This window comes from Saccharothrix xinjiangensis (genome assembly GCF_039527585.1).
Classification (GTDB): domain Bacteria; phylum Actinomycetota; class Actinomycetes; order Mycobacteriales; family Pseudonocardiaceae; genus Actinosynnema; species Actinosynnema xinjiangensis.
In genome coordinates, this window is the sequence record NZ_BAAAKE010000022.1 from 55,490 (window position 1) to 113,160 (window position 57,671).

50 protein-coding genes (1 of these 50 cut by a window edge) are annotated in these 57,671 nt (G+C 74.9%); 34 read left to right on the forward strand and 16 right to left on the reverse strand.

The features are described 5' to 3' along the window. Positions 1–381: the start of an alpha/beta hydrolase gene (locus ABD223_RS31800; RefSeq protein WP_344040345.1), read on the reverse strand. It extends 411 nt beyond the left edge of the window; only the first 381 of its 792 coding nucleotides appear in the window; it begins with the start codon at positions 379–381; its stop codon lies off the left edge, out of view. A gap of 6 nt (positions 382–387) precedes the next feature. Here ABD223_RS31800 and ABD223_RS31805 point away from each other — a divergent pair, with 6 nt between their 5' ends. From ABD223_RS31805 to ABD223_RS31855, 11 genes are all read left to right on the forward strand, one after another. Next, entirely contained in the window at positions 388–1,389 is a 1,002-nt protein-coding gene (locus tag ABD223_RS31805; protein ID WP_344040436.1) for an aminoglycoside phosphotransferase family protein, read from the forward strand. A 9-nt stretch (positions 1,390–1,398) separates the two neighbouring features. Continuing rightward, entirely contained in the window at positions 1,399–2,733 is a 1,335-nt protein-coding gene (locus ABD223_RS31810) for a sensor histidine kinase (RefSeq protein ID WP_344040346.1), read from the forward strand. 2 nt (positions 2,734–2,735) lie between these two features. Beyond that, entirely contained in the window at positions 2,736–3,416 is a 681-nt protein-coding gene (locus ABD223_RS31815) for a response regulator (RefSeq protein WP_344040347.1), read from the forward strand. 74 nt (positions 3,417–3,490) lie between these two features. Beyond that, a complete protein-coding gene (locus ABD223_RS31820; RefSeq protein ID WP_344040348.1) occupies positions 3,491–4,372 on the forward strand; it encodes an ABC transporter ATP-binding protein in 882 nt (293 codons plus the stop codon). Further along, positions 4,369–5,454 carry an ABC transporter permease gene (locus tag ABD223_RS31825; RefSeq protein ID WP_344040349.1) on the forward strand — a complete coding sequence of 362 codons (1,086 nt, stop codon included), beginning with the start codon at positions 4,369–4,371 and terminating at the stop codon, positions 5,452–5,454. Before ABD223_RS31820 ends, ABD223_RS31825 begins: the two co-directional genes overlap by 4 nt. A gap of 84 nt (positions 5,455–5,538) precedes the next feature. Continuing rightward, the gene (locus ABD223_RS31830; protein WP_344040350.1) at positions 5,539–7,122 is read left to right on the forward strand and encodes an ABC transporter substrate-binding protein; all 1,584 of its coding nucleotides are present in this window, start codon (positions 5,539–5,541) and stop codon (positions 7,120–7,122) included. After that, complete coding sequence (locus ABD223_RS31835) at positions 7,116–8,114, forward strand: ABC transporter permease (protein ID WP_344040351.1); 999 nt, start codon at positions 7,116–7,118, stop codon at positions 8,112–8,114. Before ABD223_RS31830 ends, ABD223_RS31835 begins: the two co-directional genes overlap by 7 nt. Further along, positions 8,111–8,947 (forward strand): ABC transporter permease, encoded by an 837-nt coding sequence (locus ABD223_RS31840; protein WP_344040352.1) that lies wholly within the window; start codon positions 8,111–8,113, stop codon positions 8,945–8,947. The genes ABD223_RS31835 and ABD223_RS31840 overlap by 4 nt, the downstream gene beginning before the upstream one ends. Further along, entirely contained in the window at positions 8,944–9,744 is an 801-nt protein-coding gene (locus ABD223_RS31845; RefSeq protein ID WP_344040353.1) for an ATP-binding cassette domain-containing protein, read from the forward strand. Before ABD223_RS31840 ends, ABD223_RS31845 begins: the two co-directional genes overlap by 4 nt. Then, positions 9,741–10,385 (forward strand): ABC transporter ATP-binding protein, encoded by a 645-nt coding sequence (locus tag ABD223_RS31850; protein ID WP_344040354.1) that lies wholly within the window; start codon positions 9,741–9,743, stop codon positions 10,383–10,385. Before ABD223_RS31845 ends, ABD223_RS31850 begins: the two co-directional genes overlap by 4 nt. Positions 10,386–10,689: 304 nt before the next feature. After that, positions 10,690–11,874, forward strand: a complete 1,185-nt coding sequence (locus ABD223_RS31855; protein ID WP_344040355.1) for a sensor histidine kinase — start codon at positions 10,690–10,692, stop codon at positions 11,872–11,874. On the opposite strand, the gene ABD223_RS31860 is transcribed toward ABD223_RS31855, so the two are convergent. Both ABD223_RS31860 and ABD223_RS31865 read right to left on the reverse strand, forming a co-directional pair. Continuing rightward, complete coding sequence (locus ABD223_RS31860; RefSeq protein ID WP_344040356.1) at positions 11,865–13,022, reverse strand: glycosyltransferase; 1,158 nt, start codon at positions 13,020–13,022, stop codon at positions 11,865–11,867. The two genes, ABD223_RS31855 and ABD223_RS31860, sit on opposite strands and share 10 nt — an antisense overlap. Before the next feature lie 60 nt (positions 13,023–13,082). Next, a complete protein-coding gene (locus ABD223_RS31865) occupies positions 13,083–13,538 on the reverse strand; it encodes a MarR family winged helix-turn-helix transcriptional regulator (RefSeq protein ID WP_344040357.1) in 456 nt (151 codons plus the stop codon). A 74-nt stretch (positions 13,539–13,612) separates the two neighbouring features. On the opposite strand from ABD223_RS31865, the gene ABD223_RS31870 reads away from it, so the two are divergent. Beyond that, positions 13,613–15,631 (forward strand): MMPL family transporter, encoded by a 2,019-nt coding sequence (locus ABD223_RS31870; RefSeq protein WP_344040358.1) that lies wholly within the window; start codon positions 13,613–13,615, stop codon positions 15,629–15,631. Positions 15,632–15,710: 79 nt separating this feature from the next. Here ABD223_RS31870 and ABD223_RS31875 read toward each other — a convergent pair whose 3' ends face one another. After that, complete coding sequence (locus ABD223_RS31875; protein ID WP_344040359.1) at positions 15,711–17,636, reverse strand: glycoside hydrolase family 30 beta sandwich domain-containing protein; 1,926 nt, start codon at positions 17,634–17,636, stop codon at positions 15,711–15,713. Between the two features lie 113 nt (positions 17,637–17,749). Here ABD223_RS31875 and ABD223_RS31880 point away from each other — a divergent pair, with 113 nt between their 5' ends. From ABD223_RS31880 to ABD223_RS31890, 3 genes are all read left to right on the forward strand, one after another. Beyond that, positions 17,750–18,763 carry a LacI family DNA-binding transcriptional regulator gene (locus ABD223_RS31880; RefSeq protein ID WP_344040360.1) on the forward strand — a complete coding sequence of 338 codons (1,014 nt, stop codon included), beginning with the start codon at positions 17,750–17,752 and terminating at the stop codon, positions 18,761–18,763. Positions 18,764–19,846: 1,083 nt separating this feature from the next. Then, the gene (locus ABD223_RS31885) at positions 19,847–22,102 is read left to right on the forward strand and encodes an exo-beta-d-1,3/1,6-glucosidase (RefSeq protein ID WP_344040361.1); all 2,256 of its coding nucleotides are present in this window, start codon (positions 19,847–19,849) and stop codon (positions 22,100–22,102) included. Positions 22,103–22,222: 120 nt separating this feature from the next. Further along, the gene (locus ABD223_RS31890; protein ID WP_344040362.1) at positions 22,223–23,071 is read left to right on the forward strand and encodes a siderophore-interacting protein; all 849 of its coding nucleotides are present in this window, start codon (positions 22,223–22,225) and stop codon (positions 23,069–23,071) included. A 65-nt stretch (positions 23,072–23,136) separates the two neighbouring features. Here the strand turns inward: ABD223_RS31890 and ABD223_RS31895 are convergent, their stop codons facing one another. After that, on the reverse strand, positions 23,137–24,039 hold the full coding sequence (locus ABD223_RS31895; RefSeq protein ID WP_344040437.1) for a DMT family transporter: 903 nt from the start codon (positions 24,037–24,039) through the stop codon (positions 23,137–23,139). A gap of 73 nt (positions 24,040–24,112) precedes the next feature. Here ABD223_RS31895 and ABD223_RS31900 point away from each other — a divergent pair, with 73 nt between their 5' ends. Continuing rightward, the gene (locus tag ABD223_RS31900; protein ID WP_344040363.1) at positions 24,113–25,024 is read left to right on the forward strand and encodes a LysR family transcriptional regulator; all 912 of its coding nucleotides are present in this window, start codon (positions 24,113–24,115) and stop codon (positions 25,022–25,024) included. 85 nt (positions 25,025–25,109) lie between these two features. On the opposite strand, the gene ABD223_RS31905 is transcribed toward ABD223_RS31900, so the two are convergent. Continuing rightward, a complete protein-coding gene (locus tag ABD223_RS31905) occupies positions 25,110–25,337 on the reverse strand; it encodes a hypothetical protein (protein ID WP_344040364.1) in 228 nt (75 codons plus the stop codon). 194 nt (positions 25,338–25,531) lie between these two features. On the opposite strand from ABD223_RS31905, the gene ABD223_RS31910 reads away from it, so the two are divergent. Both ABD223_RS31910 and ABD223_RS31915 read left to right on the forward strand, forming a co-directional pair. Beyond that, positions 25,532–26,701 (forward strand): cytochrome P450, encoded by a 1,170-nt coding sequence (locus tag ABD223_RS31910; protein ID WP_344040365.1) that lies wholly within the window; start codon positions 25,532–25,534, stop codon positions 26,699–26,701. A gap of 105 nt (positions 26,702–26,806) precedes the next feature. After that, complete coding sequence (locus ABD223_RS31915) at positions 26,807–27,610, forward strand: Calx-beta domain-containing protein (RefSeq protein ID WP_344040366.1); 804 nt, start codon at positions 26,807–26,809, stop codon at positions 27,608–27,610. Here ABD223_RS31915 and ABD223_RS31920 read toward each other — a convergent pair. Next, entirely contained in the window at positions 27,600–30,608 is a 3,009-nt protein-coding gene (locus tag ABD223_RS31920; RefSeq protein ID WP_344040367.1) for an AfsR/SARP family transcriptional regulator, read from the reverse strand. The genes ABD223_RS31915 and ABD223_RS31920 overlap by 11 nt on opposite strands. 159 nt (positions 30,609–30,767) lie before the next feature. On the opposite strand from ABD223_RS31920, the gene ABD223_RS31925 reads away from it, so the two are divergent. Further along, entirely contained in the window at positions 30,768–31,730 is a 963-nt protein-coding gene (locus ABD223_RS31925; RefSeq protein WP_344040368.1) for a hypothetical protein, read from the forward strand. Positions 31,731–31,800: 70 nt separating this feature from the next. On the opposite strand, the gene ABD223_RS31930 is transcribed toward ABD223_RS31925, so the two are convergent. The 3 genes from ABD223_RS31930 to ABD223_RS31940 all read right to left on the reverse strand — a co-directional run bounded on the left by ABD223_RS31930 (position 31,801) and on the right by ABD223_RS31940 (position 33,505). Then, on the reverse strand, positions 31,801–32,586 hold the full coding sequence (locus ABD223_RS31930) for an HlyD family secretion protein (RefSeq protein WP_344040369.1): 786 nt from the start codon (positions 32,584–32,586) through the stop codon (positions 31,801–31,803). Positions 32,587–32,777: 191 nt separating this feature from the next. Then, entirely contained in the window at positions 32,778–32,942 is a 165-nt protein-coding gene (locus tag ABD223_RS31935; RefSeq protein WP_344040370.1) for a hypothetical protein, read from the reverse strand. A 182-nt stretch (positions 32,943–33,124) separates the two neighbouring features. Continuing rightward, on the reverse strand, positions 33,125–33,505 hold the full coding sequence (locus tag ABD223_RS31940; RefSeq protein ID WP_344040372.1) for a hypothetical protein: 381 nt from the start codon (positions 33,503–33,505) through the stop codon (positions 33,125–33,127). 251 nt (positions 33,506–33,756) lie between these two features. On the opposite strand from ABD223_RS31940, the gene ABD223_RS31945 reads away from it, so the two are divergent. The 4 genes from ABD223_RS31945 (at position 33,757) to ABD223_RS31960 (ending at position 38,914) form a co-directional block, all read left to right on the forward strand. Further along, positions 33,757–35,067 (forward strand): SGNH/GDSL hydrolase family protein, encoded by a 1,311-nt coding sequence (locus ABD223_RS31945; RefSeq protein WP_344040373.1) that lies wholly within the window; start codon positions 33,757–33,759, stop codon positions 35,065–35,067. A gap of 513 nt (positions 35,068–35,580) precedes the next feature. Next, on the forward strand, positions 35,581–37,062 hold the full coding sequence (locus ABD223_RS31950; protein WP_344040375.1) for an AMP-binding protein: 1,482 nt from the start codon (positions 35,581–35,583) through the stop codon (positions 37,060–37,062). Continuing rightward, positions 37,059–38,348, forward strand: a complete 1,290-nt coding sequence (locus ABD223_RS31955) for a type III PLP-dependent enzyme domain-containing protein (protein ID WP_344040376.1) — start codon at positions 37,059–37,061, stop codon at positions 38,346–38,348. The genes ABD223_RS31950 and ABD223_RS31955 overlap by 4 nt, the downstream gene beginning before the upstream one ends. A gap of 53 nt (positions 38,349–38,401) precedes the next feature. After that, positions 38,402–38,914: a hypothetical protein gene (locus tag ABD223_RS31960; protein WP_344040377.1), complete on the forward strand. Its 513-nt coding sequence runs from the start codon at positions 38,402–38,404 to the stop codon at positions 38,912–38,914. 10 nt (positions 38,915–38,924) lie between these two features. Here ABD223_RS31960 and ABD223_RS31965 read toward each other — a convergent pair whose 3' ends face one another. Further along, the gene (locus tag ABD223_RS31965; RefSeq protein WP_344040438.1) at positions 38,925–39,527 is read right to left on the reverse strand and encodes a TetR/AcrR family transcriptional regulator; all 603 of its coding nucleotides are present in this window, start codon (positions 39,525–39,527) and stop codon (positions 38,925–38,927) included. Between the two features lie 145 nt (positions 39,528–39,672). Between ABD223_RS31965 and ABD223_RS31970 the strand changes: the two genes are divergently transcribed. The 10 genes from ABD223_RS31970 to ABD223_RS32015 all read left to right on the forward strand — a co-directional run bounded on the left by ABD223_RS31970 (position 39,673) and on the right by ABD223_RS32015 (position 51,073). Continuing rightward, positions 39,673–40,692 carry an aldo/keto reductase gene (locus ABD223_RS31970; RefSeq protein ID WP_344040378.1) on the forward strand — a complete coding sequence of 340 codons (1,020 nt, stop codon included), beginning with the start codon at positions 39,673–39,675 and terminating at the stop codon, positions 40,690–40,692. 74 nt (positions 40,693–40,766) lie between these two features. Continuing rightward, entirely contained in the window at positions 40,767–41,660 is an 894-nt protein-coding gene (locus tag ABD223_RS31975) for a hypothetical protein (protein WP_344040379.1), read from the forward strand. Further along, entirely contained in the window at positions 41,545–42,762 is a 1,218-nt protein-coding gene (locus tag ABD223_RS31980) for an SGNH/GDSL hydrolase family protein (protein WP_344040381.1), read from the forward strand. The genes ABD223_RS31975 and ABD223_RS31980 overlap by 116 nt, the downstream gene beginning before the upstream one ends. 291 nt (positions 42,763–43,053) lie before the next feature. Next, positions 43,054–44,175, forward strand: a complete 1,122-nt coding sequence (locus tag ABD223_RS31985; RefSeq protein ID WP_344040382.1) for an inositol-3-phosphate synthase — start codon at positions 43,054–43,056, stop codon at positions 44,173–44,175. Continuing rightward, the gene (locus ABD223_RS31990) at positions 44,172–45,053 is read left to right on the forward strand and encodes an SCO3242 family prenyltransferase (protein ID WP_344040383.1); all 882 of its coding nucleotides are present in this window, start codon (positions 44,172–44,174) and stop codon (positions 45,051–45,053) included. Before ABD223_RS31985 ends, ABD223_RS31990 begins: the two co-directional genes overlap by 4 nt. A 37-nt stretch (positions 45,054–45,090) precedes the next feature. Continuing rightward, positions 45,091–46,473, forward strand: coding sequence for an EboA domain-containing protein (locus ABD223_RS31995; RefSeq protein ID WP_344040385.1), 1,383 nt, complete (start codon positions 45,091–45,093; stop codon positions 46,471–46,473). Further along, positions 46,470–47,318, forward strand: a complete 849-nt coding sequence (locus tag ABD223_RS32000) for a TatD family hydrolase (RefSeq protein ID WP_344040386.1) — start codon at positions 46,470–46,472, stop codon at positions 47,316–47,318. The genes ABD223_RS31995 and ABD223_RS32000 overlap by 4 nt, the downstream gene beginning before the upstream one ends. Further along, positions 47,315–48,403, forward strand: a complete 1,089-nt coding sequence (eboE, locus tag ABD223_RS32005; RefSeq protein ID WP_344040388.1) for a metabolite traffic protein EboE — start codon at positions 47,315–47,317, stop codon at positions 48,401–48,403. The genes ABD223_RS32000 and eboE overlap by 4 nt, the downstream gene beginning before the upstream one ends. Positions 48,404–48,405: 2 nt before the next feature. Next, the gene (locus tag ABD223_RS32010; RefSeq protein ID WP_344040439.1) at positions 48,406–49,785 is read left to right on the forward strand and encodes an alkaline phosphatase family protein; all 1,380 of its coding nucleotides are present in this window, start codon (positions 48,406–48,408) and stop codon (positions 49,783–49,785) included. A gap of 184 nt (positions 49,786–49,969) precedes the next feature. Beyond that, on the forward strand, positions 49,970–51,073 hold the full coding sequence (locus ABD223_RS32015) for a chymotrypsin family serine protease (protein WP_344040389.1): 1,104 nt from the start codon (positions 49,970–49,972) through the stop codon (positions 51,071–51,073). A gap of 46 nt (positions 51,074–51,119) precedes the next feature. Here ABD223_RS32015 and ABD223_RS32020 read toward each other — a convergent pair whose 3' ends face one another. Beyond that, positions 51,120–51,791: an AIM24 family protein gene (locus tag ABD223_RS32020; protein WP_344040390.1), complete on the reverse strand. Its 672-nt coding sequence runs from the start codon at positions 51,789–51,791 to the stop codon at positions 51,120–51,122. A 166-nt stretch (positions 51,792–51,957) separates the two neighbouring features. Here ABD223_RS32020 and ABD223_RS32025 point away from each other — a divergent pair, with 166 nt between their 5' ends. Further along, positions 51,958–52,905: an LLM class flavin-dependent oxidoreductase gene (locus ABD223_RS32025; protein ID WP_344040391.1), complete on the forward strand. Its 948-nt coding sequence runs from the start codon at positions 51,958–51,960 to the stop codon at positions 52,903–52,905. 32 nt (positions 52,906–52,937) lie between these two features. Here ABD223_RS32025 and ABD223_RS32030 read toward each other — a convergent pair whose 3' ends face one another. The 4 genes from ABD223_RS32030 to ABD223_RS32045 all read right to left on the reverse strand — a co-directional run bounded on the left by ABD223_RS32030 (position 52,938) and on the right by ABD223_RS32045 (position 57,587). Continuing rightward, on the reverse strand, positions 52,938–54,008 hold the full coding sequence (locus ABD223_RS32030; RefSeq protein WP_344040392.1) for a sigma-70 family RNA polymerase sigma factor: 1,071 nt from the start codon (positions 54,006–54,008) through the stop codon (positions 52,938–52,940). A 211-nt stretch (positions 54,009–54,219) separates the two neighbouring features. Continuing rightward, complete coding sequence (locus ABD223_RS32035) at positions 54,220–55,857, reverse strand: serine/threonine-protein kinase (protein ID WP_344040393.1); 1,638 nt, start codon at positions 55,855–55,857, stop codon at positions 54,220–54,222. Between the two features lie 88 nt (positions 55,858–55,945). Beyond that, positions 55,946–56,461, reverse strand: a complete 516-nt coding sequence (locus ABD223_RS32040; RefSeq protein WP_344040441.1) for a mycothiol transferase — start codon at positions 56,459–56,461, stop codon at positions 55,946–55,948. Positions 56,462–56,579: 118 nt separating this feature from the next. After that, positions 56,580–57,587 (reverse strand): LacI family DNA-binding transcriptional regulator, encoded by a 1,008-nt coding sequence (locus ABD223_RS32045; RefSeq protein ID WP_344040394.1) that lies wholly within the window; start codon positions 57,585–57,587, stop codon positions 56,580–56,582. Between the last annotated feature and the right edge of the window lie 84 nt (positions 57,588–57,671).

Here is a 57,671-nt window from a genome sequence, read left to right on the forward strand (position 1 = left end):
GACGTCGAGCGCCAGGCCCGCCTCGGTGGGCGAGCCGGGGTTGCCGCCGAAACCGCGGTAGTCCAGCAGCAGCACCGACAGGCCGCGGGCGGTGAGCGCGGCCGCGAGCGGCGCGCGCATCGACCGGTTGCCCGCGTTGCCCGGCGCGACCAGCACGGCGGCCCGCGCGCCGGGCGCGGGGAAGTACCAGGCGGACAGGCGCAGCCCGTCTGCGGTGCCCAGGGTGACGTCGCGACCGCCGGGCAGCACGTCGGCCGCCGCGGGCAGCGGACCACCCGAGGGCAGGAAGACGAGCTTGCGCTGGAGGGCGAACGCGCTGCCGAGCACCACGACCACGATGATGGCGACCGCGGCGGACCCGAGCAACACGCGCCTGCGCACGTGACCATGATGCGGGCGGGCGCAAACCGGTTGCGGTCGAAGATCGGCAGCGGCGAGGCTGCCCCGGTGGACATGCACGCCGACCAGTTGACGATCACCGCGGCGACGGTTCGCGCGCTGGTGGCCGACCAGTTCCCCGGGTGGCGGGACCTGCCCGTGCGGGCCGTCGCCGCGCACGGGACCGTCAACGCGATCTTCCGCCTCGGCGACGGCCTCGCCGCCCGCTTCCCGCTGCGGCCGGGCGACCCCGGTGAGGTCCGGCGGGAGCTGGCGTCCGAGGCCGACGCCGCCCGGGAGCTGCTGGGCCGCACGCCGTTCCGCACGCCCGAACCGGTCGCGCTGGGCGAACCCGGCGCGGGCTACCCCCTGCCCTGGTCGGTGCAGACCTGGCTGCCCGGCACGCCGGCCACCCCGGACTCGTGCGCCGGGTCGGCCCCGTTCGCGCGCGACCTGGCCGCGTTCGTGCTCGCCGTGCGCGCGATCGGCACCCGCGGCCGGGTGTTCCGCGGCGGGGGCAGGGGAGGGGAGCTGCGGACCCACGACGCGTGGCTGGAGACCTGCTTCGAGCGCGGCGAACACCTCCTGGACGTGCCCCGGCTGCGCCGGCTGTGGGCGGAGCTGCGGCTGCTGCCGCGCGGCGACGCCCCCGACGTGATGAGCCACACCGACCTGATCCCGGGCAACGTGCTCGTCGCCGGCGGGCGGCTGACCGGCGTGATCGACGTCGGCGGGTTCGGGCCGGCCGACCCCGCCCTGGACCTCGTCGGCGCCTGGCACCTGCTCGACGCGGGACCCCGCCGGGTGTTCCGCGACGCCCTCGGCTGCGCCGACGACGAGTGGGCGCGCGGTCGGGCGTGGGCCTTCCAGCAGGCCATGGGCCTCGTCTGGTACTACGCCGCGAGCAACCCGGCGATGAGCGGGCTGGGGCGCCGCACCCTGGCGCGCGTCACGGCCGACGAGCGGGAGCACGGAGCGCTGTCGCCCGGCCACGGTGAGCACATCGATTAGGTTGTCGCCATGGCGACCGCGGATCCCGCCGGCGCGGAACCCCGGTGGGCCGAGTGGCGCCGTCCGGGGCCCACACCGGCCCAGCAACGCCGGGACGTGCTGCTCGCGCTGGGCGTGATGGCCGGGGCGCTCGCGACGACCGTCCTGGTCAACAGCATGGGCGCGTGGGTGCACGGCAGGGCGCCCTCGCTGGGCGAGCAGCTGTTCTGGAGCATCGCGGTCACCGCGCCGCTGGCGGTGCGCCGCCGGTTCCCGCTCGCCGTGCTGCTCGTGGTGGGCGTGCTGTTCATCGCCGCCCAGGCCCGGCAGACCGGCGACAACTTCGTGCCCTCGGTGGCGCTGTTCGTCGCGATCTGCACCTCCGGCGCGTGGGAGCGGAACCGGGTGGTCGCCCGCTGGTCGCGGATCGGCGTCATCGCGGTCATGTTCGCCTGGCTCGGGTTCGGCCTGGTGCGGTTCCTCATCGGACCGCCGCAGGATTACGGCGACGTCGCCGGGCCCCTGGACCCGGTGCTGGCGTCCGTCCTCTACGGACTCGGCTTCAACGTGCTGTTCTTCCTGTCCGCCTACGTGGTCGGCGACACCGCCTGGGTGTCGGCCCGCCGGCAGGTCGAGCTGGAGCACCGCGCCGAGCAGCTGCGCCGCTCCCAGGAGCGGAACACCCGCGGCGCGATCGTCGCCGAGCGCATGCGCATCGCGCGCGACCTGCACGACGTGGTCGCCCACCACGTGTCGGTGATGGGCATCCAGGCGGGCGCCGCGCGGCGCGTGCTCGACACCGACCGGGAGCTGGCCCGCTCGGCGCTGCTGATGGTCGAGCGGACCGCCCGCGACTCGGTCGGCGAGCTGCGCGGGCTGCTGGGCGTGCTGCGGGCCGACCCGGTCGCGGAGGACGCGCCGGACGGCGAGCTGGCCGCCCTGGAGCGGCTGCCCGAGCTGGTGGCCACGGCGCGGTCGGCGGGCCTGGAGGTGGCGCACAGCACCCACGGCGAGCCCCGCCCCGTGCCGGACGGCGTCGCGCTGTCGGCCTACCGGGTCGTGCAGGAGGCGCTGACCAACGTGGTCAAGCACGCGGGCGCGCGGCAGGTCGACGTCCGCGTCCGCTACCTCGACCGCGCGCTGGAGGTCGAGATCGCCGACGACGGGCGCGGACCCGTGCCCGCGTCCGTGCCGGCGCCCGGCGAGGAGGGCGGCGAGGAGCACGGCAGGACCGGCGGCTTCGGCCTGCTGGGCATGGGAGAGCGCGTCGCGGTCCACGGCGGGCGGCTCGAAGCCGGTCCCCGCAAGGGCAAGGGCTACCTGGTGCGCGCGACCCTGCCGACCACCACCACCGAGGAGGGGTAACAGTGACCGACCTGCCGCTGCGCGTCGTGCTCGCCGACGACCAGGACCTGGTCCGCGCCGGGTTCCGGGTCATCCTCGGGACGGAGGACGGCATCGAGGTCGTCGGCGAGGCGGGCGACGGCGCGCGGGCCGTCGAGCTGGTGGAGCTGCTGCGGCCCGACGTGGTGCTCATGGACGTCCAGATGCCGCGCGTGGACGGGCTGGAGGCCACCCGGCGCGTCCTGGGCGCGCCCGGCAACACGACCAAGGTCGTCATCCTGACCACGTTCGACCGCGAGGACTACCTGTTCGAGGCGCTGCGGGCGGGCGCGAGCGGGTTCCTGCTCAAGAACGCCTCGCCGGAGGACCTGGTGGAGTCCGTCCGGATCGTGGCCCGCGGCGACGCGCTGCTCTCGCCCGAGGTGACCCGCCGCGTCATCGCGGAGTTCCACGGTCGGGACAGGCCGGGCCCCGTGGCGGCGCACCGGCCGCCCGCGCTGACCGACCGCGAGTACGAGGTGCTGGTCGAGCTGGCGCGCGGCGCCAGCAACGCCGAGATCGCCCGCACCCTGCACCTGGGCGAGACCACGGTCAAGACCCACGTGTCCCGCGTGCTCGGCAAGCTCGACCTGCGCGACCGCACGCACGCCGTGGTGTTCGCCTACGAGCACGGCATCGTCCAGCCCGGCGACGGCCGCGGGTAGGCCGCGAGGAGGACCCCGGGGGTGGGTCCGGCGGAGGACGCCGGGCGGGTGCGGCGCGGCATAGCCTCGTCGTCGTGTTGACTCTGACGGCGATCAGCCGGAGCTTCGGCGACCACCGGGTGCTCCACGACGTGACGTTCGACGTCCGCCCCGGGCGGATGACCGGCTTCCTCGGCGCGAACGGCTCGGGCAAGACCACGACCATGCGGATCGTGCTGGGCGTGCTGGCGCCGCACGGCGGCGAGGTGGCCTGGAACGGGCGACCGCTCACCGCCGGGACGCGGCCCTCGTTCGGCTACATGCCCGAGGAGCGCGGCCTGTACCCGAAGATGGCGGTGGCCGACCAGCTCTCGTGGCTCGGCAGGCTGCACGGCCTGGACCGGCCCACCGCCCGCGCCAACACCGAGCGCCTGCTCGACCGGCTCGACCTCGCCGAGCGCGCGGGCGACCAGCTGGAGGCGCTGTCGCTGGGCAACCAGCAGCGCGTGCAGATCGCCGCCGCGCTGGTGCACGACCCCGAGGTGCTGGTGCTGGACGAGCCGTTCTCCGGCCTGGACCCGATCGCGGTGGAGGTGGTGCTCGGCGTGCTGCGCGAGCGGGCCGCCGCGGGCGTGCCGGTGCTGTTCTCCAGCCACCAGCTCGCGCTGGTCGAGCAGCTGTGCGACGACGTGGTCATCATCTCCGGCGGCCGGGTGACCGCGAGCGGCACGCGCGAGGAGCTGCGCGAGCGGTACGGGGCGAAGCGCCACGAGCTGGTCGTGTCGTCCGACGCGGGCTGGGTGCGCGACCTGCCGGGCGTCCGCGTGGTCGAGCTGGACGGTCCGCGGGCGGTGTTCGAGCTGGACGCCGGCGGCGACGACCAGGCCGTGCTGCGCGCGGCCCTGGAGCGCGGCGCGGTCCGCGCCTTCAGCCCGGTGGTCCCGACGCTCGACGAGATCTTCAAGGAGGCGATGTGAGCGTGTCGTTCACCGCGGCGGCCCGGTTGGTCGCCGAGCGCGAGGTCAAGGTCCTCGTGCGCACCAAGGGTTTCTGGATCGGCTTCGCCGTGGTGGTGGTCGGGCTGTTCGCGTTCACCGTGCTGCCGAACGCGTTCGGCGGCGGCGCCACGCCGGTGGCCGTGGTCGGGTCGCAGGCGGCCGACGCCTTCGGCAGCAGCGAGGACTTCGACGTCCGCCAGGTCGACGACGTCGCCGCGGCGGAGGAGCTGGTGCGCACCGAGGAGGTGGAGGCCGCGATCGTGCCGGACACCACCGGCGAGTCGGCCACCGGCGTGCGCGTGGTCGCCCTGGTCGAACCGCCGGGCGAGGTGGTGTCCGCGCTGGCCACCGCGCCGCCGGTGGACCTGCTGGAGCCCGCCGAGGTGCACCCGCAGGAGCGGTTCGCCGTCATCCTGGTGTTCGCCCTGGTGTTCATGATGTTCGGGATGGGCGGCGCGGCCATCGCGCAGAGCACCGTCACCGAGAAGCAGACCCGGATCGTGGAGATCCTGGTGTCCGCCGTCCCGGTGCGGGCCATGCTGGCGGGCAAGATCGCCGGGCACACCCTGCTGACCATCGCGCAGGTGGTGGTGCTCGCCCTGGTCACGCCCATCGCCCTGCGCCTGGGCGGTGAGTCCGAGCTGCTGGCGGTCGTCGCGCCGGCCCTGGGCTGGTTCGTGCCGTTCCTGGTGCTGGGGTTCGTGCTGCTGGCCTCGATGTGGGCGGTGGCGGGCTCGATGGTCAGCCGCCAGGAGGACCTGGGTTCCAGCATGGGCCTGGTGATGATGCTGGTGATGGGCCCCTACTTCGCGGTGATGTTCTTCTCCGACAACGCGGCGGTGATGGGCGTGCTGTCCTACGTCCCGTTCTCCGCGCCCGTCGCCATGCCGGTGCGGCTGTTCGCCGGTCAGGCGCAGGCGTGGGAGGCGCTGCTCTCGCTGGGCGTGCTGGCCTGCTCGGTGGCGGTGATCCTGCTGCTGGCCGCCCGGCTCTACGAGGGGTCGCTGATGCGCACGGGCGGCAAGGTCGCGCTGTCCAAGGCGTGGGCCCGCCAGGACTGATCCTGTGATGTGACTCTCAGGTGGCTCAGTTGCCCCTCTCTGCTTGTTACGAATACCTCGCAACAGCATGAGAGGGGCAAGTGGGTGCGTGGGATCACCAGGCGGCTGACCGCCGTCGTGCTCGTCGCGGCGACTGCGGCGACGGCCTGTTCGAGCGGCGCCGAGACCGGCGGCCCGGCGCCGACCGAGCTGCGGCTGGCCATCGGCGGCGAGTCCGAGGACGGCTACGACCCGACGCTGGGCTGGGGCCGCTACGGCAACCCGCTGTTCCAGTCCACCCTGCTCACCCGCGACGCCGACCTCGGCATCGCCAACGACCTGGCCACCGGCCACTCGGTGAGCCTCGACGGTCTGGTGTGGACGGTGGACGTCCGCGCCGACGCCAGGTTCACCGACGGGCGGCCGGTCACCGCGCGCGACGTCGCCTACACCTTCACCACGGCCGCCAAGAGCGGCGGCCTCACCGACGTCACCGTCCTCAAGGAGGCCGTGGCCGTCGACGACGACACCGTGGAGCTGCGCCTGAGCCGGCCGCAGAGCACCTTCGTCAACCGCCTGGTGTCGTTGGGCATCGTGCCCGAGCACGCCCACGGGCCCGACTACGCGCGCGAACCCGTCGGCTCCGGCCCGTTCGTGCTGGAGCAGTGGGACGAGGGGCAGCAGCTCATCGTCCGGCGCAACGACGACTACTACGGCGCGAAGCCCGCCTTCGAGCGCGTCGTGTTCGTCTTCACCGGCGAGGACGCCTCCCTGGCCGCGGCCCGCTCCGGCCAGGTCGACGTGGCCGCGCTGCCCTCCTCGCTGGCCTCCACCCAGATGCCCGGCATGGAGCTGCACCGGGTCGAGTCCGTCGACAACCGCGGCATCATGTTCCCCTACCAGCCCGCCGACGGCCGCACCGACGAGGACGGCAACCCCATCGGCAACGACGTCACCTCCGACCTGGCGGTGCGGCGCGCGGTCAACACCGCCCTGGACCGCGAGGCCCTGGTCGACGGCGTGCTCAACGGGTACGGCCGCCCCGCCACCGGCCCGGTCGACGGCCTGCCCTGGTACGAGCCCGCCACCGCGGTCACCGACAACGACCCCGAGGCCGCGCGCCGCCTGCTCGACGAGGCCGGGTGGCGCGACGCCGACGGCGACGGCACCCGCGAGCGCGACGGCGTGGAGGCCGGGTTCACCCTCCTCTACCCGGCGACCGACTCCCTGCGGCAGGGCCTCGCGCTCGCCGCGGCCGACATGCTCAAGGCCGTCGGCATCGCCGTGACCCCCGAGGGCGAGAGCTGGGAGGTCATCTACACCCGGATGCACGCCGACGCGGTGCTGTTCGGCTGGGGCAGCCACGACCCCACCGAGATGCACAACCTGTACTCGTCGGAGCAGGCGGGCGTGGAGAGCTGGAACCCCGGCTTCTACGCCAACGCCGAGGTCGACGCCGCCCTGGGCGCGGCGATGGCCGCCACCGGCGCCGACGAGGCCATCCCGCACTGGAAGGCCGCCCAGCGCGGGTTCGGCCCGGCGGCCGACGCGGCGTGGGCCTGGCTGGTCAACCTCGACCACACCTACTTCGTCGACTCCTGCCTGGACGTCGGTCCCGCGCAGGTCGAACCGCACGGCCACGGCTGGCCGATCACCTGGGGCATCACCGGCTGGCGCTGGACGTGCTGACCGGCCTGCTGCGCGGCGCCGCCGGGCGGCTGACGCGGTTGGCGCTGCTGCTCGCCGCGGTGGCCGTGGCGTCCTTCGCGCTGATGGTCAACTCGCCGGTCGACCCGGTCGCCGCCTACGTCGGCGCGGACGTGGCGGCGATCGGCCCGGAGCAGCGGGCGCTGATCGCGGAGCGCTGGGGGCTGGACGACCCGGCCCCCGAGCGGTTCCTGTCCTGGTTCGGCAACCTCGTGCGCGGCGACTTCGGCTTCTCGGCCACGTTCAACCAGCCGGTGCTGGACGTCATCGGCGACAAGTTCCTCGCGAGCCTGGCGCTCATGGCGCTGGCCTGGCTGCTGTCCGGCCTGCTGGGCTTCGCGCTCGGCCTGGTCGCGGGCGTGCGCCAGGGCCGCTGGGCCGACCGCGTGATCACCTGGTGGTCCTACGCGCTGGCCTCCGCGCCGACGTTCTGGGTCGGCCTGCTCCTGCTGTACGCCTTCGCGGTGTCGCTGAACTGGGCGCCGGTGTGCTGCGCGGTGCCGATCGGCGTGCCCGCCGCCGAGGTCTCGCTGCTCGACCGGCTGCACCACCTGGCGCTGCCCGCGATCACGCTCAGCGTGGTGGGCGTCGCCCCGGTCGTGCTGCACACGCGGCAGGCCGTGATCGAGGCGATGGGCAGCGACCACGTGGCGTTCGCCAGGGCGCAGGGCGAGCGGGGCCTCGGCCTGGTGCTGCACCGGGTGGTGCGCAACGCCGCCGCACCGGCGCTGCTGCTCCAGTTCGGCTCCCTCGGCGAGCTGTTCGGCGGTTCGGTGCTGGCCGAGCAGGTGTTCTCCTACCCCGGCCTCGGCGCGGCCACCACGACCGCCGCTCTGGGCCAGGACGTGCCCCTGCTGCTGGGCATCGCCCTGTTCACCACGGTCCTCGTGTTCGCGGGCAACGCCATCGGCGACCGCGCGCACGCCGCCGTCGACCCGCGGGCCGCGCTCGCCGACGCCAGGAGTCGCACGTGACCGCCGTCCTGCCGCACCTGGACCGCCGCGGCCGCACCCTCGCCTACCTGGGCGCGTCGGCGCTGCTCGTGCTGGCCGTGGTGGTCGCGGGCACGCTCGCGGAGGACGCCGCGCAGACCACCGGCCTGTCCGCGCGCAACCGGCCGCCGTCGGTCGAGCACTGGTTCGGCACCGACTGGCTGGGCCGGGACGTGCTGGCCCGCGTGCTCGCCGGGCTGCGGCTGAGCCTGGTGGTCGGCACCTCGGCGGCGGCGCTGTCGGCGTTGATCGCGCTCGTGCTGGCCTGCGCGGCGACGGTCGGCGGGCCGAAGGTGGACGCGGTCGTCGGTTGGCTGGTCGACCTGTTCCTGGCGCTGCCGCACCTGGTGCTGCTGATCCTGCTGGCGTTCGCCCTGGGCGGCGGCACGGAGGCGGTGGTCATCGCGGTCGCGGTCACCCACTGGCCGACGCTGACCCGCGTGCTGCGCGGCCAGGCCCGGCAGGTCGTCGGCTCGGACTTCATCACGGTGTCCGCGCAGCTGGGCCGGAGCCCGTGGTGGATCGCGCGGCGGCACGTGGCCGGGCACCTGGTCGGGCAGTTCCTGGTCGGCCTGGTGCTGCTGTTCCCGCACGCGATCCTGCACGAGGCGGCGCTGTCCTTCCTGGGCCTCGGCGTCGACCCGGCCGAGCCGTCGATCGGCGTGCTGCTGGCCGAGTCGATGCGCTTCCTGTCCGCCGGCGCGTGGTGGCTGGCCGTGCTGCCCGGCCTGTGCCTGCTGCTGGTGGTCAAGGCGGTCGACGGGATCGGCGAGAACCTGCGCGCGCTGCTGAACCCGAGGAGCCACCACCTGTGAGCCCGCTGCTGGAAGTCTCCTCGCTGGCCGTGTCGTTCCACCAGTACGAGCGGGGCCTGCGCCGCCGCACGGTGGTCGCGCTGTCCGGGATGGACCTGACCGCCGACCGCGGTGAGCTGGTCGCCCTGGTCGGCGCGAGCGGCGCGGGCAAGAGCCTGCTCGCGCACGCCGTGCTCGGCATGTTGCCGCCCAACGCCGAGGAGAGCGGCGTGGTCCGCCTCGACGGCGTCGAGCTGGACCCGGCGGCCCGCCGCGCGCGGGCCGGGCACGGCGTCGCGCTGCTGCCGCAGGCGGTGACGTTCCTGGACCCGGTGACGCCGGTCGGGCGGCAGGTGCGGCGCTCGGCGGCGCTGGCCCGCAGGCCCGACCCCCGGGTGGCCGCGGCGGTGGCGCTCGCGGACCGGGGGCTGGGGCCCGAGGTGGCGCGCCGGCACCCGCACGAGCTGTCCGGCGGCATGGTCCGGCGCGTGCTGACCGCCATGGCGATGCTGGGCAGCCCCGCGCTGGTGCTCGCGGACGAGCCGACGCCCGGCCTGCCGCCCGAGGCGGTGCGGGCGGTGCTGGCCGAGCTGCGCCGCATCGCCGACGAGGACCGGGCCGTCGTGCTGATCACCCACGACCTGACCGCCGCCCTGGAGGTCGCCGACCGGGTGGTGATCTGCCGGGACGGCCGCACCGTGGACGAGGCGAGCCCGGCGGACTTCCGCGACGACGGCGCGGCGCTGTCCCACCCGTACACCCGCGCGCTGTGGCGGGCCCTGCCCGCCAACGGCTTCCACCTGCCGGAGGACCCGTGACCCTGCTCGCCGAAGACGTCTGGTTCCGCTACGGCAGGCGGGGCCCGTGGGTGGTGCGCGGCGCGTCGCTGACCGTCGCGCCGGGCGAGGTCGTCGGGTTGCACGGGCCCAGCGGCGCGGGCAAGAGCACCCTGGGCAGGGTGCTCGCGGGGCTCGTCCGGCCGCAGCGGGGCCGGGTCGAGGTCGACGGCGCGCCGCCGCGGCCCGACCGCCGCGCCGGGCGGCCGAACCCGGTGCAGGTGGTGCACCAGCACGCCCACCTGGCCATGGACCCGCTGTGGAAGGTGGGCGCGGTGCTCGCCGAGGCGGGCGCGGGGGCGGGGGCGGTCGACCCGGCCCTCGTGCCGCCCGAGCTGCTGGACCGGTTCCCGCACGAGATCAGCGGCGGTGAGGCGCAGCGGGTCAACCTGGCGCGGGCGCTGCTGGCCGGACCGCGGTTCGTGGTCGCCGACGAGATCAGCGCCAGCCTGGACGCCATCACCCAGGCCGGGGTGTGGCGCCTGCTGCTGGCGGAGGTCCGCGCCCGGGGCATCGGCGTGCTGGCCATCTCCCACGACGGGCCGCTGCTGGAGGCCGTGGCCGACCGGGTGCTCGACTTCGCCGACCTCGCCGCCTCACCCGACCGGGTTGTCACTGGATAGTGGTAATCCTGGGCGGGGACCCCCAAAGGTCCACCCGAGGTTGGACGATTGGTCCGTCGCGGGCTGCTTTCCTCGGTGTCGGCCCGAACGGACCAATCGAGGGGGTAATGATGTCGGAAGCACGTTCTGCCGCCGCGGACCGGAGTTCGAGCGGGGCCCCGTCCCCGGAGGAGGACCGCCGTCCCGGCCGGTCGGTGGACCAGGACCCGGAGACGCCCGACCGGCCGCCGGCGCGGCCTCCCCACCTCCCGGGCCCGGGCGTCTGCGCCGAGCACGGCGTGCCGGGGTGCCTGCGCTGCAGGGGATGACGCTCGGTCGTGCCCGATCCGTCCTCGTGGACGCCGTGCTCGCCGCGGTCGCCTGCGCGATGGACCTCACGCTGTACTCCTCCGTGCCGTTGCGGGCGGACGACCCGAGGTTCTGGACCGCGGTGGGGTACCTGGGGCTGGTCTTCGGGGCCCTGCTGGTGCGGCGGCGGCACCCCGCGGCGGCGTTCGCCGTCGTGCTGGTGCTGGCCGTGCTGGTGGAACCGCTGACCGGCCTCCACTTCCGGCCCGCGCTCGTGGTGTACCTCGCGCTGTTCTCCGTCGCGGTGAGCTGCCGGAAGGAGGTCGCGGTCGCCGCGCTGGCGGGCGGGTTGGCGTGCGCCGTCCGGATCGTGTCCAGGACCATCCAGGTCGAGAGCGTCGAAGAACTCGTCGTGGAGGCGTTCGCGGCGGTGTACCTGATGGCCCTGCCCCTGGCCACGTGGGTGGCCGGCCGGTGGGTGCGGACCAGCCGGGAGCACGCGAAGGACCTGGAGGCGCGCCGGGAGCTGGAGGCGCGGCAGGCGGTGGCCGGGGAGCGGGCCCGCATCGCCCGGGAGCTGCACGACGTCGTCTCGCACGCGGTGACCGTGATGGTGCTCCAGGCGGCGGGCGGTCGGCGCGCGCTGCACCGCGATCCGGCGCGGGCCGAGCGGGTGTTCGACACCATCGGGCAGGTGGGTGAGCAGGCGATGGAGGAGCTGCGCCGGATGCTGGCCGTGCTGCGCACCGACGGGCCGGAGGAGCCCCGGTCCGGGGTGGCCGACCTGCCCCGGCTGCTCGACCCGGTCCGCGCGGTCGGCGTCGACGTGGCGCTGCGGGTGGTGGGCGAGCCGAGGGCCGTCGAGCCGGGCGTGGACCTCGCGGTGTACCGGGTGGTGCAGGAGGGGTTGACCAACGTCACCAAGCACGCCGGCGCGGGCGCCCGCGCCGAGGTCCGGCTCACCTGGTCGGGTGACCGGGTGGAGGTCGAGGTGGTCGACGACGGGGGCGAGGGGGAGCCCCGGCGCGACCTGTCCACCGGGCACGGGCTGGCCGGGCTGCGGCAGCGGCTGGCGGTGCTCGGCGGCGACCTCACCGCGGGGGAGTCGCACGGCGGCGGGTTCCGGCTCGCCGCCGTGCTACCGGTCGGGGGCCGGCTCGTGCCGGCGGATCGACCCCCCTCGCGCGTCGTTCAGGCGTAGCGGGGCAGCGTGGCCGCCACCTCGTGCGGCGACGGCATGGCGGCCACCTCGGCGGCGATCGCCCTCGCGGCGTCGCGCACGGCCTCGTCGGCCAGCAGGCGCCGCGCGCCCTCGGCCACCGCCTCGGCGGTGACCTGCTCGCCCAGCAGCTGGTCGCCCAGACCCGCCGCGGTCACCGCGGCGGCGTTGCTGAACTGGTCGGCGCCCTGCGGCAGGACCAGCTGCGGCACGCCCGCGCCGAAGGAGCCCATGGTGGTGCCGCTGCCGCCGTGGTGCACCACGAGGTCCACGTGCGGCAGCAGGTCGGCCTGCGGCACCCAGGGCAGCACGACGACGTTGTCGGGCACCTCGCCGAGCGCGTCGGTCGACACGGTCGGGCCGGCGGCGACCAGCACCCGCGCGCCCAGCGCGGCCAGGCCCGCGATCGCGGCGCGCAGCACCCCGGCGTCGCCGAACGCGGTGCCCAGCGTCAGGTAGACCAGCGGTTCGCGGTGCCCGGTCACCCACGCGGGCAGCTCACCGGGCTCGGCGAAGGGCACCGGCCGCAGCTCGACCCGGTTCGCGGTGGCCAGGAACCCCGGCTCCTGCACCGACGGCGGGCAGACGTCGAGGTACGGGTTGCCCAGCAGCATGGGGTGCTCGTCGGGCACCCGCCCGCCCACCTCCTCGGCCACCTGGCGCATCAGGGCGACGGCGTCGTCGGTCAGGACCTCCTCGCCCACCCACATGCGGCCGAAGCCGTGGCACAGCGCGGGCACGCCGGCCACCTGCGCGGCCAGGCCCGCGCCGATGTTGGCCACCTCGTGCACCACGAGGTCCGGCCGCCGGTCGGCGATGACCGGTGCGAGGTCGGTCGCGAAGGCGCGCGGCATGACGTAGCCGAACATCCTGGCGATCTGCTTCGGGTCGACGTCGTGGGGCCGCGCGTCGCCGAGGGCGGCGGTGGGGGAGGTGGTGGCGGCGGCGAACGCCGCGCCGATGTCCAGGCCGCCGGTGACGTGCTCGACGTCATGCGGCTTTAAGACGTTCGCGAACGTCTCCGAGGTGACGTAGACGACCTCGTGGCCCTGTTCGCGGGCGGCGATCGCCAGGGGGATCAGCGGGTAGGTGTGCCCGTGCGAGCCGAGGCTCGAAAAGAGGATCTTCACTGGTTCGAGCGTACCCAGATTTTTCCACAGCGGGTGAATTGCTGGCGGGTGAGAGCCGGATCACTCGACCAGGCCGGCCCGCACGGACGCGGTCGCCTCGATGCTGGCCGCGAGGAAGCGCGCGACGACCTCCTTCTCGGCGTCGTCGAACCCCTCCCAGGCCTGGGTCAGCGCCTCGTTGAGCGGGGTGAAGAAGGCGCGCCCCAGGTCCAGCGCCTTGTCGTACACACGCAATTCGACCTTACGCCGGTCGTGCGTGCTGCGGGTGCGCTCGACGTGCCCGGACGCCTCCAGCCGGTCCAGCACGGAGGTGGTGGCGGACGCGCTCAGGTGCATCGCCTCGGCCAGCCTGCTCGGCGACATCGGCTCGCCGGTCCACCGCGCGTCCATGATCAACGCCAGCGCGTTGAGGTCGGTGCGGTGCATGCGCTGCCGCTCGCCGAACAGCTCCGCGAACCGGTCGCTCTCGACCGTGAGCTGCCGCAGCAACCTGACCAAGATCGAGTTGTCGACCATGCGCCCTCTCCTTAACATTTCGACGATCGAACCATCCGATCGTCGAACTAAGTTGGTCCGGAGGACATTCTCCCGTGCACGCCACCCGTTCCCGCACCCGCTGGCTGCTCCCCGCCCTCGTCGCGGTCGCCTGGCTCGCCCTCGGTGGCTTCTCCGGCCCCTTCGCGGGCAAGCTCGGCGAGGTCTCGGTCAACGACAACACCGCGTTCCTGCCCGCCTCGGCCGAGGCCACCGAGGTGGCCGAGCGGGTGCGGGCCTTCGACGACGGCCAGGGCCTGCCCGCGGTCGTGGTCGCCGAGCGCGCCTCCGGCCTCACCCAGGCCGACCGCGACTGGCTCGGCGGCCGGGACTGGCCGGGCCGGGCGTCCCCGGTCATCCCGTCCGAGCGGGACGACCAGGCGGCCCAGGTGGTCGTCGCGGTCGACCCGGAGGACCCGGCCGCCGCGGTCGACGAGCTCCGGTCGCTGCTCACCGCGCCGCCCGACGGGCTGACCGTGCTGGTCGCCGGGCCCGCCGCGCAGGTCGCGGACCTGAAGGAGGCGTTCGGCGGCATCGACGGCCTGCTGCTGCTCGTCGCGGGCGCGGTCGTCGCGGTGATCCTGGTGCTGGTCTACCGCAGCCCGCTGCTGCCCTTCGTGGTGCTGCTGTCCGGCGTGTTCGCGCTGGGGCTGGCGAGCCTGGCGGTGTACCTGCTGGCCGACGGCGGCGTGATCGACCTCAACGGCCAGAGCCAGGGCATCCTGTTCATCCTCGTCTTCGGCGCGGCCACCGACTACGCCCTGCTGCTGGTCTCCCGGTTCCGCGAGGAGCTGCGCGACACCGAGGACCGGTACCGGGCCGTCCGGGTCGCCTGGCGCGCCACCATCGAGCCCATCGCCGCGTCCGCGGGCACGGTCGTGCTCGGCGTGCTGTGCCTGCTGTTCAGCGACCTCAACTCCAACAAGGGCCTCGGCCCGGTGGCCGCCATCGGCATCGGCGCGGCGTTCCTGGCGTCGGTGACCTTCCTGCCCGCCGCGCTGGCGCTGCTCGGCCGCACCGCGTTCTGGCCGCTGCGCCCGAAGCTCGGCTCGCCGCACCCCGAGGCGAGCGGCCTGTGGGCGCGGGTGGCCGGCCTCGTCTCCGCCCGGCCGCGCGCCACGTGGGTGGTCACCACCCTGGTGCTGCTGGTCGGCGTGGCCTTCCTGCCGCAGCTCAAGGCGTCCGGCACGGCCCAGTCCGACGTCTTCCTCACCGACGTCGACTCCGTGGCCGGGCAGGAGGTCCTGTCGCGGCACTTCCCCGGCGGCAGCGGCGCGCCCGCGATCGTGCTGGCGAACGCGGACCGGGCGGCGGCCGTCACCGAGGTCGCCGGTGGCGTCGAGGGCGTGTCGGCCGTGCGGCCCGCCGGGGAGGCGCAAGGCCTGGTCCGGATCGACGCCGTGCTGACCGACCCGGCCGACTCCGAGGCGGCGCTGGCCACCGTCGAGCGGCTGCGCGACGCCGTGCGGGCGGTGCCGGGCGCCGACGCGAAGGTCGGCGGGCCCACCGCCACCCAGCTCGACACGCGCGACACCTCCGAGCGCGACCGGCTGGTGATCATCCCGATCGTGCTCCTGGTGATCTTCCTGGTGCTGGCGCTGCTGCTGCGGTCCCTGCTGGCGCCGTTGCTGCTGATCGCCACGGTGGTGCTGTCGTTCGCGGCCACCATGGGCGTGTCCGCGCTGGTGTTCAACGGCCTGTTCGACTTCCCCGGCGCGGACCCCGTCGTGCCGCTGTTCGGGTTCGTGTTCCTGGTCGCGCTGGGCATCGACTACAACATCTTCCTCATGACGCGCGTGCGCGAGGAGGCGGCGGAGCTGGGCACGCGCGAGGGCGTGCTGCGCGGCCTGACCGTGACCGGCGGCGTGATCACCTCGGCGGGGGTGGTGCTCGCGGCGACGTTCTCGGCGCTGGCGGTGCTGCCGATCCTGTTCCTGGCGCAGCTCGCGTTCATCGTCGCCTTCGGCGTGCTGCTGGACACCTTCGTGGTGAGGTCGCTGCTGGTGCCCGCCCTGGTGGTGGACGTGGGGCGGCGCACCTGGTGGCCGTCGGAGCCGGCGAGGGGGAAGGACTAGCCGACGAGCGGGACGCCCCTTCCGCGGGAGAGGCGGAACGGGGCGTCCCGCTCGTCGGGTGACGTGGCCTCCCGACCGGTCAGCGGTAGAGCCGGACGTCGGCCAGGCTCCACCAGTTCGGCGCGGCCGTGGTCGCGGTGATCCGGAGGTGCCGCGCCCTGGTGAGCGGCACGTCCACGGTGGTCAGCTGACCGTTCGCGGTCCCCGTGGCCAGGGTGCGCCACGTGCGCCCGTCGTCGCTCGCGGACAGCTCGTAGCCGCGCGCGAAGTCGCCCAGGGCGCCGCCGCTGTCCAGGGCGACCCGGCGGAACACCTCGCGCCCGCCCAGGTCGATCCGGAGGTGCTGGCCCGCCGCCTGCGCGGCGCCGGTGCTCCAGCGCGTGGAGGCGTCGTCGTCCACGGCCAGGCCCGGGTCCTCGCCGAGCGGGGACGTGGCCGTCGCGCCCTCCAGCGGCACCCGGTCCAGTGTGGTGCGCAGCGCCGCGCTGCGCGGCCAGGTGAACGTGGCCAGCGCGCCGCCGGGGAGGGTGTACTCGAAGGTGCGGCTGCCGACGTTGACCGCGAACGTGCGCGGGTCGTCGTTCTGGTTGTGCACGACCAGGGCGGTCGAGCCGTCGGGGTTGCGGAACGCGACGTCCATGACCTGGCCGTTCCAGCCGGTGGTGCCGAACGACGTGCTGGCGATCCGCTTCGCGCCCGGCTTCACGAACTTCGCCAGGTGGCCGATCGTGTAGTACTCGGCGTCCGCGGTGACCGAGCCGTCGGGCTGGACGGTGACCAGGCCGGTGCACGTGCCGCAGCCGCCGTTGTGCGGGCCGCCGGTGCTGTCCAGGGCGATGTTCCAGTTCACCGCCGAGCGCGCCCAGTTGCGGGTGGCGCCGATGACGACGTTGCGGGCGTGCCAGGTGAGGGTGTCGCGGAAGACCTTGGCCGGCGGGTCGGTGACGCCCTTCGAGCCGGAGCACTCGGTGAACCAGATCCCCTTGTCCGGGAACGCCTCGTGCAGCGCGGTCTGGGCGCTCGGGTCGCCGTAGTAGCAGTGGAACGCGGTGCCGGCGACCCAGCGGGACGCCCTGCCGCGCAGCACCTCGTACGGGTAGTCGGTCTCCGGGTCGGAGCCGGGCGGGGTGGCGGCGACGTCGTTGGGGTGGGTGGCCCAGTTGTGGTCGTAGGCGAGGATCTTGGTGCGCGGGCCGGCGAGCTTGAGCTTCGGGCCCAGCGCCTCGATCACCTTCACCTGCTGGGCGACCGGCATGTCGGTGCCGGGGTAGGCGTCGGGCGTGCGGTTCTGCGGCTCGTTCTGCACCGACAGGAAGTCGATCGGCACGCCCGCCGCCGCGTAGGCCTGGACGAACTTCACCAGGTACCGGGCGTAGGCGTCGTAGATCCCCGGTTCGTCCTTGAGCCGGCCGCCGACGAGCGAGCCGGTGGTCTTCATCCACGCGGGCGGGCTCCACGGCGTGCCCATGACCTTCAGCGCCGGGTTGAGCCGCTTGGCCTCGCGCAGCAGCGGCAGCACCCGCGCGCGGTCGCGGTCGATGCTGAAGTGCCGCAGGGCGAAGTCGGTCCGCCCGGCCGGGACGTCGTCGTAGGTGTAGTGCTCGGCCTCGGCGGTGAAGTCCGAGGAGCCGATCGGCTGGCGCAGGAAGCTGACGCCGATGCCGCGCACCGGGTCGAACAGCCGGCGCATGGTCTCCGCGCGCACGGCGGGCGGCAGGTCGGCGAGCAGGGCCGCCGACGAATCGGTGATCGAGGCGCCGAAGCCGTCGACCGCCTGGTAGGCGCGGTCGGGGTCGACCACGATCGTCGGGTGCGTCGACGGCTCGGCGCCGAACGCGACGCGCGGGCGCTCGGCCAGCAGTTCGGACCGGTCGGCCGCGGTGACCCACACGCGGGCCTCCACGGCGGCCCGGTCGGGGCCCTTCGCCTGCGCGGCGACCACGCCACCGCAGGTCAAGGCCACCGCGGTCATGACCGCCGCCACGCCGCGCACGGTTCTCCTCATCAGCCACCCACTTCGTGAAACAGAAGAGCAATCATGTTGGAACAACTTGTTCCGGAATGGAACACGCCACCACTGCCGCACGTCAAGGCCCTGGTCAGGAGTATGGTGATCACGTGGAGACCGATCGGCGACGGGCCAGGGTCCGCGATATCGCGGCGGAGACCGGCGTGTCCATCGCCACGGTGTCGCGCGTGCTCAACGACCACGTCAACGTCTCCCCGCGCACCCGCGAGCTGGTGCTCCGGGCCGTCGAGCGGCGGCGGGCCGAGGACGGCGGGCCGCGCACCGTCCACGTGCGGTGCCCGTACGTGCTCACCGACTACTTCGGCCTGATCGTCTCCTCGATCGCCGAGGCGCTGCGCCTGCACGGCGCGCGCGTGGTGCTGGACGCGGGCGAGTCGTCGCAGCACGCCGACACCCTCGCCGGGCTGCCCGACGAGCCGGGGGTGGCCGGGGCGGTCCTCGTCCTGCCACCCGAGGACGGTGACCGGCTCGTGGCCCTGGCCCGGCGCGGTTTCCCGTTCGTCGTGGTCGACCCCCGCACGCCACCGCCGCCGGACGTGGCCGCGGTGTCCGCCGCGCACTTCTCCGGCGCGCGCGCACTGACCGCGCACCTGGTCGAGCTGGGGCACCGGGACATCGGCGTGATCGCGGGCCCGGAGGAGTGGCTCGCGGGCGACGCGCGCACGGCGGGCCACCACGCCGCGCTGGCCAGGGTCGGCGTGCTGCCCGCCGCCGACCGGGTCCACCACGTCGAGCCCACCGCGGCCGAGGGGCTGCGGGCCGCGGGCGAGCTGCTGGACCTGCCCGACCGGCCGACCGCGATCGCCTGCTTCAACGACAAGCTCGCCGTGGGCGCGCTGCACGCCGCGTTCGACCGGGGGCTGCGCGTGCCGGAGGACCTGTCCGTGGCGGGGTTCGACGACATCGACCTGAGCCGCGCCACGCGGCCCGCGCTGACCACGGTCCGCCAGCCGCTGCGGGAGATGGGCCGCCTCGCGGTCACCCAGCTGATGCGCGTCCTGGACGGCCACCGGCCCGAGGCGCTGCACCTGGAGCTGTCCACCACGCTGGTCGTGCGCGGCTCGACGGGGCCGGCCCCGGCCCGCCGGGACCGGCCCCGCTGAGCCGGGTCGGGACCAGGTCACCGGCGGGGAGTGCACGCCGTCGACGCCGAGCAGTTCGCAGATGACCGGCGACCGGAGGGTCGGCGCGTACGCGGTCGCGAGGTCGGCCGCGGTCCCGTCGGCCTTCACGGCCTCGACGTGCTCCACCGCGATGCCGCGCCGCCAACCCGGGTGCGGGGTCGAACGGCCGCTCCCCGGCGCGCTCCAGCGGTTCCCGGGGCATCAACTGCAACATCGGGACATTGCCGATAAAGATCGCGGTGCGCGGCCAAGCGTCCTGCGCACCGCGAGTGGTGGGCCCGCGCGGGCCGGGATTCCCGGTAGGAGCGGCGAGTACCGGATCCCGGCAGACCTGCGCACGTCGTGTGTACGGGGGTGTGCGCGAAGCGGTACGCTCGTGTGCGCGACGTCCGTGGGGGAATGGCGGGCCGCGAACACCCGAAAACTCGACACGAGGTCGTCCACGTGGGGCGGGAGAGCGCTCTCCCGGGTCATGGGAGCGCTCCCATGCGCCTGGCGGAACGGCCTGTGGAGCCCCGGTCACCCCGGCGCCCCGACCAGTGACTGGAGTCCAGTGGAGAGCACCACCGAGAGACGCCGGCCGGAGCGGACCCCGCGTGCGGTGGTCGAGCGCGGTCGCGGTCTCACCGGGGTGCGCCGCCGGATCGCCGAGGCGATGGCGCCGTCCGGCCGACATGCCCGCTGAGCCGGGCCGCGTGGGGCACCCCGTGGTGGAACGGGACGTGTCGGGGCTGCTTGAGCCAGGGCCGGCTGCGCCGGGACCGGCTGCGCAACGGCTGGTCCTGCCGGCGCCGGGCGCACGGGGGCTGGTTGCGCCGGGGCGGAGCCTCTCCGGGCAGCACGCCGCCGCGCTCGGTCTTCGCCTGGCCGGCCCCCATCCGGGCGGCCCTCGCCCGCCGGTCCCCGTGCCGTGACCCGCCGCTCGCGCCCCCACCGCTCCGGCCCCTTGCGCCGGTACCGGGTCCCGCACCTGCCCTCCTCGACCACATCCGCGCGCACGCGCAGCCGCCGCACGTGCCGTGGCGATACATTCGCCGTGGCCTGGACACACCGGAGAACCACATGGATCATGACGCGCCCTTCCTCGACGCCGGCCGGTCGGTCGCGGAGCGAGTGGCCGACCTGCTGGAACGCATGACCCTGCCCGAGAAGGTGGGGCAGATGATGCAGCTGGACTCGCGGGAGGACCTGGACGACCACGTGCTGCACAAGCACGTCGGCTCGATCCTGCACACCTCGCCGGAGCGGGTCGTGCGCGCCCACGAGCTGACCGCCCGCACGCGCCTGCGCATCCCGCTGCTGGTCGCCGAGGACTGCATCCACGGTCACTCCTTCCACGAGGGCGCGACGATCTTCCCCACCCAGCTCGGCATGGCCGCGACGTGGAACCCCGACCTGGTCGGGCGCGTGGCGCGGGCCACCGCCGTCGAGGTGGCCGCCACCGGTGTGCACTGGACCTTCTCGCCCGTGCTGTGCATCGCGCGCGACCTGCGGTGGGGCCGGGTGGACGAGACCTTCGGCGAGGACCCGGTGCTCATCGGCGAGCTGGCCTCGGCGATGGTGCGGGGCTACCAGGGCGACGGGCTCGGCGACCCCACCGCCATCCTGGCCACCGCCAAGCACTTCGCGGGCTACTCCGAGACGCAGGGCGGCCGGGACGCCAGCGAGGCCGACCTGTCGCGGCGCAAGCTGCGGTCCTGGTTCCTGCCCCCGTTCGAGCGGGTCGCCCGCGAGGGCTGCCGCACCTTCATGCTCGGCTACCAGACCACCGACGGCGTGCCGATCACGGTCAACTCCTGGCTGCTCGACGAGGTGCTGCGCGGCGAGTGGGGCTACACCGGCACGCTGGTCACCGACTGGGACAACGTCGGCCGCATGGTGTGGGAGCAGCGGGTGCAGCCCGACTACGCCCACGCCGCCGCTGCGGCGGTCACCGCCGGCAACGACATGATCATGACCACGCCGGGTTTCTTCGAGGGCGCGCTGCAAGCGGTCGAGCTGGGCCTGCTCGCCGAGTCCGACCTGGACCGGGCCGTGGCCCGCATCCTGACCCTGAAGTTCGAGCTGGGCCTGTTCGAGGACCCCCGCCACCCCGACGCCGAGCGGCAGCGGACCGTGATCGACCACCCCGACCACGCCGCGCTCAACCTGGAGGTGGCCCGGCGCTCGCTGGTGCTGCTGCGCAACGACGGCGCCCTGCCGCTGGCGGGTGGGGACCGGCCCCGCCGGGTCGCGGTCGTCGGGCCGCTGGCCGACGACGCCCAGACCCAGCTCGGGGACTGGGCCGGCTCGTCGGGGCAGGCCGACTGGCTGCCGGACGGCCAGCCGCGCGAGATGATCACCACGGTGCTCGACGGCCTGCGCGACCTCGTGCCCGACGGGTGGGAGGTGGTCCACGCCAGGGGCGCGGACATCCTCTCCCTGGCCCCGGACCCGGAGGGCGACACGTTCCCCGACGGCCAGCCCCGGCCGCAGGTGGTCGTGCCCTGCCCGCCGGACGAGGCCCTGATCGCCGAGGCCGTCGCCGCCGCGCGCGACGCCGACTGCGTGGTCGCCGTCGTGGGCGACCGCATCGAACTGGTCGGCGAGGGCCGCTCCACCGCCACCCTGGACCTCGTCGGCGGCCAGATCGCCCTGCTCGACGCCCTCGCCGCGACGGGCACCCCGCTGGTCGTGGTCCTGCTGGCCTCCAAGCCGCTGGTGCTGCCCGCCTCGGCGATGGGCGCGGCCGCGCTGCTGTGGGTGGCCAACCCCGGCATGAAGGGCGGGCAGGCCGTCGCCGAGGTGCTGCTCGGCCGCGTCGAGCCCAGCGGTCGCCTGCCGATCTCCTTCGCCCGCCACGTCGGCCAACAGCCCATCTACTACAACCAGGTCCGGGGCCAGCACGGCGCGCGCTACGCCGACCACACCCAGGACCCGGCGTTCGCCTTCGGCGAGGGCCTGTCCTACACCGAGGTCGAGTACGCCGACCTCGGCGTGGAGACCGCGGTCCTCGGGCCCGACGACCGAATCCGGGCCGCCGTCACCGTGCGCAACACGGGCGCCCGTCCCGTCCGCGAGACGGTGCAGGCCTACATCAGCGACACCGTCACCTCCGCCAGCTGGGCCGACAAGGAGCTCAAGGCGTTCCGCCAGGTCGACCTGGAACCGGGGGAGACCGCGACGGTGCGGCTCGACCTCCCGGTCGCCGACTGCGCCATCGTCGACGCCGAGGGGCGCCGGGTGGTCGAACCGGGGGAGTTCGCGCTGCTCGTCGGCCCGTCGTCCCGGGACTCGGCGCTGCTGCGGGTCGGCTTCACGGTGAAGAGCCCCGCCTGACGGCCCGGTGGTCCCCGGTCCCGCCTCGCGGAACCGGGGACCACCCGAACGACTATGGTTAGGCTAACCTCTCCGGCAGGTCGCCCACGACGGCGCCCGACCGGCGAGAGGGGAGCGCCCATGACGTCCACCGCCGCGGAGGTCGAGCCCTACGCCCACTGCGACGCGGAGGTGCTGGCGGTCAGGCGGATCGGCGGGAGCCTGGTGCGGGTGACCTTCGGCGGCCCCGGGCTGCGCGACATCACGTCCAGCGGTCCCGACCAGCGGATCAAGGTTTTCCTGCCCCGGGACGGCGAGGCGGGGCCGCGCGTGCCGACCGGGCCCGACTGGTACGACCGCTACCGGGCGCTGCCGGAGCCGGAGCGACCGGTCATGCGGACCTACACGATCCGCTCGGCCCGCGCCGGCGAGATCGACGTGGACTTCGTGCGGCACGGCGACGTCGGACCGGCCTCCCGGTGGGCGGGCCGGGTCGCGCCGGGGCAGCGCGTGGTGATCTACGGCCCCGACGGCCGCTTCCCCGGTTACCGCGAGGGCGCGCGGCTCGGCGCGGACTACGCGCCGCCCGCCGACACCGCCTGGCAGTTGATCGCGGGTGACGAGACCGCGCTGCCGGCGGTCGGCGGCATCGTCGAGTCCCTCCCGCCGGGTGCGGTGGCGCAGGTCTACCTGGAGGTGCCGACCGAGGACGACCGCCTCGACCTGGCCCGCGGGCCAGGGGTGTCCGTGCGCTGGCTGGTGCGCGGCGCCGGCGAGGTCCACGGCGCGGCGCTGGCGGCCGCGGTGCGCGCCGCGCGGCTGCCGGACGAACCGGGTTACGCCTGGCTGGCCGGTGAGTCGGGCGTGGTGCGCGACCTGCGCCGGCACCTCGTGCGCGACCGGGGCCTCGACCGCGGGCGCGTCTACTTCGGCGGGTACTGGCGCAGGGGCAAGTCCGAGGACGCGCCGCACGAGCCCGTCGACGACTGAGCCCGCCGACTGAGCCTGCCGACTGAGCCCGCCGACGAGGGCCGCGGGGCCGGGATCGCGGCGCTTCAGCGCCGCGCCTTGCCGACGAACGCCACGGACCCGAGCACGACCGCGCAGCCCGCCAGCTGCAACGCGCTCGGCCGCTCCCCGAGCAGCGCGACGCCGAGCAGGACCGCGCCCACCGGCTGCACCAGCATCAGCGTCGCGCCGGTCGAGCTGGACATCCGCGGCAGGGCGGCCGAGATCAGCACCCACCCGACGACCTGCCCGATCAGCGCGAGCGCCAGCAGCCACCCCAGGGCGGGCCACCCCGGCGTCAGGTCCAGCCGGTCGGTGGGCACGCCGATGGCCGCGGCGACGACGCCCGCGGACACCGTGGCCAGGCACAGCGTGTGCTCCCGCGCGCCGGGCCCGGTGCTGTGCCGGATCAGCAGCAGGTAGGCGGAGTAGCCGACGCCCGCGCCCAGCGCGAGCACCGCGCCCAGCACCGGGTCCGGGCCGAACGCGGGCGTCCCGGCCAGCCCGCCCGCCAGCACGATGCCGCCCAGCAGCACGGGCGCCGAAACCAGGAACCGCTTCGGCGGCCGCTCGCCGTGCACCAGGAACGCCACGGCGGGCACGATGACCACCTGCACCGACAGGATCACCGTCGCCACCCCGGCGCCGACGCGCGCGATGGACTCGCCCCAGAGCACGAAGTCCACGCCGAGCCCGACCCCGGCCAGCAGCGGCAGCAGCACCCGGCGGCGCCCCGTGCCGCGCCTGCGCTCCAACCACACCAGCGCCAGCAGCACCGGCAGCGCCAGCAGGCAGCGCCAGAACGCGCTGGTGCTGCCGCTGGTCCCGGACACCTTGATGAACACCGACGACAGGGCGACGCAGCAGCTGCCCGCGGCGGCGAGCAGCGCCGGGCTGACCCGGGGCGACGCGGGGCGCGCCACGGCGGGGCGGTGTTCGGTGGTGGTCACGACCTCAGCCTCGACGTCCCGATCGTCAAGCACCAGCGAATGTTCCTGCACGGAACCCGGTAGCATCCCTTCCGTGTTCGGCCTGGAGCGGATGCGCGCGCTGCACACCGTGGCGACCCACGGGACGGTGGCCGCGGCGGCCTCCGCGCTGCACGTGACCCCGTCCGGGGTGTCCCAGCAGCTCGGCAAGCTGGAGCGGGAGGCCGGGCAGCGGCTGCTGGAGCCGCACGGCCGCAGCGTCCGGCTCACCACGGCCGGGCACGTGCTGGCCCGGCACGCCGAACGCATCCTGGCCCAGGTCGAGCAGGCCCGCGCGGACCTGGAGCTGCTGCGCGAGGACGTCACCGGCACGGTGCGCGTCGGCGCCATCCCCACCACGGTGCACGCCCTGCTGCCGCCGGCGCTGGCGCTGCTGCGCGACCGCCACCCCGGCCTCGCGGTGACGCTGGAGGAGGGCGAGGCGGAGGAGACCCTGCCGAGGATCGTGGCCGGCGGGCTCGACGTGGCCGTGCTGGACAGCTGGGAGCACCGGCCGGCGACCGTGCCGCCGACCCTGTCGCGCACGACCCTGCTGCACGACGTGGCCGACCTGGCGCTGCCCGCGTCCCACCGGTTGGCGCACCGCAAGGTCGTGGACCTCGCCGAGGTCGACGACCTGCCGTGGATCGGCTGGAGCGCGGGCTCCGGCTGCTTCGACTGGCTCACCCGCGTGCTGCGCGACCACGGCCCGGACGCCCGGATCAGCTGCGCCATCGGCAACTACCCCACCCAGCTGGCCCTGGTCGCGGGCAACGTGGGGGCCGCCGTCGTCCCGCGCCTCGGCCGGGACTCGGTGCCCGACGGCGTGCGCGTCCTGGCCACCCGCCCGGCGCTCAACCGCACGATCCACGCCGTGACCCGGGCCGAGGACGCCGACCGCGGCGTGGTCCGCGCCTGCGTGGACGCGTTCACCTCCGCCGCGGACCGCTTCCAGCACCTCGTCTGACCGCCGCCACCCGCGACGCCTCGTGCCACCGGGCCGTCCGCGTCCTCGTGCCGGAGCCGCCCGCCCGGCTCACCGCGCCCGCGGGTCAGGTCAGGAAGACCCAGTAGAGGTCCCAGGCGCCGTTCTTCGGGTCGCAGACGTAGTAGTCCACGTCCCAGGGCCGGTGCTCGTCCGCCCAGGCGTGGCACCCCTGCGCCGTCGGGTGGGTGGAGACGTACTGCCAGTAGTCCATCGGTGCGGCTTGGGCGGGCGCCGCGGGGGAGGCCGCGGCCGCCCCCAGTGCGACGGCAGCCGCCAGAACCAGTGCTCGCATGGTCCACCCCTCTGTCGGAAAACGCTTTCCACTTGACGGCGGCCCGATCACGATACGCTCACGGGGGTCCACTCGTTGAGGTGGGAACGCTCCGCCGGACGGGTCGTTCGGGCGAGGGCCTCCTTGTTGGCTGCGGGTTCCCGCAATAGCGTCGCCCGCGTCGACGATGCGGTGGAACGACCACGGGGGTCGCCATGACCGTCCAGTTGCCCTTCACCCAGCGGCACCCGCTCCGGGTCTCGCCCGAGCTGACCGCGCTGATCGGCAGTGGGGCCGCGCACCGGGTGCGCACGGTCGTCGGTGACGAGGCGTGGCTGGTCACCGACTACGACGAGGTCCGCGCCCTGCTGTCCGACGACCGCCTGGGCCGCGCCCACCGCGCGCCGGAGACGGCCGCCCGCGCGGGCGCGTCGGCGCTGTTCGGCGGGCCGATGGGCGATTTCGACACCGAGCGCGTCGACCACCTCCGGTTGCGGCGCCTGCTCCAGCCGCACTTCACGCCCCGCCGCATGCGCGCCATCCAGCCGCGCGTCGAGGCCCTCGCCGAGGAGCTGGTCGAGGACGTGGCGCGGGCGACGCCGCCGGTCGACCTGCACCGGGCGCTCGCGCTGCCGCTGCCGATCCTGGTGATCTGCGAGCTGATCGGTGTGCCCTACGCCGACCGGGACGACTTCCGGGCGTGGAGCGACGCCACCGGGGACATCCGCGACGCGGCCCGTTCGCTGGACGGGCTGGGCAAGCTCTACGAGTACGGCAGGGGCCTCGTGGCCCGCAAGCGCCGGGAGCCCGCCGAGGACGTGCTCTCGTGGCTGGCGGCGGCCGAGGACGTCGGCGACGAGGAAGCCGCGGTGCTGGCGATGGGGTTGCTGTTCGCGGGCCACGAGACGACCGTCGTGCAGATCGGCATGGGCGCGCTGGGGTTGTTGGCGAACCCGGACCAGTGGCGGGCGCTGCGGGACGACCCCTCCCTGGTGCCGGGCGCGGTGGACGAGATCATGCGGATCCCGGGGATCAGCGGGGGAGGGGTGCCGCGGTACGCGCGGGTGGACCTGGAGATCGGCGGTGCGGAGGTCAAGGCGGGCGACCTGGTGCTGCTGGACATCGGCGCGGCGAACCACGACCCGGAGGTGTTCCCGGACCCGGACCGGGTGGACGTGACCCGCCGCGCGGCCCACCACCTGTCGTTCGGCCACGGGATCCACTACTGCATCGGCGCGCCCCTGGCCCGCCTGGAGTTGCAGGCGGTCTTCTCCCGGCTGCCGGCCCGGTTCCCGACGATGGGGTTGGCCGTACCGCCGGAGGAGTTGGGGATGAGGCGGGACGCCCTCACCGGGGGTGTGACGGCGCTGCCCGTGACGTGGTGAGGTCGTCCGGGGCTCCGGTGCGCAACCGGTTCACAACCCGTGCCCGGTAGGCAGTGGGAGGGAGCGGGCGCGGGGAAGCGGCCCGCGCGAGCTTGGGGTTGGTGCATGAGGAAGACGATGACGTGGGTCCTCGCGCTGCTGTTGCCGTTGGGGCTCGTCGTGCCGGGCGCGGGTGCGGCGGGCGCCGCTTGCGCGCCGGCGGCGGTGGAGGTCGGGGACGTGGCGCAGGCCGAGGGCACGGGTGGGGCCGCGGTGTTCCGGTTCCCGGTCTCGGTGGTGGCGGCGCCGGGGTGCCGGGCGACGGGTTCGGTGCGGTACCGCACGGTCGACGGGGTGTCGGCGGATCGCGACCCGGCGTTGGCGGGGTCCGACTACACGGCCGCGTCCGGGGTGTTGAGCTGGTCGGACGACACGGCGACCAGGTACGTCACGGTCGCCGTGTCGGCTGATGCCCGGTCCGAGCTGGTCGAGGTGTTCTGGGTGTCGCTCGACCAGCCGTCCGGTGTGGTGGTCACCGGGCGCAGCGGCGCGGGGTGGATCGGTGACGACGATTCACCGTCGGTTCGTGGTTGTCCGCCGGAGGACCCGTTCTGCGATGGGGTGTTGTCCACCGAGGGCACGGGTGTGTGTTGGCGGGGCACGTGCTCGGCGAGCACGCACTTCTCGGTGCCGTCCGCCGGTGTTCGGCACGTGGGTGTGCGGACGTTGGACAGCGGTGTCGCGGATCCCGGTTACGTGCCGATCGAGGGGGTGACGCTCGTGGTGCCGCCCGGTGCGCGTCGGGCCGTCGTGCGGTTCACCATCACCGCGCCACCGGGGCGGGAGGTGCGCATCCCGGTGGAGTTCTACTCGCCCTCGTCGGGCACGCCGGGGAACATGCGCACCGTGTTGACCCTGGTCAAGAGCTGACGACCGGTCCGGCCAGGGCTTCGGCCTCGGTCGCCGCGCCCTCCTGCCGGTACAGCCCGATCGCCTGGGCCCGGTGGGAGGCCGCGGCGGCACCGTTGCCGAGTCGTTCCTCCAACTCGGCCAGGTCGCGGTGGACGGTGGCGTGCTCGTAGCCGTCGGGGACGGTGCGGCGGACCGCGAGCGCGGCTTCCAGGTGCTCGCGGGCGCCGGTGGTGTCGTCACGACCGAGGCAGGCCTGGCCGAGGCGGTCCAGTGCGACGGCTTCGACGTGCGGGTAGCGGTGTTCGCGGCTGATGGCGAGCGCGAGTTCGAACTGCTCGGCCGCGGTGGTGAAGTCGGCGCGCAGCAGGTGGACGGCGCCGGTGTGCAGGAGGGTTTCCATCTCCATCCAGACGTAGCCGGTGCTGCGGGTGAGCCGCAGGGCCTGGGCGAGGGTGGTCAGCGCGCGTCGGTGGTCGCCGAGCGCCATGTGGGCTTCGCCGAGGGTGTCGAGCGTGGCGGCTTCGAGGCGGGGCGCGTCGAGCCGGCGGAAGCGGGTGAGGGCGTCGAGCAGCGGTTCGAGGGCTTCCCGGGCGCGGCCGGTGCGGACGAGGGTGTTGCCGAGGTTGCGCTGGGAGAGGGCGAGCCCGAGGTGGTTGCCCGCCGATCGGCAGCGGGCGACGGCCATGCGGTGCGCGGTGACCGCTTCGTCGAAGCGGCGCAGTTCGGCGTAGGTGTTGGCGAGGTTGTTGTAGACGTGGCCCTCGCCGTCGAGGTCTCCGGCGGCGCGGGCGGCCTGGAGGGCCAGGGCGTGCGTGTCCAGCGCTTCGCGCAGTCGTCGGGTCATGTAGTGGGCGACACCGAGCGCGCGGAGCATCTCGGCTTCGGCGAGGGGGTCGCCGAGCTCGCCGGCCGCGGCGGCGCCCTGCCGGCACAGCTCGACGCGTTCGGGCCAGTGGCCGGTGGCGTCGTAGAAGCTGGTGAGCAGGTAGGTGAACTGCCAGGCGGCGGTCAGCCGGCCGGTTTCGCGGGCGAAGCGGGCGACGGGGACGAGGTTGGGCCGTTCGGCTTCGAGGAGGGCGAGCGCGCCCTGTCGGTCGGGCAGGGGTGGCAGCTGCGGCGCGGGGTGGCGGGGTGTGGGCGTCACCAGGTCGCGGCGGGGGTCGAGCAGGCGGTTGGCGCGGTCGGCCACCAGGAGGTACCAGTCCACGAGGCGGTGGCCGACCTCGGCGGTGGTGGCGGGTGTCTCGTCCTCGCGGGCTCGCTGCCGGGCGAACTCGCGGATCAGGTCGTGGAACCGGTAGTGGTCGGTCCCGACCGCCGTGATGAGGTGCGCCGCGCGCAGCTCCTGCGCGGCGGCGCGGCCGGTGTCGAGCGGCACGCCGCACAGGGCCGCGCCGAGTGAGGCGGTGAACGTGGTCCCGGGTGCGAGGCCGAGCAGTCGGAACATGCGGGTCTGGGTCAGTTCCAGGGGGAGGTAGGCGCTGGTGAGGACGGTGCGCACGGTGCGGCTGTCGCCGTCGAGGGCGAGGGCGCCGAGCCGGTCGGCGCCGGCGAGCTCGGCGGCCAGCCCGGCGATCGGCGCGGCGGGCTCGCCGGTCAGGCGGGCGGCGGCGATGCGCAGCGCGAGCGGCATGCCGCCGCACAGGCGGGCGAGGCGGGCGGTCGGTCCGCGTTCGCGTTCCACCCGGCGGGCGCCGAGCACGCGGGTGAGCAGGGCGACCGAGGAGCGGTGCTCCAGCACGTCCAGGAGCAGCGGCCGCACGGCGCAGCGGGCGGCGAGGGCGGCGGGTGACCGCCTGCTGGTGACCAGGAGGCGGCTGCCGCCGGCGCCGGGGACGAGCGGCAGCACCTGGTCGACGGGTCCGGCGTCGTCGGCGACGACGAGGCACCGCTTGCCGCGCAGCAGGGACCGGTAGAGCGCGGCGCGTTCGGCGGTCTCGCCCGGCACCCGGTCCTCGGGCAGGCCCAGGCTGCGCAGCAGGTGGGCGAGGGCGTCGGCGGCGGTGACGGCGCGGCGCGCGTCGTGGCCGCGCAGGTCGAGGAACACCTGGCCGTCGGGGAACCGGTGCGCGACCCGGTGGGCCCACTCGACGGCCAGCGCGGTCTTGCCCATGCCGGCGGCGCCGGACACCACCACCACGGGCTGGTCGTCCCCCGGCTCGTCGAGGACCCGGTCGAGTTCGGCCAGTTCGTCGTCGCGGCCGGTGAAGTAGCCGGCGCGGGCCGGGAGCTGCGCGGGTCCGGCGGCGACCGCCCGCGGGCCGCTCAGCGCGGGGTCGCGGCGCACGACCGCGCTGTGCAGGGCGAGCAGCCGGGGTCCCGGCTCCACGCCCAGTTCCTCGGCGACCCGGCGGCGGGCGCGGTGCAGCGCGGCGAGCGCCTCGGCGTGGCGCCCGCAGCGGTACAGCGCCAGCACGTGCAGTTCGACCAGGCCTTCGCGCGCGGGGTGCTCGGCGAGCAGCCGGGGCAGGTGCTCCGCGGCCTCGACGTGGTGGCCCGCCCGCAGCTCGGCGTCCCACCGGCCCTCCAGGGCCGACAGCCGCAGCTCGTGCAGCCGCTCGACCTCGCGCAGCCCCCAGCCCGACAGCGGCGCGTCGGCGAACGGCTCGCCCCGCCACAGCTCCGCGGCCTCCCGGAACGCCGCCAGCGCGCCGGCGACCGAGCCCAGCTCCGCGTCCCGTGCCGCCGCCCGGACCTGCTGCTCGAACCGCAGGGCGTCCACCAGCTCGGGCGGCACGTCCAAGGCGTAGCCGGGGTTGCTGGTGCGCAGCACCGGACCGAACCCGGAGGCGTCCAAGGCTCGTCGCAGGCGCGCCACGTGGCTGTGCAGCGTGCGCACGGCGGTGCGCGGCGGGTGCTCGCCCCAGACCGCGTCCACCAGCCGCTCCACCGGCAGCACCTGCCCGGCGTGCAGGGCCAGCAGCCCGAGCACGACCCGCTGCCGCGCGCCCCGCAGCGCCGCCGGGCCCGCCGGGCCGATCGCGCGCACGGGGCCGAGGACGCCCAGCTCGCCCACGCCGACCCCTTCCTCCCCCACAAGGACAACCGAGCGTAATCAGTCATGTCGGCTCCGCGATACGGCTGACCAGCCGAAGGTCGCCGCGGTCCGCAACCGGTTCACAACCGGCGCGTCGCAGCCTCGTCCGGCCATTGCCCAACCGGAAGGTGAGGACCCATGCACAGCACATCGTCCAGACGCCGGGGCGCCCTGCTCGCCCTGCTCGTCGCGACCCTCGCGGCCGCGTTCCTGACCGGTCCGTCCGGCGCCCAGGCGGCGCCGGTGACCCCTGACGTCTTCATGCGCGACAACCCGGGCGACACCGGGGCCGAGCCGGGCGCCGGTGACATCTGGCAGAGCCCGGACATCGTCATCTGCGCCACGCCGTCGAAGTGCCTGGCGGACGTGGTGATCACGCCGGGCCAGACCTACTACATCTTCGTCACCGCGTACAAGAACGGCCAGGGCGACGTCCCCGGCGTGCTCCGCCTGTACCACACCAAGGCGGGCGGGAACGTCTCGTGGCCGTCGGGCTGGCAGGAGATCGGCGCGCACGGCACCACCATCACCGCGAGCACGCACACGTTCATGTTCCAGTGGACCGTGCCGAGCGACTGGCGGCACTACTGCCTGCTGGCCCGCTGGGAGTCGACCGCGGACCCGATGACCTTCGCGGAGGGGCCCAGCACGGAGGACAACACGCGGAGCAACAACAACATCGTGTGGCACAACGTGGTGACGGCCGGCACCACGGCGAACGGCAACGTCCTGGCCGACTTCATGGTCGGCAACCCGTTCGGGGGCGCCGCGCAGGTCGGCCTGGCCGTCACGCCGGCCGGTGAGCCGTTCGTCGGTCCCGGCCGCGTCGTGGTCGACCTGGGCGCGACCCTGTTCGAGCGCTGGCGCGCCGGCGGCGGGCAGGCCGTCGGCGTGCGCCAGGTCGGGACGACCCAGTTCCAGGTGGTGGACCCTAAGCTGGCGAGGTTCAGCGGCCTGCAACTCAGGGGCGGTGAGCGGTTGCCCGTCCAGCTCGTGTTCACCGGCGCCGCGGAGGCCAGTGGCAAACCGGTCAACGTGTTCCAGACCGATGCCCAGGGCGTCGACCGCGGCGGCGTGCAGTACCGCTTGACCTTCCGCTAGGACCCCCGGCAGGGCGGGGGAGGCCTCCGCGGTGCGCCCGCCGGCACCGCGGAGGCCGTGGCGCGCTGGCTCAGCCGACCGGCGGGGCCGTGGTGGTGGGGAAGGCTGTGGTGGTGGTGGGGTGCTCGGTGGTGTTCGGAGTGGTGCTTGGCGTGGTGCTGGTGGGCACGGTGCTGGTGGGGTAGGTGGTGCTGCCCGGCGTCGTCGGGGTCGCCGTGGGGGTGGGAATCGTCGTGGACGTGGGTGTCGGGCGGATCGATGGGTAGTCCTTGCACCCCGGCTTGTCGGCCAGCTGCTTCTTCGCGTCGGCGATCCGCTGCTCCACCTGCTGCCGTTCGAGCTGCGCGACCTCCCAGGCCGTCTTGGCGCGGTCCAGCTCCTCGCGCGACACCGCGCCGCTGTCGGCCAACCTGAGCATGGCGTCGTAGTGGGCCTTCGCCAGCCGCTCCAGCTCCTGGCGCAGGGCCAGCTCGTCGAGCAGGCGGTTGAGCTCCAGCGACAGCGAGACGCACTCCTTCTTCGGGTCGTTGCCCAGCCCGTTGCGGCACGCGGCCTCGGCGTACTTGGCGTTGTTCAGCGCGATGGCGGCCTGGTGCAGCGCCTTCTCGGCGGCGCGCAGCTCGCTCGCCGAGGCGGCGTTGCGGTCGAACAGGGCCTTGATCCGGTCGTAGTGGCGCTTGGCCTGGTCGTGCAGCAACTGCTGCTTGTCGACCTCCATCTTCTCGACGAGGCAGGCGCCGGCGTTGGGCGGCACCTGCGGGTAGGGCGTGGTCGGCGGCACGGGGGCGGCCAGGGCGACGGTCGCCGCCGCGACGACGGCGACCACGGGTAACAGGATGCGGAGCAGGGTCCTCACGGTGTCCTCCTGGGATTCCCGGCCGGGTCGGGCCCGCCGGAGCGATGCGACGGTAGGGGAACACCGGAGGACGCCGACAGGCTCCGGCCGCCACTTCCGCAGGTCGGCGCGCCGAGCCGGTTCAGGTTCCCGTAGTCGACGTCGTGCCCGACCGGGGGCGCCGGTCGGGCACGACGTCGTCCCGGGCGGTGCTAGGCGAGGGACAGGTGGAGCAGGGCGAGCAACGGGCCGGGACCGGCCAGCAGGCCGAGGCCCACGACGCCGTGGAGCGGCCTGTCCTTGACGAACATGGTCACCATCAGGCCGATCGCGGCGAGGACCACGGCGATCAGCAGCACGAGCACGACAACGGACATGTGCGCGAAACCCTTCGGGGGACGCCCGCGACCAGGCCGGTCACCCGTCGGCGCTCACCGCCACCGGCGCGCGGTGACGGCCGCCGACCGGTCCGGCACGGCGGGGGCACGGGAAACCGACGGCGCCGCCGGGGCCCGGGGCGCGGGCGCGGCGGGCGCGTCGAGAACGGGTCGGGTCCTGGTCACCCGAGGGGCGGCGCGCGGCTCGACCGCGGCGTCGGCACGGCGGTCGCGGGCGGGGCGCCGCCGGACGCGTCGAGGGGCGACCGGCCCCGCAGGGCGCACCGGCCGGTGACCCGCCCGCACGTCACCCACCAGGTGTCGGGGTGCGGCGCGGCCTGCACGTGCCGCACCGCCACCGACAGCCGCAGCCAGTCGTGGCGGTCGTCGTGCATCGACGGCTCGGACGACGCCGACCAGCCGCTCACCGGGAGCGGTCCCGCGTGACCGCCGGCGCCACGTGGCACCACGCCGGCGGAGGCGCCGAGCACGAGCAGCACCGGGAGCAGGAACAGCACCGGGAGCAGGAGCCAGGACCGGCTCGCCCTCGTCGCTGCCCGCACCTGTTCGCCCTCTCACCGCGTCACCGGAACCCGGCCCAGCCTACGTGCGGCCGTGCCCGTCGATGTCGCGGTGGGCTGCCCGGCCCGGCCCGGGGGCGCGGTCCTGGGACCGGTGTCGGGCAGGGCCGGGCGTCGAGGGGCGGGCGTCCGCACGCCCGTCAACGCCGTTCCGGGAATTCCCTTCGGTCTTGACCTGGAGGGCGGAGTTGAAGACATTTCACGTCAGTCCGACTGTCAACGAGGAGGTCGTGATGTTCCCGCTTCGACGTCCAGTGCTGGTGGCGGTGCTCGTCGCCGCGCTCGGCTGGTCCGCAACGGCGGTCGCCGGCGCCGCCCCCGGCACGAGATCCCCGGACGCGGCCGCCGCGCAGTCCGCCACCGCGCAGTCCGCCACCGCGCCGTCCACCGCCGCGCTGCCCACCGCCGCCGTCGCGATCGGCGACAGCTTCATCAGCGGCGAGGGGGCGGGCAGCTACCTCCCGGTGACCGACGTCAACGGCGTCGCGCAGGGCTTCCCCGGCTGGTCCGCGCCGAACTCCAACGCCTTCTTCTGCCACCGCTCGGCCAACGCGTCCCTGCTCAAGGCGGATCTGCCGGGCATCCAGGCCAGGTTCAACCTCGCCTGCTCCGGCGGCCAACCGCACGACGTGGCGAACGCCTCGGGCAACCGCGAGAAGGGCCGCGCGGTCGCCTCCCAGCTCGACCAGCTCCGCGCGGTCGCGGGCGCCCACGACATCGACCTGGTCCTGGTCGGCCTCGGCTCGAACAACAGCTCGTTCACCTTCGGCGACGTGGCCACGCTGTGCGCGAACCGGTTCATCGCCGACGCCTGGACCGGCTGGTGGGAGTTCTGGGCCGGCGACCCGCCGCAGGCGCCGTGCGCGGTGTCCGACCTGGCCACCGAGGAGGAGATCGCCGCGGCCACCACCGAGACCACCGCGGCGCTGCGGCAGCTGCTCACCACCCTGGCCCAGGTCGACGCCGACGGGCGGCACCGCGTCGTCTTCCAGGACTACACCAACCCGCTGCCGCTCGACATCGCGGCCCAGTACCACGAGGAGGAGGGGCGCGACGACACCCGCGACAAGTTCCGCGCCCTCGGCGCCGAGCGGTACGCGGCGGGGTGCCCGGTCCACCGGGCCAGCCTCGCACCGGGCCACGTGTTCTCCAGCCGGCTGGGCACCGTGGTGCAGGGTTCGCACGCCGCGCTGTCGGCCGAGTTCCCGGCCGCCGACCTGGTCTACCTCAACGTGCAGCGCGCGTTCGACGGCGCGCGGCTGTGCGAGCGGGACGACAGCCCGGCCAACGCCCTGGCCACCCCGATCCGGCTCCAGGACGGCCCGAGCGGCACGTTCCTCACCAGCCTGTCCGGCTACGACAAGATCGCCGTGCAGCGGATCGCCAACACCTGCGCGACCCACTTCCAGACCTGCCAGGAGTCGTGGCACCCCAACGCCGCCGGTCACGCGGTGCTGGGCCGCTGCCTCACCGGAGCCGCCGCCACGACCACCCGCGCGGTCGCGTGCGCCCGCTCCGCCGACGGGAACATCACCGTGGGCTGACCAGCCACCCCGACCCCGCAGGACCCGGGCGCCGCCCGGTCGCGCCCACCGCGACCGGGCGGCACCCGCGCACGTGCCCGCCTGAACCTCTTCCGCACGATGATCCCGCCCGGCCCCGCCCGCCCGGCCTCGCCCCAGCCGATCCGCCCCGGCCGATCCGCTCCGGCAGGTCCCCTTACTCCCTCTCCGCCCCTCTTCTCCGGTCCACTTCGGTCAGTCGAGTCCGGACCGCGTTTTCTTTCGAGTGAACCAAGTTCCCCGAGCTTGTGGCCCTCATGATCCATTCGGCACGATCAACCCGGGCCCGCCACGTGGGAGCGAAGGCCTCACCGGATCACGCAACGACCCGACCGATCGATTCGACCGCGACGCGTCCGGCGCAGGTGCCGCGAGCGGCCGGCGCCAGGCAGTGCCGCCCGGTGCCGCCCGGTGCCGCGCAGCGCCGCCCGAGGCAGCCCGAGGCAGCCCCCCTCGTCGTCGCCACGTCAGCCGAGAACCACGAGGAGCGCGAACGTGTTGCTGCACGACCTGCTCGACGACGCCGCCACCGCCGCGGGCTCCGCGCCCGCCGTGCGCGCCGGCACCCTCCGGTGGACCTACCACCGGCTCGGCGAGCTCAGCGCGGCGTTCGCCACCTGGCTGGCCGGCAACGGCGTCGGCCACGGGGACCGGGTGGTGGTGATCTCGCCGCCGGCGGCCGGGCTGGCCGCGATGCTGTTCGCCTGCTCCCGCCTGGGCGCCGTGCTCGTGCCCCTGGACCCGGCCATGCGGCCGTTCCACCTGTCGGCCGTGCTCGGCGACGCCGAACCCGTGCTGGTGCTGGCCGACGACGTCGACCGCGTCCGCGCCCTGGTCCCGTGCCCGGTGCGCGACCGCGCCGAGGCCTGGGCCGAGGCGTCGGCCGCGCCCGCCGACCTCGACGCGCTCCCGGCCCGCCGCGTCTCGCCCGACGACCTCGCGCTGCTCGTCTACACCTCCGGGAGCACCGCCACGCCGAAGGCCGTCATGTGCCCGCACGCCCAGATGACCTTCGCCGCGTCCGCGATCAACGCCGAACTGGGCTACCGGCCCGGCGACGTGGTGTTCAGCCGGCTGCCGATGTCGTGGGACTACGGCCTCTACCAGCTCCTGCTGTGCTGCCTGGGCCGCGCGGAGCTGGTCGTCGTCCAGCCGCACGACGACCTGCGGCTGCTCGACCGCATCCGCGACTCGGGCGCGACCGTGCTGCCGCTGGTCCCCTCGCTCGCCACCATGATCACCACCCTGGCCGGGCGCGCCGGCGGCTCGTCGTCGGCGGTGCGGATGATCACCAGCACCGGCGCCGTGCTGTCCCAGCCGACGATCGACGCCCTGCGCCTGGTCTTCCCGGAGGCCAGGGTGGTGCGCCAGTTCGGGCAGACGGAGTGCAAGCGCATCAGCGTCATGCCCCCGGAGGCTGACCGCGAACGGCCGGGTTCCGTCGGCAGGCCGCTGCCCGGCACCACCGTGCGCGTGCTCGACCCGGACGGCGCGGAGCTGCCGCCCGGCGCGGTCGGCGAGATCGCCGTCAGCGGGCCGCACGTGATGCCCGGGTACTGGCGCGCGCCCGACCTGACCACCCGCTCCTTCCGCGTGGGCGCCGATGGCGAGCGCGTGCTGCACACCGGCGATTACGGCCACCTCGACGAGGACGGCTACCTGTACTTCGACGGCCGCCGCGACGGCATGTTCAAGCGCAAGGGCTCCCGGGTCAGCACCGTCGAGGTCGAAGCGGCGGCCGTCGACATCAGCGGTGTCCGCGCTGCCGTCGCCCTGCCGCCCACCGACGACCGCGACCTGACCGTGTTCGTCGAGGGCGACCTCACCCCGCACGCGGTGCTGCGCGAACTGTCCACCCGCCTGGAACCGGCCAAGGTGCCGGCCACCTGCCTGGTCGTGCCCCGGCTGCCCCTGACCGCCCAGGGCAAACCCGCCACCGCCGAGCTGAACGCCTTGCTGGAAGGCGCTTCCCGGTGAACCGACGGGCGGAGCTGGTCGAACGCTTCGGCACCCCGCTGTACGTCTACGACCTCGACCGCGTCGACGCCGCGCACGAGGACCTGCGCGCGGTCCTGCCGGAACCGGTCGTCCTCCACTACGCGGTCAAGGCCAACCCGCACCCCGACGTGATCCGCGCCCTGCGGGGCGGGGACCGGCCCTGCCGGGCCGAGGTGTCCTCCACCGGGGAACTCGCGGTGGCCCTCGCCGCGGGCGTGCCGCCCTCGCACTGCCTCTACACCGGTCCGGGCAAGACTCCCGGGGAGCTGGACGAGGCGATCCGGCTGGGGGTGCGGCTGTTCTCGGCGGAATCGCCCGGGGACCTCGGCCGCATCGGCGTCGCGGCGGTGCGCCGCGCCGTGGAGGTCGACTGCCTGCTCCGCGTCAACGGGGTCGCGCCCGGCGGCGCCACCGGCCTGCGGATGACCGGCGCCCCCTCCCAGTTCGGCACCGACGCCGACACCGTCCCCGCCCTGCTGCCCGACCTCGCGAGCGTCCCCGGCGCCCGGCTGGTCGGCGCCCACTTCTTCCCGCTCAGCTGCGCCCAGGACGAGACCGCGCTCCTGGCCGAGTTCTCCAACACCGTCGCCGCGGCCGCCGCCCTCCGGGACGCCGGCCTGCCGCTGCGGGTGTTGGACATCGGCGGCGGGTTCGCCGCGCCGTACGCGACCCCGGGGGAGCGCCCGCGCTACCCCGGGCTGAAGGCGGGCCTGGCGGCCGCCCTCGACCGGCACCTGCCGGGGTGGCGGCGCGGTGAACCCGCCGTGCTCGCCGAATCGGGCCGGTACCTCGTCGGCGACTGCGGCGAGCTGCTGTGCGGGGTGGTGGACGTCAAGCACAGCCGGGGCCGGCGCTTCGTCGTGCTCGACGCGGGCGTCAACGCGTTCGGCGGGTTGTCGGGCCTGGGTCGCCTGCTGCCGGTCTCGGTCGTCCTCGACCAGGCCGACGGGCCGACCGGTCCGGCCACCCTCGCCGGTCCGCTGTGCACACCGGGTGACGTCCTGGGCCGCCAGGTCCTCGTGCCGGACCTCGTGCCGGGGGACACCGTGACGATCCCCAACGCGGGCGCCTACGGGCCGACGGCCAGCCTGCTGGCGTTCCTCGGGCGGCCCGCGCCGACCGAGGTCGTGCTCCGCGCCGGCCGGGTGGTGTCGGCGTCGCGCCTGGAGCACCGCCGGACCGACCTGGTGCCGCTGGACCTCGCCACACCCACGGTGATCAGGGACGAGTTCACTCCTCGGTGCAACATGACCACTCGTTCGTGAAGGCATTCCGGTGAGCTAATGGACGGCACGCGAAACGCACCTCGGGGGGAACCATGCGCGTGTTGCCGACCGTCCTGACCGCCCTGCTGGTCTTCACGCCCACCGCCGCGGCGGTCGAGCGGGACCAGGGCGGGCACCAACGGGGCGACTACTACCAGGGCGGGCACGAACGGGACGAGTACGAGCAGGTGGTGGTCGACAGCGTCCGGTTCCCCGGCCTGGCGCTCGCCGCCGGGGCGCAGTCCGAACCCGTCGAGGTCGAGGTGCGGACCGGGCGGCCCGACCAGCGGTGGCGGTTCCACCCGGATGACGCGGGCGTGTTCACCACCGTGGTGCACTGGCAGCTGCGCGGGTGCCTCACGGCGTACTCGCCGACGCGGATCACGGTGCTGGAGTGCATCGGCGCCCAGGGCCAGTCCTGGGTGGAGCGCTCCCACCCGGGCGGGAGCTTCGCCCTGGAGAGCGCGCTCTACGCCGGTGAGTGCCTGACCGCGTCGCGCCCGTTCGAAGCCGTCGACGTGCGGCCGTGCCAGGAGGGCGACCCGCGCCAGGCCTGGACCCGGTGACGCCCCGCGCTCAGCTCGGCAGGCGCAGCCCCGCGATGAGGACCCCGACCAGCCGCCGCGCGTCGTAGCGGGGGTCGCTCTCCGCGCCGATGCAGAGGTTGCCGACGCCGCGCATCAGCTCGACGGCCTCCAGGTCGGACCGGATCTCACCCGCCTCGACGGCCGCGTCGAGCAACCGCGCGCACACGGGCACCAGGCGGTCGAGGAAGTAGGCGTGCAGCGTGGTGAAGCCGGCCTCGTCGGAGTGCAGCACGCCGGCGAGGCCGTGCTTGGTGACCAGGAAGTCGACGAACAGGTCGATCCACCGGCCCAGCGCGGCGTGCGGGGTCTCGCTGCTCGCCAGCAGGGCGGGCCCGGCCTCGGCGCAGGCTTCGACCTGGTGCCGGTAGACGGCGATGATGAGGTCCGCCCGGGTCGGGAAGTGGCGGTAGATCGTGCCCATCCCGACGCCCGCCCTGGCCGCGATGTCGCGCACCGGCGCTTCGACGCCCGACTCGACGAACACCGCGGCGGCCGCGTCGAGCAGGGTCTTCTCGTTGCGCCGGGCATCCGCCCGCTTGGACCGGGCGGGCCGCCCCGCGCCGCCGCTGCTGTCGCTGTCGCTGTCGCCCACCGTGCCGTCCTCCACATCCGCGCTTGCTAAACGGAACACCGCTCCGTATGGTTGCCGGAGCGACGTTCCGCTTCTCCATGCTGCCAGGTCGCGGACCTGGCGACCACACCACGCCCCACCTCGTCCACGACGGAGGAACTCTGCCATGCAGTACCGCACCCTGGGTCGCACCGGTGTCCAGGTCAGCTCCCTCGCGCTCGGCGCGATGAACTTCGGCGCGATCGGGCGCACCACCCAGGACGAGGCCACCGCCATCGTCGACGCCGCCCTCGAAGCCGGGATCAACGTCATCGACACCGCCGACATGTACGGCCGGGGCGAGTCGGAGGAGATGGTCGGCAAGGCCATCGCCGGCCGCCGCGACGACCTCGTGCTGGCCACGAAGGCGACCATGCCCATGGGCGACGAGCGCAACCACCGGGGCAGCTCGCGCCGCTGGCTGGTCACCGCCCTGGACGACAGCCTGCGCCGCCTGGGCGTCGACCACGTCGACCTCTACCAGGTCCACCGGTGGGACCCGAGCGCCGACGACGAGGAGACGCTGTCGGCCCTGACCGACCTGCAACGCGCGGGCAAGGTCCGGTACCTGGGCTCCTCGACGTTCCCCGCGTACCGCATCGTGCAGGCCCAGTGGGCCGCGCGCGAGCACCACCTGAGCCGGTACGTCACCGAGCAGCCCGGCTACTCGATCCTGCAACGCGGCGTCGAGGCCCACGTGCTGCCGGTGGCCGAGCAGTACGGCCTCGGCGTGCTGGCGTGGAGCCCGCTGGCCTCGGGCTGGCTGTCGGGCGCGGTCCGCGCGGGCCGGGAGATCGCCACCAGCCGCGCCAGGCTCATGCCGGAGCGCTTCGACACCTCCCTCCCCGTCAACCGGGCCCGGCTCGACGCGGTCGAGCGGCTGGTCGAGGTCGCCGACGGCGCCGGGTTGACCCTGATCCAGCTCGCGCTCGGGTTCGTCACCGCGCACCCCGCCGTGACCAGCGCGATCATCGGTCCCCGCACCGCCGACCACCTGACCTCGCAGCTCGCCGCCGCGGACACGGTGCTGCCGGCCGACGTGCTCGACGCGATCGACGCCGTCGTCGCCCCCGGTGTCGACCTCGCCCCGCACGAGAAGTTCGACACCCCTCCCGCCCTGCTCGACCCGTCGCTGCGGCGGCGCTGAGCGCCGGGTCCGGGGTTGCCCGCGCCGCGCCGGTCTGGCCGACTGCACGTCTCTGCTCACGTTGGGGGGACGTCGTGCGGGTGTTGGCGGTCGTCGCGCCGGTGGCGGGCCTGCTGGTCGCCGCGCCCGAGGCCGGGGCGGCGACGATCCCCTGGCAGCCGTGCCCCGACCGGCCCGAGGCCGACTGCGGCACGGTGTCCGTCCCGCTCGACTGGGCGAACCCGCGCGGCCCGCGGGTGGACCGGGCCGTGTCCCGGGTCCGGGCCGCCGACCCCGCGCGCCGGATCGGCGTGGTGTTCGTCGACGCGGGCGGTCCCGGCGGGTCCGGCGCGGAGTTCGCCCGCGCCCCGTGCCTGAGCGCCGAGGTGCGGGCCCGGTTCGACGTCGTCGGCTTCGACCAGCTGGGCACGAACAACAGCTCGGCCATCCGCTGCTCGTCCGAGCTGATGGCGCGGCACCCCGGCGACGACCCGGCGGACGAGGCCGCGTTCGCCGCGCCGGCCCGGCACGACCTCGCCGTGCGGGAGGACTGCCGGGCCCGCCACCCGGTGTTCGACCACGTGAACACCACCCGCTCCGCGCGGGACCTGGACGCGGTGCGCGCGGCGCTGGCACGAGGACCGCCGCGGACGCCCACCTGCTCGGTGTCGCGCCCCCGCGCGACCGGACCTGCTGACCGGGCCGCACCGGCTGGGCGCGAGGGGCTCTCCGGGGCGTTGACGCGACGCGTTCCGGACGGCTACGTTGATCCGAAAGTTAAGATGGTGAGTCCGAAAGTTGCGGCCTGCCGTGGTTCGGCCCACCGACACCGCGACGGCCTCGGACGGCACCGCCACGAACAAGGGGTGGGAGATGAACGCCCTGGTCCCGGTCGACCGCACCTCCGCGGAGCGCTGGGTGCACACCTGGGCGTGCACGCCCCAGCTGACCGAACCCGCCAACCTGCCGCCCCCGCCCTTCGCCCGTGACGGCGTGGTGCTGGCGAACGCCACGCTGCGCCAGACCGTGCGCGTCTCCGTCGGCGGCGACCGGCTCCGGCTCCGCTTCTCCAACGCCTTCGGCGGGGCGCCGCTGCCGATCACCGCGGTCACCGTCGCCCACCCGCGCGGCGGCCGGGCGGGCGCCGCCGCGATCGAACCCGGCTCGGCCCGGACCGCGACCTTCCACGGCAAGACCTCCGCGGTCGTCCAGCGGGGCGCGCAGGTGGTCTCCGACCCGATCCCCTTCCCGCTCGGGCCGCAGGCCGACCTGACCGTGACGGTCCACCTGGCGCAGGGGCAGGCGTCCGCCGAGATCACCTCGCACCCCGGCTCGCGCACCACCTCCCACCTGCTGGCGGGCAACCACGTCGAGGCCGGCGCCCTGCCGGGGGCCATCCCGATCGAGCACTGGTACTTCCTCAGCGGCGTCGAGGTGCCGGCCGGTCCGGGTGTCGCCGCCGCCGCCTTCCTCGGCGACTCGCTGACCGACGGGCGCGGCTCCACCACCAACGGCAACGACCGCTGGCCCGACCTGCTGCGGGACCGGCTCCGGTCCGGGCCCGGCACCGCGGGCGTCGCGGTGGTCAACCAGGCGGCGGGCGGCAACCGCGTGCTCCGCGACGGCCTGGGGCCCAACGCCCTGGCGCGCCTGGACCGCGACGTGCTGGCGCACAGCGGGATCGCGTGGCTGTTCGTGTTCGAGGGCGTCAACGACATCGGCACCGCCCAGGCCACCGAGGCCGCCCAGAAGCAGGTCGCCGACGAGCTGGTCGACGCCTACGACCAGATCGTCGTCCGCGCCCACGCCCAGGGCATCCGCGTCTACGGCGCGACGATCCTGCCGTTCGGCGGCAACACCTACGACGACCCCGCGGGGTATCGCGAAGCCGCCCGGCAGGCGGTCAACGACTGGATCCGCACCAGCGGCCGCTTCGACGCCGTGGTCGACTTCGACCGGGCGGTCCGCGACCCGGGTTGGCCGCGCGCGCTCAGGGCCGACTGCGACAGCGGCGACCGCCTGCACCTCAACCCCACCGGGTACCGGGCGCTGGCGGACGCCGTGCCCCTGGAGCTGTTCACCACCGGGTGACGACCGCTGGTCGGAGTCATTCGATGTCGCCGGAAGTTGTCGGTTACTCAAAGTGAGGCTCTCGGCCATTCGTGCACAACTTCTGTTGATAATCACCGAAAGTCTTGCGGACTTTGGTTGAAGAGAAACAGAATCGACCCCACCTGCCAGCCTGTGAGCTGGACCACAGGCAGTCACCGCCCTGAAGCCCAGCGTTGTGCGGACGAGGAGACACCGGTGCGACCCCTGCGAAGCACGTCCTCACGAACCCGGAACCACCTCGCCGCCCCGCCCCGGACCGGGGGGGCCTGAATGGAGCGGACGGGGCTCTGGCTGGTCGGGGCGCGCGGCTCGGTGGCCACCACGGCGGTGTGCGGGCTGCTCGGCCTGCGCGCCGGCCTGGCGCCCCCCACCGGCTGCGTCACCGAACTGCTGGACGCGGACCTGCCTCCGTGGGACTCGCTGGTGGTGGGCGGGCACGACGTCGTGTCCACGCCGTTGGCGAAGCGGGCCGAGCAGCTGGCGCGGGCGGGCGTGGTCCCGACCGACCTGCTCGGCCCGGTCGAGTCGGGCCTGCGGGAGGTGGAGGCGGAGCTGCGGGACGTGCCGCACGGCGCGCAGGACGAGGTCGCGGCGCGGCTCGTGGCCGACCTGGCGTCCTTCCGCTCGCGGCACGACCTGGCGCGGGTCGTCGTGGTCAACGTGGCCTCCACCGAGCCGCCGGCCGACCCGCACCCGGCGCACGCGTCCCTCGCGGCCCTGGAGGAGGCGCTGGCGGCGGGGGAGCCGGTGCTGCCGCCCAGCTCCCTCGCCGCGTACGCGGCGTTCAAAGCCGGCTGCCCCTTCGCGGACTTCACCCCGTCCACGGGCGTGACCCTGCCCGCGCTGAACGAGCTGGCCACCGCGGTCGGCGTCCCGTACGCGGGCCGCGACGGCAAGACGGGCGAGACCCTGGTCCGGACCGTGCTCGCGCCCATGTTCACCGCGCGGGCGCTGCGGGTGCTGTCGTGGGCGGGCACGAACCTGCTCGGCGGCGGCGACGGCTCGACCCTCGAAGACCCGGCGCACGCGTCGAGCAAGCTCCGCACCAAGGCGTCCGGCCTGGCCGCGCTGCTCGGGCACCCGGTGACCGCGCCCCTGCACATCGACAACGTCCCCGAGCTGGGCGAGCAGAAGACGGCCTGGGACCACGTGCTGTTCGAGGGGTTCCTCGGCGCGCGGATGTCGTTGCAGTTCACCTGGACCGGCCTGGACTCCGCCCTGGCCGCGCCCCTGGTGCTCGACCTGGGGCGGTTGCTGGCGGCCGCGCACCGGGCGGGCCGCGTGGGCGTGCAGGACGCGCTGGGGTTCTTCTTCAAGGACCCCCTGGGGTCCGGCGAGCACGGTTTCGCCGAGCAGACCAGGGCGCTGGTCGAGTGGGCGGAGGGTCTGTGAACCCCTACCTGCACCTGGTCCGCGCGCCCGCCGCGCTGACCGTGCTGGGCGACACCGTCGCGGGTGCGGCTGCTCGGGGTGGTGCGTGGCGGGGTGGTGCTGCTCTGGGTGGTGCCCGGGGCGCCGGCGGCGGGCTGCGCGGCAGGCGGCTGCTCCTGCCGGCGGCGTCGGTGGCGCTGTACTGGTCCGGGATGGCGTTGAACGACTGGGCCGACCGGCGCCTGGACGCGGTGGAACGGCCCGAGCGCCCCATCCCGTCCGGCCGGGTGAGCCCCGACCGGGCCCTGGCCGTGGCGGGCGGCCTCGCCGCCCTCGGGCTCGGCCTCGCCGCCGTGGCGGGCGGCCCGCGGGCGCTGGCCACGGCGACCGCGCTGGCCGGCGCGGTGTGCGCCTACGACACGGTCCTCAAGGACACCCCGGCCGGCCCGCTCGCCATGGCCGCGTGCCGGGGGCTGGACGTGCTGCTCGGCGCGCCGCCGGGCGGGGTGCGCGACGCGCTGCCCGCGGCGTCCGTGCTGGCGGCGCACACCCTGGGCGTGACGGCGCTGTCGCGCGGCGAGGTGCGCGGCACGTCGCCCGCGGTGGCGCGGGCGGTGCTCGCGGGCACCGCGGCCACGGCGGTCGCGGCCGGGGCGCGCGGGTGGCGCTCGGCGGCCGGGGCGGCGGTGTACGTGGCGCTGGTGGGCCGGGCGCAGCTGGCGGTCGTGCGGTCCGGCGGCGGTGCGGCCGAGGTGCGCGCGGCCACGGCGGCGGGCGTGCACGGGATGGTGCCGTTGCAGGCGGCGCTGGCGGCCCACGGGTCGTGGCGGTCGGCGTTGGCCGTGGCGTGCGCGCTGCCGCCGGCGCGGCGGCTCGGCCGAACAGTGGGGCCGACGTGACCGGACGACACCCGCTGACGACTCGGGGAGGCCCGGCATGACCATCGAGTTCGGCTACGGCACCAACGGTTTCGCCAACCACCGGCTCGACGACGCGCTCGCCGTCATCGCCGACCTCGGTTACCGGTGCGTCGCCCTCACCCTCGACCACCACCACCTCGACCCCTACGCGCCCGACCTGGCCCGCCGGGTCGACGCCGTGGCCCGGCGGCTGGCCGAGCTGGGCCTCGGCGTCGTGGTGGAGACCGGCGCCCGCTACCTGCTCGACCCCCACCGCAAGCACCACCCGACGCTGGTGTCCGACGGGCAGGCGCGGCGCGTCGACTTCCTGGGGCGGGCGATCGCCGTGGCCCGCGACCTCGACGCGGCCTGCGTGTCGTTCTGGGCGGGTGTGCGGCCGGCGGACGTGCCGCCCGACGAGGCCTGGTCCCGGCTGCGCTCCGGGGTGGCCGAGGTGGTGGACCTCGCGGCGCGGGCCGGGGTGCGGCTGGGGCTGGAGCCCGAGCCGGGGCACGTGGTGGCGCGGCTCGACCAGGCGTTGGCGCTGCGCGTCGAGCTGGGTGAGCCGGACGCCCTGGGCATCACCCTCGACGTGGGCCACTGCGTGGCCGTCGAACCGGAGGACGCGGCGGCGTGCGTGCGGCGGGCCGGTGACCTGCTGGTCAACGTGCAGCTGGACGACATGCTGCCCGGCGTGCACGAGCACCTGGAGTTCGGCGAGGGCGCGTTGGACCTGCGCGGGACGCTCGCCGCGCTGGAGGACGTCGGCTACCGGGGTCCGGCCGCCGTCGAGCTGCCCCGGCACAGCCACGCCGCGCCCGAGGTCGCCCGCCGCGCGCTGGCCGCCCTGCGCGCCGCCGCCACCCCCGACTGGCTCACCGGCGCCGAGCGGCGGGTCCGCGCCGACCCGGCGGCCATCCGCGCCCTGTTCCCGGCCGTCGGCCGCGCGGTCGGCCGGGGTCCGGTGAGGGCCGACGACCCGGGCGGCCTCGTGCACGGCACGGTCGACGACACCGCCCGCGCCCGCCTGGTCGCGGCGCTGCCGGACGCGTCCGAGCTGCCCGACCTCTACCGGTACGGCGACGACGCGGAGCGGCGCGGCGTGCTGCGCGCGCTGACCCCCGACACCGACCCGGGCATCGGCCTGCCGCTGGTGCGCGACGCGTTGCGCGCCAACGACACCCGCCTGGTCGCCGCCGCGCTCGGCCCGTTCGCCGCCGCGCACCTCGACCCGCACACCTGGCGGCACGGCGTGCTCAAGTGCCTGTTCACCGGCGTGCCGCTGGCCGCGGTGCACGACCTCGACCGCCGCGCCGACGACGAGTTGCGCCGGATGACCGCCGACTACGCCGCCGAGCGCGAGGCCGCCGGCCGGCCCGTGCCCGACGACGCCCTGCGCCTGCTGGGGAGGACCCCGTGAGGATCTTCGACCCGCACGTCCACATGACGTCCCGGACCACCGAGGACTACGAGTCCATGGCCGCCGTGGGCATCACCGCGCTGGTGGAGCCCGCGTTCTGGCTCGGCCAGCCGCGCACGTCGGTCGGCTCGTTCACCGACTACTTCGACTCGCTGATCGGGTGGGAGAGGTTCCGGGCCGCGCAGTTCGGCGTCCGCCACCACTGCGCCCTCGCGCTGAACCCCAAGGAGGCGAACGACCCGCGCTGCGCCGGCGTGCTGGACGTGCTGCCCCGCTACCTGGCCAAGGACGGCGTGGTCGCGGTCGGCGAGGTCGGCTACGACTCGATGACCCGGGAGGAGGACGAGGCGTTCGCCCGCCAGCTGGAGCTGGCCGTCGAGCACGACCTGCCGGTGCTGGTGCACACGCCGCACCGGGACAAGACGGCGGGCACCCGCCGCACGCTGGACGTGGTGCGCGAATCGGGGCTGCCGCCCGAGCGGGTGGTGGTGGACCACCTGAACGAGGTGACCGTGGGCCTGGTCGCCGACTCCGGGTGCTGGATGGGGTTCTCCATCTACCCGGACACCAAGATGGACGAGGAGCGCATGGTCGCGATCCTGCGCGAGCACGGCACCGACCGGGTGCTGGTCAACTCCGCCGCCGACTGGGGCCGCTCCGACCCGCTCAAGACCTACCACACGGGGCGCGCCATGCTGGCCGGCGGTTTCGACCAGTCCGATGTGGACGAGGTGCTGTGGCACAACCCGGTGGCCTTCTACGGGCAGAGCGGACGCCTGGTGCTCGACGAGCCCGAAACCCCCGCCACGTTCGCGGGCAACTCGATCCTGCGGGGTGGCTCGTGACCCTGTCCTACTGCACCAACGTGCACCCGGCCGAGGACCTGGACGGCGTGCTGGCCCAGCTCGACCGGTACGCGGCGCCCGTGCGCGAGCGCTTCGGCGCGGAGCTGGGCCTGGGCCTGTGGCTGTCCGCGCCGGTGGCCGGCGCGCTCGCCGCCGACGCGGCGAAGCGCAAGGAGCTGGCCGCCGCCCTCGACGCGCGCGGCCTGGTCGTCCGCACCCTCAACGCCTTCCCCTACGGCGGGTTCCACCAGGAGGTGGTCAAGCACGCCGTGTACCACCCGGACTGGACCACGTCGGCGCGCCTGGACTACACCCTCGACTGCGCCGCCGTGCTGGCCGACCTGCTGCCCGAGGGCGGCGCCGGCAGCATCTCCACCCTGCCGCTGGGCTGGCGGCACCCGTGGTTCCCGGCCGACCACGCCGCCGCCCTGGCCCGCCTGGACGACGCGGCGGCCGGGCTGCGCGCCCTGGCCGACCGCACCGGCCGCGCGGTGCGGCTGGCCGTGGAGCCCGAACCCGGCTGCGTGATCGACGACGTGGCCGACGCGGTGCGGCTGCTGGGCGGGCGCGTGGACCCGGAGTTCGTCGGGCTGTGCCTGGACACCTGCCACCTGGCGGTGTCGTTCGCCGACCCGGTCGAGGCGGTGCGGTCCCTCGACCGGGCGGGGCTGCGCGTGGTCAAGGTGCAGGCCTCGGCGGCGCTGGAGCTGCTCGACCCGACCGACGCGGCCACCGCGCTCGGGCCGTTCGCCGAACCCCGCTACCTGCACCAGGTGCGCGCCTTCGGCCGCGGCGGCGTGCACCGGGCCGACGACCTGCCCGAGGCGTTCGCCGTGCTGCCCACCGACGGGCCGTGGCGCGTGCACTTCCACGTGCCGCTGCACGCCGACCCGCCCGCGCCGCTGCGCTCCACCACCGACGTGCTGCGGCAGGCGGTGGCGGCGGTCCGGGAGGTCGGCCACACCCCGGACGTCGAGGTGGAGACCTACACCTGGTCCGTGCTGCCCGGCGGCGTCGACGACCTGGCCGAGGGCATCGCGGCGGAGCTGGACTGGGCCCGGCGCAACCTGGAGGTGGTGGCGTGACGCTGGTCGTGCTCGACGTGGTGGGCATGACGCCCGCGCTGCTGCCGCACATGCCGAACCTGCGCGCGGTGGGGGAGAGGGGTTTCCGGGCCGAGCTGGGCACCGTGCTGCCCGCCGTGACCTGCTCGGTCCAGTCGACCTTCCTGACCGGCCTCACCCCGGCGCGGCACGGGATCGTGGGCAACGGCTGGTACTTCCGCGACCTGGGCGAGGTCTTCCTGTGGCGGCAGCACAACCGGCTCGTCCAGGGTGAGAAGCTGTGGGAGACCGCCCGCCGCGCGGACCCGGGTTTCCGGGCGGCCAACATCTGCTGGTGGTACGCCATGGGCGCCACCACGGACATCACCGTCACCCCGCGCCCGATCTACCACGCCGACGGCCGCAAGTCGCCCGACGCCTACGTCCGGCCGCCCGCCCTGCACGACGCCCTGGTCGACGAGCTGGGCGAGTTCCCGCTGTTCCAGTACTGGGGACCCACCGCCGCGCTGCGGTCCAGCGAGTGGATCGTGGGCGCGGCCCGCCGGGTGCTGGCCTCGGAGCGGCCGGACCTGCTGCTGGTCTACGTCCCGCACCTGGACTACGACCTCCAGCGCTTCGGGCCGGACTCGCCCCGAGCCGTTCAGGCGGCCCGCGACGTGGACCGCGCCGTCGCGCCCCTGCTGGCCGACGCCGAGCGGGCCGGGGCGACGGTCGTCGCGCTGTCGGAGTACGGCATCACGCCGGCCCGCCGCCCGGTCGACCTCAACCGCGCCCTGCGGCGCGCCGGGCTCCTCGAAGTCCACGCCCAGGCGGGCATGGAGTACCTGGACCCCTGGGCGTCGCGGGCCTTCGCCGTGGCCGACCACCAGGTCGCGCACGTCTACGTCCGCGACCCGTCCGACGTGGCCCGGGTCCGCGCCGTGGTCGGGGAACTGGCCGGTGTGGACGAGGTCCTCGACCGCGAGGGCCAAGCCCTGGTCGGCCTGGACCACGAGCGCTCCGGCGAACTCGTCGCCGTCGCCGAGCCCGATGCCTGGTTCACCTACTACTACTGGCTGGACGACGACCGCGCGCCCGACTTCGCCCGGGGCGTCGAGATCCACCGCAAACCCGGCTACGACCCGGCCGAGCTGTTCTTCGACCCCGCCGACCGGCTCGTCAAGGCCAAGGCCGCGCTCACCCTGGCGCGCAAGAAGGTGGGGCTGCGCTACGCGATGAAGGCCGTGCCCCTGGACCCGTCACCGGTGCGCGGCAGCCACGGCCGGCTGCCCGACCGGCCCGAGGACGGGCCCGTGCTGCTCTGCTCCGCGCCGCGCGCGCCCGAGGCCGTGGAGCGCGACGGCCGGCTGCCCGCCACGGCTGTCCGCGACCTGCTCCTGTCCCTGCGCGAACCGACCCGCTGACCCGGGAAATCCCGGCACGCCGCCCACTCGCCCCCGGTTCCCGCGCCGGCGCGGGAACCGGTCCGGGTCCTGTTCGACTCCGTGCGTTCCTGTCCGGTTGTGTCAGTGACAGGATTTTGGTCCAGACCATAACCTGGTGCGACGCCGCCGCTGTCCACCCCTGCCGAGTAGAGGAGTTCCGCTCGTGAGGACAGCACGAACGATCACCGCGACGGCCGCCGCGGCCATCGCCTCCGCAGCCCTGGCCGTCGCCGCACCGGGCGCCGCGCCCGCCACCGCCGGACCGGTCACCGACTGGGACCGGATGCTCGCCCAGCAGCCGCTGGTGCGCACCGCCGACGGGATCCAGGCCGAGGTGGCGCGCGGCGGGCACGCCGGGTTCGCCGGCCTGGTGCTGGAGGAGGACCACGTCGCGCTGTGGTGGAAGGGCGACGTGCCCGCCACCGTGCGCGACGCGGCGTCCCGGGGCGAGGCCCCGGTGACCTTCGAACCCGCCCGCCACTCCAACGCCGAGCTGCGCGAGGCCGCCAAGGTCGTGCAGGCGCAGCGCGGACCCGGCGTGCACGCGATCAAGGTGCCCGCCGACGGCAGCGGCCTCGTCCTGGGCGTCACGTCCGAGGCCGCGACCCGCGCCCTGCGCGTCGACGTGCCGGTGCGGACCGTGGTGGAGGAGCCGCTGGCGCCGGTGTCCCGGCAGAACGACGCGCCGCCGTGGAAGGGCGGCGCGACGATCGTGCTGGGCAACGCGGCCTGCACGTCGGGCTTCTCCGTCCGCAACGGCGACAACGCCCGGTTCCTGCTCACCGCGGGCCACTGCGGCAACCCCGGCGTGCGCGTCACCGACCCCACCGGCGAGCACATCGGCACGGCGGGCGCCAAGCACGGCGACCACGACATCATGCTGATCCCCACGGGCAACGTGGTGAACCAGCAGTACGTGGGCGGCGGGGACAGCAACTCCACCGAGGTCGTCCGCGGCTGGGGCGACGTCTACACCGGCGAGTACCTGTGCCAGTCCGGCGTCACCAGCGCCCGCGCCACCGGCGCGCCGGTCTGCAACATCAAGGTCCTCTTCTTCTACGCCGACCGCGAGGACCTGGTCGAAGGTGAGCAGATGAACGGCCAGCCGTCCGCGCGGCCCGGTGACAGCGGCGGCCCCGTGTACGGGCCCTCGTCGTCGGGCGGCGTGATCGCCAAGGGCACCGTGACCAGGGCGGCGGGCGCGCGGATCGGCTTCCAGGACTTCCGCACCGCCACGCGCGACTTCGGCGTCTACATCCCGCTGTGACGCACGGGCGCTCCGCGGGGGCGGGTGTCCCCGCGGAGCGCTCCGGTCACTGCTGCTGCGGCACCGGGTGGCCCTCGGAGGCCTGCACGACGACGATCCCCTTGCCGGACAGGGCGAGCTGGTAGGCCTCGCCCGAGCCCCGCCCGATGGCCGCGGCGAGCTTCGCCGTCTTGCGGACCGAGGACTGCAACGAGGTGGACCACAGGACCGCCGACTGCATGTCGACGTACGTCGGCACGTCCACGTCCAGCACGACCGGCGTCCCGAACGCCGTGACGGCGAGCGACCCGGTGCCCGTGAACGTCGTGTTGAACAGGCCGCCGCTGAGCATCGAAGCGCCCTCGACGCGGTTGATGTCCCACTTGAGGGTGTTCTCGAACGCCAGCACGTTCTTGCCGTTGACGGTGACGCCCTCGTCCTCCAGGTGGAGGATGAACACCTCGTCGGCGTCCTGGGCGAGGAAGACGTCGCCGCTGCCCGACACCTTCATCAGCGACATGCCCTCGCCGGTGAAGGCCTTCTTGAACAGCTTGCCGATGCCGCCGCTGCCCTCGTAGGCGAAGTCGACGTCACCCTGGTAGGCGACCATCGACCCCTGCTTGGCGAAGAAGAACCCGCCACTGCCGGTGAGGTCCACCTTGAGCATGCGGCTGTTCTGGAGCTGGAAGCTGCCGGGTTCGACGGACCGCTCGGCGTGGTCGAGGAGTGAGCTGCGCATGACCCGATAGTGCAGGTGTTCACCGGGACGTGCATCCCGTATCGGTTTTTCGGGTCGGCCGGCACCGGATCTGCCGGCCGGCGCCGGGTCCGCCGGGTCCGCCGGCGCCCCGGGCCCGCGCGGGCCCGAGGTTATGATCAAGTCCGCGCCAACCGAGGGAGCCGTCGTGTCTCGTGCCGGATCGATCGGGATCATGCTGCCCAGGGACCTCGGCGGCGCCGAGGTCCTGCCCTACGCGCGCCGCGCCGACGAACTCGGGTTCGACGAGCTGTGGGTGGTCGAGGACCTGGGCTTCCACGGCGGGATCGCCCAGGCCGCGGCGGTGCTGGCCGCGACCGGCCGGATCCGGGTCGGCATCGGGCTGCTGCCCGCGGGCGCGCGCAACGCGGCGTTCGCCGCCATGGAGGTGGCCACGCTGGCCCGCCTGTTCCCGGGTCGGGTGGACGTGGGCATCGGGCACGGCATGCCCGCGTGGATGCGGTCGGTGGGCGCGTGGCCGGCCGGCCCGCTGACGCTGCTGGAGGAGTACCTGCGCGCGGTGAAGGCCCTGCTGCGCGGCGAGGTGGTCGAGCGGGGCGAGCTGGTCGCGCTGGACGGCGTCCGGTTGGAGGAGGCGTGCCTGCCCGAGCACGTGCCGCCGGTCCTGGCCGGGGTTCGCGGCCCGAGGTCGCTGGCCCTGTCCGGTCGGGTCGCCGACGGCACGGTCCTCGCCGAGCCGACCACCCCGGAGTACGTGCGCGCCGCGCTCGGGCAGGTCGACGCGCCGGGGCCGCACCGGCTCGTGGGCTACAACGCGGCCGCCGTCGACCCCGACCGGGCGGTCGCGGTCGAGGCCGTCCGGGACGGGCTGGCGTGGATCGGCGAGCCCGACTGGGCGCCGCACCTGGCGCCGCTGCCGTTCGCCGACGAGTTCGCGGCGCTGCGCCGGGAGTGCGGCGGCCGCGAGGAGTTCGCGCGCCGGCTGCCCGAGGAGTGGGTCCGGCGGCTCGCGCTGGCCGGCACCCCCGACGACGTGCGGGCGCGGCTGGACGAGCTGTTCGCCGCCGGCCTGGACAGCGCCGTGCTCATCCCGGCGGCGGGGCAGACCCCGGAGCGGCTCGCCACCGTCCTGTGACGCGCGCCCGGGGCCTGCCCCCCCGCGAGGGCTCAGCCGCGCAGCGACCTGGGCAGCCCGAACGACGGCAGGAGCGAGTTGTCCGCGAACCGCGTCATCGCGCTGACCCGGTCGCCCTCCAGGGCCAGCACCAGCACCCCGTGCGCGCGCAGGACCGGGGTGCGCGGGTCGCGCAGGTAGCAGCCGAACGCCGGTTGGCCGTTCGCCCTCGTGGGGATCAGCGAGTACCGGTGGTCCTCGCGCAGCTCGATGACGCGGAGGAAGTGCCCGATGGCACCCGGGCCCTGGTACTCCAGCGGCGTCGGTGGCATGGTCAGCCACGCGTCGTCCGTCAGCACGGCCACGACGGCCTCGACGTCGCCGGCCTCGAACGCGCGGGCGAAGCGGTCGAGGACCCGGCGTTCCCGCGGCGAGCCCGGCAGCGGGGCGCTCTCCCGGTCGGCCACCGGCAGCTCGCGGGTCAGCACGGCCCGCGCCCGCTTCAGCGCGCTGGTCACGGCGTCCTCGGTGGTGTCGAGCAGGTCCGCGACCTCGGCGGCCCGGTACCCCAGCACGTCCCGCAGCACCAGCACGGCCCGCTGCCTCGGCGGCAGCTGCTGGAGCGCGGCCAGGAACGCCAGCGACACCGACTCGTTGACCTCGTACCGCGCCTCCGGGCCGGGCGCGCTGTCGGCGATGCCCTCCAGCAGCACGTCCGGGTACGGCTCCAGCCAGCTCGGCTCGCTCCGACGACGTGACGGCTCGGGCAACGGGACCCCCGATCGGCAGGCCGGGCGCTCGTGCGGGCGGCGCTCGTTCGCCCTCAGCGCGTTGAGGCAGCGGTTGGTCGCGATCCGGTAGAGCCACGTGCGCACCGACGCGCGCTCCTCGAAGCCGCCGATGCCGCGCCACGCCGCCAGCAACGTCTCCTGCACCAGGTCCTCGGCGTCCTGGACCGAGCCGAGGATGCGGTAGCAGTGCACCTGGAGCTCGCGCCGGTACGGCTCGACGAGCCCGCGGAACGCCTCGCCGTCCCCGGCCCGAGCCCTGCCCAGCAGGTCGTCGACCTGGCGCGGGGCGCGGTCCGGTGCACCGGCGTGCCCCGCCGGTGGGATCCCTCGCATGGTGGTTCCTCCTGTCCTGGTGGTCCTCTCGCACAGGTGGACACCGCCGGTGCCGGAAAGTGGGCGGTCACCCGGAGATCGCCCGAAGATCACCCTGAGATCGCCGGAGAAGATGGCGCGGGATCGCCCGCGACCGGGTCGTGCGGGTGGCAGCGCCCCGGTCACGGCTTCACCGCCGGTCCACGTCCGAGGGGCGCACGGCGGCGGCGGGTCAGTCCTCGACCAGGACCGGCTCGGTCAGCTTCGCGCCGTCCGCCCGGCCGACCAGGCAGGAGGAGGAGCGGTCGGAGGTGCGGTAGCCGTTCACGGTGCGCAGCCGCCACGCCTCGGCGGTCGGGATGAGCACCCAGAACCGCAGGGTGGCCTCCTTGTCCTCGCCCTTCACCCGGTCGGACAGGAACACCCGCGTGCACTCGGCGGCGACCCTCCTGGACAACTCCTCCACCGACGGGTACGGGGCCTCCTGCTCGTAGTCGGTGCCGTGGCCGACCGAGGCCATCACCTCCACGTCGTGCGGGCCGTAGCAGCCGACCTCCGCGCCGATCGGGATGTCGCCGACGCCCTTCGCCGGCACCCAGTTCAAGCAGCGGTCCTGGAACAGCATCAGGGTGTAGACGCCGATGTCCCCGTCGGGTCCCACGGTCAGCACCGGCTGCATGGCGGGCGACGACGTCGGGACGGCCGAGGACGGCCGGTCCTGGGCGGTGGTGACGCCGGTGGTGGTCGTCGTCCGGTCGGGGACGCCGAGGCTGAACTCGCCCGGGGGCAGGTAGTGCCTGAAGACCGTGAAGTACAGCAGGACCACCGCGCCGACCGCGAACAGCGGTGTCAGCGTCGCGGAGAGGACCCGGCCCGTCCGGCGCCGGGAGTCGGCCTCCGCACCGGGCGCCGCGGAGGAGGGCGCGGGCGGGGCGCCGGGGGATAACGAGGGTGAGGTGCCGGGCGAGAGCGCGGGTGCCGGGCCAGGCGAGAGCGCGGGCGGGGTGCCGACCGGGGGAGTGCGGACGGTCGGCGGGTCGACCGGCGCGGTGAAGTCCTGGTTGACGGCCAGCGCCCGCTCGACCAGCCGCCGCGCCCGGTCCGCCCGCAGGCGGAGTTCCGGGTCGGGTTCGAGCAGGCCGATGACCAGCTCGGCCAGCGGGCCCGGCGTCGACCGCGGTCGCGGGCGCTCGCCCATCACCGCGAGCAGGGTCGCCGACGTGGTCCCCCGCTCGAACGGGTTGTGGCCCTCGGTGGCGAAGAACAGCGTCGCGCCCAGCGCCCACAGGTCCCAGGCGGGCGAGGCCGGCCCGCCGGAGAGCCGTTCCGGCGACATGTACGCGGGCGAGCCGATCAGCGAGCCGGTGGCGGTCAGGCCGGGGTCGTCGAGCTGCTGCGCGATCCCGAAGTCGGTCAGCTTCGCCGAACCCCTCGCGGGCACCATCACGTTGCCGGGCTTGACGTCCCGGTGCACCACGCCCGCCTCGTGGGCGACCTCCAGCGCCGACAGCAGCTGCGCCGCGAGGGTGGCCGCCGCCCTCGCGTCGAGCGGTCCGCTCCGCTCGACCAGCTCGGCCAGCGTCGGGGCCTTGATCAGCTCCATCACGATGTAGGTCTGGTCGTCCTCCTTGATGAGGTCGTGGACCGTGACCACGGCGGGGTCGGCCAGCCGGCTGGAGATCCGCGCCTCGCGCAGCACCCGCTCCTGGTAGACCGCCCGCTCGGCGGCGGGCACGCCACCGGGGACCACCAGCTCCTTGACCGCGACGTCCCGGCCGAGCACGGTGTCCCGCCCGAGCCACACGACGCCCATGCCACCGCGACCCAGCTCGCGGATCAGCTGGTAGCGCCCGCTGCCCACCTCACGCATGGTCGGGAAGTCTCGCAGCACCGGACGGCGTTCGCCGAGGTGGACCGGCCACTGGTCCGGTCGGCGCAACGCGCCGCCCGGACCGGCGTCAGCGCCCCGGCAGCAGGCCGCGCGCGAACGCCGCCTGACCGACGTGCTGGAGGTCGTCCTCGACCACGCTGAGCAGCCGCACGGCCAGGGTCACCGGCGGGTCCCACGACTCGTCGACGACCCGCGTCAGGTCCCGCGCGCCCAGGCCGCGCACGTAGGCCTCGGTGCGCTCGTGCACCGCCCGGTGGTAGCCGAGCAGCAGGTCGGCGGTCGCGTCGACGGCGGCGACGTCCTCGCCGCCGTGCCCGTAACCGGTGTCCCGGGTGGGCAGCGGCAGGTCGAAGCGCCCGGCCCAGCCCCCGGCGGTCCAGACCTGCTCGGCGCCCGCCACCTCGGCCACGTGGTCGTCCTGCACGCGGGTCAGGTGCCAGACCAGCCAGGCGATCGAGTTGGCCGTGCCGCCGACGCGGTGCGCCAACTGCTGCGGCGCCAGGCCGTCCAGCACGCGCTCCACGGACCCGCGGACCCGCCCGAACCCGTCCACCAGCACGTCGACCGCGGTGACCTCGTCCACGGGCTTGCTCCCTCCGGTCGTCTGCAACGGTCTCGACGGGTCGGCGGCCCACCAGGGCGGCGGCGACGCCGCGCCGCGCACGGGGTCGGCCACGCGACCGGCCCACCGCCTACGGGGATCATCCCCCGGAAGCGGGTCCGGTGCTCTCCCTGACCTCCAGCCTGAACGGCGTCTGCACCCGTTCGGGCGGCCGGTCGGCGGTCTCCACGCGGCGGCGCAGCAGGTCCACGGCGGTGTGCGCGATGGCGGCCTTGTCCGGGGCGACGGTGGTCAGCGACGGGCGGTTGTAGCCGCCCTCCTCGTTGTTGTCGAACCCGACCACGGCCACGTCCTCGGGCACGCGCAGGCCGCGTTCGGCGGCGGTGCGCAGCACGCCGACGGCGAGCAGGTCGTTGAAGCAGAACACCGCGTCCGGCGGCTCGGGCAGCGCCAGCAGCTCCGCCATGGCCGCCGCGCCGTCCCGGCGGTGGTAGTTCAGGGCGGTCGCCACCAGCTCGTCCCGCAGCGGCAACCCGGCGGCGGCCAGCGCGGACCGGTAGCCCCTCAGGCGCTGCGCGGCCGTGCCGCGGTACGGGTGCGCGCCGATCGCCGCGATCCGCGTGCGGCCCAACGACACCAGGTGCCGCACCGCCTCCTCGGCCGCGCGCACGTTGTCGATGCCCACGCGGTCGAGGGGCAGGTCGACGGAGTGCTCGCCGAGCACCACCACGGGGATGCCGGGCGCGAGTTCGCCGAAGTCGCGGGCCTCCAGCGCCTCGGGGCTCACGATCGCGCCGTCGATGAGGTGCGTGCCGAGGGACGCCAGGGTCGCGCGTTCACCCTCCCGGGTGCCCCGGGTCTGCTCGATCAGCACGTTCCACTCGTGGGCCTGGGCCGCCTGGAGCACGAGCCCGGCCAGCTCGGCGAAGTAGGGCACCACCAGCTCCGGCAGCACCAGGGCCAGGAAACCGGTCCGGCCCCGGCGCAGGTTGCGCGCGCCCAGGTTGGGCCGGTAGCCCGTGGTGAGCAGCGCCTCCTCGACCCGGCGGCGGTTCTCGGGTCTGACGAACGCGTAGCCGTTGACCACGTTCGACACCGTCTTCACCGACACGCCCGCGAGCGCGGCGACGTCCTTCAACGTGGCCAACCACTGCCTCCATCCGGCCGGCGGTCCCGGGTAGAGCGGGGATGCTATCCGGGCCGACCTGGGGTTTACAACGTTGTACCAACG

What these genes read in the sequence shown, in the direction of transcription:
- ABD223_RS31805 (WP_344040436.1), top strand. Translation starts at nt 388, where the DNA reads ATGATGCGGGCGGGCGCAAACCGGTTGCGGTCGAAGATCGGCAGCGGC.
- ABD223_RS31810 (WP_344040346.1), top strand. Translation starts at nt 1,399, where the DNA reads ATGGCGACCGCGGATCCCGCCGGCGCGGAACCCCGGTGGGCCGAGTGG.
- ABD223_RS31855 (WP_344040355.1), top strand. Translation starts at nt 10,690, where the DNA reads ATGACGCTCGGTCGTGCCCGATCCGTCCTCGTGGACGCCGTGCTCGCC.
- ABD223_RS31865 (WP_344040357.1), bottom strand. Translation starts at nt 13,538, where the DNA reads ATGGTCGACAACTCGATCTTGGTCAGGTTGCTGCGGCAGCTCACGGTC.
- ABD223_RS31875 (WP_344040359.1), bottom strand. Translation starts at nt 17,636, where the DNA reads ATGAGGAGAACCGTGCGCGGCGTGGCGGCGGTCATGACCGCGGTGGCC.
- ABD223_RS31885 (WP_344040361.1), top strand. Translation starts at nt 19,847, where the DNA reads ATGGATCATGACGCGCCCTTCCTCGACGCCGGCCGGTCGGTCGCGGAG.
- ABD223_RS31890 (WP_344040362.1), top strand. Translation starts at nt 22,223, where the DNA reads ATGACGTCCACCGCCGCGGAGGTCGAGCCCTACGCCCACTGCGACGCG.
- ABD223_RS31905 (WP_344040364.1), bottom strand. Translation starts at nt 25,337, where the DNA reads ATGCGAGCACTGGTTCTGGCGGCTGCCGTCGCACTGGGGGCGGCCGCG.
- ABD223_RS31910 (WP_344040365.1), top strand. Translation starts at nt 25,532, where the DNA reads ATGACCGTCCAGTTGCCCTTCACCCAGCGGCACCCGCTCCGGGTCTCG.
- ABD223_RS31915 (WP_344040366.1), top strand. Translation starts at nt 26,807, where the DNA reads ATGAGGAAGACGATGACGTGGGTCCTCGCGCTGCTGTTGCCGTTGGGG.
- ABD223_RS31925 (WP_344040368.1), top strand. Translation starts at nt 30,768, where the DNA reads ATGCACAGCACATCGTCCAGACGCCGGGGCGCCCTGCTCGCCCTGCTC.
- ABD223_RS31935 (WP_344040370.1), bottom strand. Translation starts at nt 32,942, where the DNA reads ATGTCCGTTGTCGTGCTCGTGCTGCTGATCGCCGTGGTCCTCGCCGCG.
- ABD223_RS31945 (WP_344040373.1), top strand. Translation starts at nt 33,757, where the DNA reads ATGTTCCCGCTTCGACGTCCAGTGCTGGTGGCGGTGCTCGTCGCCGCG.
- ABD223_RS31960 (WP_344040377.1), top strand. Translation starts at nt 38,402, where the DNA reads ATGCGCGTGTTGCCGACCGTCCTGACCGCCCTGCTGGTCTTCACGCCC.
- ABD223_RS31970 (WP_344040378.1), top strand. Translation starts at nt 39,673, where the DNA reads ATGCAGTACCGCACCCTGGGTCGCACCGGTGTCCAGGTCAGCTCCCTC.
- ABD223_RS31980 (WP_344040381.1), top strand. Translation starts at nt 41,545, where the DNA reads ATGAACGCCCTGGTCCCGGTCGACCGCACCTCCGCGGAGCGCTGGGTG.
- ABD223_RS31985 (WP_344040382.1), top strand. Translation starts at nt 43,054, where the DNA reads ATGGAGCGGACGGGGCTCTGGCTGGTCGGGGCGCGCGGCTCGGTGGCC.
- ABD223_RS31995 (WP_344040385.1), top strand. Translation starts at nt 45,091, where the DNA reads ATGACCATCGAGTTCGGCTACGGCACCAACGGTTTCGCCAACCACCGG.
- ABD223_RS32020 (WP_344040390.1), bottom strand. Translation starts at nt 51,791, where the DNA reads ATGCGCAGCTCACTCCTCGACCACGCCGAGCGGTCCGTCGAACCCGGC.
- ABD223_RS32030 (WP_344040392.1), bottom strand. Translation starts at nt 54,008, where the DNA reads ATGCGAGGGATCCCACCGGCGGGGCACGCCGGTGCACCGGACCGCGCC.
- ABD223_RS32035 (WP_344040393.1), bottom strand. Translation starts at nt 55,857, where the DNA reads ATGCGTGAGGTGGGCAGCGGGCGCTACCAGCTGATCCGCGAGCTGGGT.